We start from the raw sequence: 57671 nt of genomic DNA on the forward strand, positions 1-57671 counted from the left end.
TGCCCTATGCGGCGATAGATCACCATATTGTGCTAAATAATTCCATAGACATGCCTTCTGTCCCATTAGACAGAGACGTTCAGCCTGTGTAGATTGTCCACTTGTTCGAGCGTCCGAGGCCGCAAACAAGGCGTGGGGAACTACAGGCTCGAGTCGAGGTTGGAGACCGTTCCACCGCGTAGAGGAAGCAGGGTAGGTACACCGACATGGGCTAAAGGTGCCCGATATGGAGTGAGTGAAATACCGCTTATCCGCGCGCCCAGCCGAGCGATACAGGAAGGCACCTACCGCAGCGCCGCGCTGCAGGATGGACAACACGCCCGCAATGTGCACGTTCCAGTCTTTATGTGCACCGATCCACCACAACGGGAAAAGCGATCCAGGCGAACAGGGGCCAGCGTGGGGAACCACCAGCTCGGAGAAGGTCACCTGACATGACTGAAGAGCTCCTATGGGCTCCCACCGAAGCTCACGACATCAGCGCCAGAGCCCAAAAATGAGACGTCATCGAGACTGTTTTTGTCGCTTGCGTCGTCTAGATTACCATGCAGTCGGATTCGCGGCGTCGCGCACATCTGGCTGAAGACGAGTTCAACATTGGAGTCTGGTTTGCACGATTGGGATGGAGCCTGCCTGCGAAAGGCTGGCATCGTTGCCGAACTGTCCAATACCCACCGGCACGTCTACCACGCGGGTGAGGCCCTAAGCCCCGCATGTCAGACGACACCACGCCCAACAGGCCGCGGTTCCGCAAGAGTCGAAGCCGCTCCGACCGGATCTTCCGGTCCCAGTGCAGGGACCTCAGACGCGGGGAGTGCGCGCCCTTGACGACACGACAGTCCTGGATCCCGGACGCGGGTCTCACGCAAGAAGTAAAAGATCAGTTCGACCGGGCCATAGCCTCCTACCGGGCAAACCCCCATCTCATCTCCGAGCACGCGAATCACGAGGAATCCATCCGCGTCGGAGGATATGCTAATCGCACGCTCCTTGAGCTCGTTCAAAACGCCGCCGACGCCATGTCTGGACTTAGCGATGGCCAAGGCGAGTTCGCCGGTAGGGTTGAAATCGTCCTCGATGTTGAAGGGCGAGCTCTTTACTGTGCCAATGCCGGTCGTCCGTTCTCGAAGAGCGGTATTACGGCGATCACGCACGCACACCTCAGCGGCAAGCGGGGGGACGAGATCGGGCGATTCGGACTCGGGTTCAAATCAGTCCTTGCAGTTTCGGATAGTCCGCAAGTCTTCAGCCGGTCGGTCTCGTTCGAGTTCAACTCACGGGCCGCTCAGACCGAGATCGCCCAGCTCGGTTCTTCAGCAAGACGTTTTCCGACCCTTCGCACCGCAACCCCAGTCGACCCGGTCGCCGAATTCACAGAAGATCCCATTCTTGCGGAACTCGCCAAATGGGCGACTACCATCGTCAAGCTTCCGCATGCGTCGAATCTCGACCGGCTCCGCCGAGAGATCGAGGGATTTTCTTCTGAGTTCCTCCTCTTCGTTGGCGCCGTGCGAGAGATCAAGCTCCGGGTGCTCGGCAACGACCCATTCGAAACCAGTCACGTATCTCGTGATTTCGGTAATGGAGTGCTCAAAATTGAGCGTCCCGACGGCGGTGGGGACGAATGGATCGTTGAGGAACGGATGCATGCGCCCTCCCTCGAAGCGCGTAAGCAGGTGGGCGAGGCCGTATCGCGTACGGAAGTGAAGGTATCTATCGCTATTCCGAAACGACACGCGAGACAGCGAACCGGGCAACTCTGGTCCTACTTCCCCCTCCGTGATCAGACCTCCGCATCGGCGCTCTTCAACGCTCCATGGAGCGTGAACGACGACAGGACCACGCTGCTCAGAAACGACTACAACCGAGAGATACTCGGGACGCTCTCGGAAATGTTCGTCGGCATGCTGCCACGGGTGAGCACACTCGATGATCCGGCTGCCCACCTCGACTATATGCCTGCGCGCGGTAGGGAGGCCCTGTCATTCGGTGACGAGTTGCTCTGCGCGCATGTGCCTCAGATCTCAGCAAGCCTCGAACTCGTGCCAGATGCCAACGGAGTCCTGACACGCGCAGCGGAACTGCGTCCTCTGGATTTCACCATCGGGATCGATCCGAGCATCCATCAGGCATGGACTATGTCGCCGAATACAGGCGACGACGTTCCACATTGGCGATGTTACACGTCGTTGCAGCGAGTCACGCGCCTACGGCAGATGTTCGCAGTAGCAGCATCCCACGGCCTCATCGACGCCGACGACAGGGACATGAAGCGTGCCCTGGAGGCCTTGCCGAAGCGCGGGCTTCTCTCCTGGTTGCGGGAGTGGGCCGAAGGGTCCGACGTCGTGTCTGCCTCGCATGCCTTCAAGTTCGTATGCGGCAACAGAAACTTGACCGACATAGATCAGGCCAAGGTAATCCCGACCACTCAAGGCATGCGTACCCTGAGAGATAAAGATGTCATCTTCCTCCGTCAGGAGGAGGGCATCGAGATCGAGGGAGCAATCTTCGTCTCCCCTGATTTCCTGGCGCAGCCCGGCGTGGACGCTACCCTCAGGGGAGTCGGATTTCGGGATCTGGATCCGCTGGCGATCCTCAACGCGCGCCTTGCAAGCCTCTCAGGCACGTCAAGCGATCAGGTGCTCTCAAAACTTTGGGACGCTGTACTCGGAGTGCCCGTCTCTATTGCGGTGAAGGCACTGGCTAGTCATTCGACCACCGTCAAGGTCCCGACGCGGGACGGTGGATGGGCATGGCCGCGCCAGGTCTTTGATCTCAACGAACCCTTAGGTGACGAGCACGCGGCAAGAACACTGGACCGCAGGCGTTGCCTGCCCGAGGTGGCATATCAACTGGGGGTCGTGCGCGGCCCTGTGAGGACCTACTCTGCAGAGGACGAGCCATCCTTCGGGCAGTACCGAGAGTGGACCGCGGCGACGCTCAATGCGAAGCAGGGCCCTGGCGAACGGCCAATCGACAACATCGAATTCTATCCCGGAGAAGGGCCGGGCCCGTTCTCCATGTTGTTCATCCTGCGTGACGCAGGAGCCTCATCGCAGTTGCGGGAGAGCTGGACCGTCGGGTTGCTTGAAGCAGGCGACCCCCCTTGGACCTGTGAGGACCTCGACACGGGTACGGCCCATCCCGTGCGGTCGCCGGTTCGCTGGGCAGTGGACCGTGCCGGCCTGCTGCGGTCGAACCGAGGGTTCCGCCCGCCGGCAGACGTCGTCGCACCGTCCCTCATCAGGTACGAGAAACTCCTTCCACTATTCCGTGGAACGCGACAAGTCTCCGATGCGTTAGGACTTCCGGACCAGCTAGATGCGGTGCCCGCTTCTGTACTGAAAGAAGCGCTTGAGGCGGAGCTGTTTGCGCCGAGCATCGAGGATTCCGTCCTGATCGAATTCATCCTGACGGCGTGCCGCATCGCCTATCCGGGTACTCACCCGCCGAGCATCCCCGCCAGAGTAAGGCGTGCGACCGAACCGCGTCCGCCGGCGTCGGTGTACCTCGCCACGACGGACGAGCAGGAGGAATTCCTGTCGTCGCGCCAGCGCCCCTATCTGAGAGTTACGGACGATCAGGCTGTAGAAATCGTGGAAACGGTGGGTTGCCGCCGGTTCGAAGACAGCTTCGCATTCTCCATGCTGATCGAGGGAGAACAGGAGAGCGAGCGGGTCGTCGACGTCTTCACCGGGCTTCGTAGTACGCAGGTCGCCGACAGAGTGTTCAATGCGACGGTCACACGGGCGATCCAAGTGGTCAAGCGGGTGACCACCGAGGAGGGCGTCGAGGACCAATCACGCGAATGGCACCTCGACGGATTGAATTTGGTGGTGCGCAGCGATGCCGACGAGCGTCGGCTTGTCGGCTTCGTTAATGACGCCTTCGACCTGCGCCTCACGAACGCCGAACTCGACCAAGTCCTCAAGACAGGCCTCGACCACCACCTCCAAGCACTTCGCGAGGAGGCAAAGGCGGCTCCGACTGACGCAGACCGCCTTGATGTCTACTTCGGTCCGGATGACCTGCGGGATGCGTTACCCAAGGGGCTCTGGCAGGCGCTCGAAGCACAGCGCCTGGTCACCGATCAGACCTCCGTCGCTGATCTATTCCTCACGGTGTACGGCTCGGACTCGATCAGGCAGCTCGTCCCCCTCTTCCGCCAAGAGGGCTTCCCCGACGTCCCGACAACATGGGCGGGTGGCGCGGCGACAATCTCTTGGCTGCGGAAGATGGGATTCGCGAGCGAATACGCTGGCCGTCGCAACGAGCGCCAAGACCATGAATTCATCGTCCCCGGTGCGGTAAAGCTCAGCCCCCTCCACACGTTTCAGGAGAAGATCAGTCGACAGCTCAGGGACGTGCTCACACTGCGTGAAGCGAACGGTCGCCATCTCAAAGCGATGGTGGAACTCCCGACCGGTGCGGGCAAGACACGCGTCGCGGCAGAGACCGTGCTCAGGCTCTTCATAAAGGGGGACGTTCGTGGCCCGGTCCTGTGGATCGCGCAGTCTCTGGAGCTCTGTGAACAGGCGGTGCAGACTTGGAGCACGGTCTGGCGAGGGCTCGGGGACGAGCGTCCGCTGACGGTCGGACGCCTGTGGGAGAGCAACACCGTGCACGAACCGGACACGGAGTTCAGCGTCATTGTGGCGACAGACGCCAAGCTCGATGTCATCCTCGACAGCCCAGAATACGATTGGCTGAGCAAGGCGTCAGCAGTCATCGTCGACGAGGGACATCGTGCAGGAGGCTCCGAGCGGTACACAAGAATCTTGAATTGGCTCGGCGTGGCTGGCAGAGGTTGGGAACGCCCATTGGTCGGACTCTCAGCAACTCCCTTCAAAGGCACATCCGAGACAGCGACTGCTGCGCTTGCGAGCCGATTCGGCAATCGAAAGCTTGATGCCTTTGAGGTAAATCCGTATAAGCAACTCGCGGAGCTTGGAGTGCTTGCGCGGGTGCAGCACGAAGTCTTGCCAGGCATTGAGGTCGTCCTTCGACCGGATGAGATCGCTGAAGTCACTCAACAGCGGAGGGTCAGTCAAACGGTTCTGGACCGCATCGGCCAGGATCAGGCTCGCATGTCGATCCTCGTCAACCACATCATGAGCCTAGATGAGAACTGGCCGGTGCTGGTGTTCACTCCGAGTGTCCTCTCAGCCCAGGTGCTCGCCGCTACACTTCGCTATCGCGGTCTCGAGGCGGAAGCTGTGAGTGGACAGACCGGTAGACAGCAGCGTCGGGACATCATCGAGAGATTCAAAAATGACGAGATCCGCGTCCTCTCAAATTGCGATCTACTGATTCAGGGTTTCGATGCCCCGGGCGTTCGCGCGCTATACATAGCTCGCCCCACCTTTAGCCCGAACGCATATATTCAGATGGCCGGCCGTGGGCTGCGTGGCCCCGCTAACGGCGGGAAAGACGAGTGCCTCATCGTGGACATGGCGGACAATTTCGGCTCCGTCAACCGGTTGCTCGGATACCGTGAATACGAAGACCTCTGGAAGGAGCAGCGCGCGTGATCCTCGTCCCCGACCTGACGGACATCGAAAGAAACTCCCGCAGCGACGCGGAACGCAGGATCGCTCGATTACTGCGAGAGATCGACGATGACACCGATGCAGTAGCCTTCCATTCGGTAAAATTGCGCTCCCATGCCTACAAACAACAGGCAGAGGCAGATTTCGTCATTTTATGGAAGAAAGTTGTTATCGTCGTCGAAGCCAAGGGGGGAGGTGTCCGGAAGTACGACGGCGCCTGGTACAGCGTCGACCGACGTAACGACTGGCACAAGCTGGCCAGCTCCCCGATGGAGCAATCACAGTCCGCCATGTATGCGCTGAGGAACATCCTCCGCAAAGAGGGCGTCGACTGGTTCGCGCAGGAGGCCATCGTCATCACTCCTGACATCGACACTCCTCCGCACTCGGTCGAATGGCAGCCGACTCACTGGCTGGCGAAGGACGACATGAGCGTTCAGGGAATGGCCCGCGCTCTCGATGTGGTAGCAGCGTCAGCACAAACGCCGCCCGCCGGCCGGAAACGCGCGAGAACCGAAGACCTACGGACGCGCCTGTTCGGAGAGTTCACCCGCATGCCCGTGATCGACGCACAGCGTGGAGCGGTCATCGAGGAACAGAACCGCGCCACAGCGAGTCAGGCCAGAGTCCTCGCCTCACTGGCGCGTAACCCGCGGGTCATGGTGTTCGGCGGCGCGGGCACCGGCAAGTCACTCGTCCTGGTCGAAGCGGCAAAGCAGGATGCTGATCAAGGACGTTCTGTATTGATCACCTTCCGTTCTCCAGAGCTGCGCGGCTTCTTCGCCGCACACGTGATCGGCCGCGGCATCGACCTCGTCCCGTTCGACCAACTTGAGCCGACCAAGGTCTATGACGCCGTATTCATCGACGAAGCCCAGGACCTGATGACCGCCGAAGCGATGGACACACTCGACGCGCTCGTCGTCGGTAGACGTGCCGCAGGCCGCTGGCGGATGTTCCTCGACATGAACAACCAAGCGCACGTCGACGGAGGCTTCGACGAAGACGTCTTCGAGATCATCACCGCTGAGGCACTCTCGGTCGACCTGGACCTCAACGTCCGAAACACACAGGCGATTGTGCACATGGTTCAGGAGTACCTCGGGGCGGACGTGGGAGACCCGGGCATCGTCCACGGAGACAGAGTGCAGTGGCACACACCCGACGGGGACCCCGACGTCGACGAGGCCGAGTCCATTGCGCAGCAGTTGGCGGCAGACGGAGTCCGTAAAGAAAGCATCTGGATCATCAGCACGACGTCGAGCGAGGCCCCCCGCCTGACACATCACGGCTTCATCGTCACGAGTCCGAAGTACGCGAAGGGTCTTGAAGCAGAGCACGTCATCGCCTGCGACCTACCTCCATGCTTCGACAAAGCCGGGACCGCGGCCTTCTATGTCGCCGTGACGCGCGCTCGTGTCTCACTGCATATCGTCGCGTCCAGGGACGACAGGCGGCACCTTCAGCAACTACTCCAAGAGCGGGTGGTGACCAAGTGACCCTCACAAGGGCCCAGGAGCTTGTGCTGAAGCACCTTCGAACGGCATACATCGGGCCAGACGGCGGCGACGACGAGGTCGTCGTCAACATGCCGGACCGTCAGTACGCCGTCGCGATGTTGTTCCCCTACGAATCGTCGGCCCCTACCCCCGAGGACTCCGACCAAGAGGCAGGGGTTGAAGCTGACGTCCCGTCAGGAGACGTGGAGGAAGAAAGCGCAAGCGTGCCCCTCGCCGAGGACTGGCGACCCTCGTCGGTCGCGATCTCCTTCGTCGCTGACCGGACCAGTGTCTCATGCGACTTCTCGGGAGGAACCTACCTACCGATCACAGGAGATGGCCCTCCGCGTTGGCAACGCCGCCCCTTCCGATTCGGAGGAGTCGAGCTTTCCCAGAAGCGGCCCCTGCACCAGGTCAAAATAGGCGATATACCGATCGAGATCGGATCGAGATGGCGCCCCTACGGCGACGCCCATCTCGTAACGGTACATGCACGCCTACTGTCGAAATCGACGGGTGACGATCGGCTCGACATCGGCCGAATGCTCTTCCAAATCGCGCTCAGCGTGACACCTGCCCCCGGCGGGCAGATCTATGAATACGACGCCTCGAGATCACTCGACCCGGACGTCGAGTCCGCAGAACTGCGACTCCGCTACCGAGACAGGAAGGTGTACGCGGTAGGCCACGGCATGGCAGCCGACTGGGATCTGACCGACGGTGAGTGCACACGCGTCTTCCTCGATCCCGTGCCGGCCTTCGTCGTCGCCGCGATCGAGACCACGGGATTCGATCCCGAATCCGACGCAGCCAAGGCCCTTCGCCTCGACAACCTGTCACGGATCGATAGACAGCCAGACGAGATCGTCTCGATGCTCGACGTGTTCGTCAAGGCCTTCTCCGACTGGGTCTCCGAGCAGGAGGACGGCGTCAGCGCCTTCGGGGCCGACGCACCGGTCGCGCAAACGATCACTGACCGTGCACGCACCGGGGTCCGCCGTATGGAAGCCGGTGTCAAGCTGCTGCGTGATAAGGATCAGCAGCCGCTGAGAACTGCGTTCGCGCTCGGTATGGCCGCGATGCGACTGCAGATGCGCCAGACAGCGATCAAACATGGCGAGGAGCCAGACAGGGTGCAGGAGCCCCGATGGCGCCCCTTCCAACTCGGCTTCCTTCTGGTGGCGCTGGCGTCGACGGTCGACGAGACGCACGACGACCGGGAACTCGTCGATCTGATCTGGTTTCCCACAGGCGGTGGAAAGACAGAGGCATACCTGGGACTGGCAGCGATCGAGATCTTCCGCCGCCGGATCGCTCATGGCATCGAAGGTGCCGGAACGGCGGTGATCACTCGATACACGCTTCGCCTTCTGACGTCACAGCAGTTCCAGCGGGCGGCCTCGCTCGTCTGCGCCATGGAGATTCTCCGACGCGACGACCCGCGGGCGAAGGGCATGGCCCGGTTCTCCATCGGTCTCTGGGTCGGCAACGAGGTCACTCCCGGCACACGGAGCGAGGCGAAATCCGCCCTAGAGCGCCTCCACAAGGCTGCCAAACCCAAAGAAGCGAACCAGTTCCAGGTCGAAAGCTGTCCGTGGTGCGATGCGGCGCTCCTGCCCGAGACCAGGGTCCATGACTCATCGCGTTACGGTTTCCGGATCGTCGGTCGCGATGTCGTCATCCACTGCACCCGCGGGAACTGCCGGTTCAATGACGAACTCCCCGTGGCCGTTGTCGACGACGTCCTCTATGAAGAGCCGCCGACGATCCTGCTTGCGACTGTGGACAAGTTCGCCCGTCTCCAGTTCAGACCTGAGGCAGGCAGTCTTCTCGGCCTCGACACGACGTTCCGACAACCGTCGTTGATCATCCAGGACGAACTGCACCTGCTGTCGGGACCGCTCGGCACGACAGTCGCTGTCTTCGACGCAGTAATCCAGATGCTTTTGAGCCGAGATGGCGCAACTCCCAAGATCGTTGCATCTACGGCCACGATCCGGGCATCGGAAGAACAGGTCCAAGGACTGTACGGCCGAAGCGTTGCCCTGTACCCGCCAGCGGGGCTCAACGGCGATCGGACCTTCTTCTCCCGCCCCGTCGAGAGCGGCGAGGGTCGCCTATACGTCGGCCTGATGCCGCAGTCTCTCTCCCAGGTCTCAGCGGTCATCGCCGCGACCGCACCCCTGATCGAGATTCCGGAGGTACTAGCCAGAAAGCTCGATGCAGGGGCGACACGAGATTCCTATTGGACTGCTGTGATGTACCACAACAGCCTACGCGAGCTCGGCCGCTCGGGAACGTTGGTAGTCGACGACGTGAACGGGCGCTTGGAACCGCGTTCAGATCGGCTGGGCCTGCAACTGCGTCGTGTCCGCGCCGACCGAGTTCTGGAACTCACCAGCAGGCGAGGGCCGGAAGAACTTCCCAACGACCTGCGTGAGCTCGGACGGAGCGCTGATCACACCGAGCAGGCGATCGACGTCGTCCTGTCCTCGAACATGCTGTCAGTCGGCATCGACATCCCTCGTTTGGCCTTGATGCTGATGGTCGGTCAGCCGAAGACGACCGCTGAGTACATCCAGGCCACCAGCCGGGTCGGTCGTGGTCGGAACAACGGCATCGTCACAACGTTGTTCAGGTCGAATAGAGCGCGCGACCGGTCGCACTTCGAGACCTTCCGGAGTTACCACGAGGCGCTCTATCGCAGCGTCGAACCAACGAGTGTCACTCCGTGGTCGTTGGCGTCCCGAGCGAGATCGCTCGCCGGCGCCCTCGTGGCGTTGCTGAGGCAATCGTTCTCGACTCTCGCTGAGAACGACTCCGCATCACGTCTAGATCTTGATGACGATCGGATGCACAACGCCATCGAGCAACTCGTCGCGACGTTCGTCGATCTAGTGAGCCGCTCGGAGCTCATCGAGGCCGAGGAAACCGAAGAAGAGGTGTGGCAGCTCCTACGCGACTGGGATCGCCGCGCGAAACTCGCACGCGAGGCCGGAGCCACGTTGGTGTACGACCGTCGGAAAGCAGACGACGAAGCACTTCTGAAGCGGTTCGGTCAGCGCGGAGAGGGATGGCTTGTAGCCGACTCGATGCGGTCCGTCGAGCCGAACGTCGCCGTCCATGTACGTGAGCCGCTGGAAGGAGGCACCCGTGGAACGAATCCTGCATGACCTGCGCCTATCGGAAACGATCACACCGTTCGGTGTGGGGGCCATCGTTGACGTGCTCGGGGAGTCCCTGATCGCGCCCGACACCTCCTGGTGGGACCGCAAGTCCGCTCCCGAGATCAGTTGTGAAAGGCTTCGCGCGCGGCTGCGCGGCGGCGTCGGCATCCTTCGACAAGCGCCCGCTCACTCGGGTCGCGCGGCCAAGGAAACAGCCCATCTGCTCTACTGGCGTTTTCCGGCCTGGCGGTTCTGCGAGCGATGCACGAAGCTCTCGCAACTCACCGGCAGGAACAAGGGCCGCTGGATCAACAAATGCGAATGCGGCGGAACACTTGTACCGATGCGATATGTCGCCGTCTGCGAGAAAGGCAGCCACATCCAGGACATTCCCTGGTTCAAGTGGGCGCACCGCGGCACCGACGCAGGAGTCACCGAAACTGTACGCTTCTGTCGTGCTTATAAAGAACTGAGATTTGTACGCTCGTCACAACGCGGGGAGGGCTTGGGGTCACTCCGTATTCACTGCAACGGGTGCAAGCGGTCTCGCCCGCTCTCCGACCTGACTGGCGGAGAGTCACTACACCGTGACGGCATCCGGTGCGAAGGTGCTCAGCCGTGGGAGGAGCCGAAACCCGGCAATGTGTGCGAGCACCGTCTCAGCGCCGTCCAACGAGGCGCCACCGGCAACTACATCGCCGAACAGCTCTCAGCGCTCGACATCCCCGAAGAGCGCCCGGAGTCCGCAGAGAAGGCAGATCAGATTCGCAACCACTTCAACTTCCAAAGGGTGGTCTCCGACAACGGCGGTCCCCAGGCAGAACTGGTAGCCGGGTGGATCGCTGAGGAACTCGGAGTGTCGGCGGAGGATGTCCTCAGCCTCGCAGCCAGCGGCGACGACTCCACAGAGGCGCCTCTCCTCGGCCTGAAGGACGGCGAGTGGGCGGCGTTCCTGAAGAAGCTCGAAGGCGGCAGGGACCACAGCGTCGACGACTTCGTCGTCGACGGATGGAAGGTGCCCGCCGACTCGACGTGGCCCCAGGCTCTGACAAGTCGACTCGTCAGCGTGGGCCAAGTGCGCCGCGTCCGCGAGGTTCGAGCACTTTGCGGCTTTCGTCGTCACAGCGCCGACGCCGATTTCATACCATCGGATCTTGGTCCCGATCGGAAGCGAAAGCCGGTGTATCCGGCCATCGAGATGTTCGGCGAAGGCATCTTTCTCCGGTTCGACGAAGACCAAGTGTCCGAGTGGGAGAGCTTGCCCGAAGTCCGCACACGGGCTGGCATCTTGCTAAATCGGCGGAACTCCAGTCAGTGGGCTCACCGTTTGGATGTGCCGGAGCCGCGCTTCATTGCATTGCACACGATCGCTCATCTACTCATCCGCAGGCTCGCGTTCGCGAGCGGCTATTCCTCAGCGTCTCTTCAGGAGCGTATCTACGCCAACTCTGATCGCCCCGACCGCACAGCGGGCATCTTGATTTACACGGCTGCGGGTGATGCGCAGGGGACGCTGGGCGGACTCGTCCGGCTGGGCGAGCCCGACAAGATCCTCTCACTACTGTTGGCAGCCTTGAGTGACGCTGATGTCTGCTCGAATGATCCGGTATGCATCGAGAGTGACTCCCAAGGCTCCTCGCAGCTCAACCTGTCGGCGTGCCACGGATGTGCGCTCGTCAGCGAGACCTCGTGCGAGACGGCTAACCGTCTGCTGGACCGTCAGCTCGTACTCGGCGGAGGCAATGTACCGGGCCTCCTCGACAATGTGCTCGATCAGGTTCGGCGGAGGACGGGCGTGTAGTCGATGAGCACACACGTACGAATCGCCGCATGCACAAATTACCCCTAGTACTCCAGTGACACATTGAGATCATGGGTGGGATCTGCGCCGGTAGTGGCATCGGCGGGCGGTGACTTGGTGGCGGCGCCGCCAGTGTGACCAGTGCAGGATGTCCTTGGTGCGGCGGTGTCGGGTGAGGGTGAGGGCGGCCAGTAGGCGGCGGATCTCGGGCATGGTCAAGGGCAGGTGCTTTTTGTCGCCGCCGGGCTGGGATGCGGCCAGGGCCGCGAGGAAGGCCAGGGCGAGCATCGCCAGAGTGATGTGGCGGTGCCAGCCGTGCCAGGTGCGGACCTGGTAGTGGTCCAGCCCGACCTGGCCCTTGGCGGCCTGGAAGGACTCCTCGACCGTCCAGCGGATGCCGGCGATGCGCACCAGGGCGGCCAGTGGCGTGGGCCAGGGTGAGTAGCAGCGGTAGAAGGCCAGTTCCCCGGTGACCGGATTGCGGCGGATCAGCAGCCATCGGTGACCGGGCCGGTGGGTGTCGATGCGGGTCCAGGCCCAGGCGTACCAGCGGTGCCCCTTGGCGCCGTGCCCGGCGCTGTAGAGGTGCCAGTGCGCGTCGGGGACGTGCGCGGCGATCTGGGCGGCCTGCCAGTCGACGCCCTCGCACCGCACCCGGGCCGTGCCTGCGATCACCAGCACATACCCCACCTGCCGCTTCTCCAGCAGCGCGCGCAGGCGCGGCTCTTGGCCGTAGACCTCATCGCCGGTCACCCAGGGCGCGTCGATCCCGGCGTCCAACGCGGCGGCGATCATCTGCGCGGCCAGGGCGGGTTTGGTGGCGAAGGCGGTCTCGTCCGGGATGCCGGCGGAACGGCAGCGGCCCTGGTCGGCTAGCCAGGATTGCTCGGGCAGGTACAGGCGGCGATCGATTATGGCCGTGGGGTGGCGTAGGCCAGGAACACGCCGACCTGGCTGTTTTCGATACGGCCGGCGGTACTGGCGTACTGGCGTTGCACCCCGGCCGATCGAAGGCCCTTTTGAGGAAGCCGGTCTCGTCGACGATCAGCACGCCGCCCGCGCCGAGGTGTTCGCTCAGGCAGCCGCGGACGTCGTCGCGTACGGCCTCGGCGTCCCAGCGCGCGCTGCGCAGCAGGCGCTGCATGGTCTGCGGGCCGCTCGGCCCGGCGTGCTCGGCCAGGTTCCAGCAGTTCTTCCGCTCGACGTCCGACAGCAGGCCGCGAACGTAGGCGTTCGCCGCGCGACGCGGCTTGATGCGGCCGAACCGATGCGCGATCCGCCTCATCAGGTCGTTGAGGGTGACGATCCAGCGGTCAGGGTCTACGCTGTCGGCCACGGCCATCACGCGATCTTCAGATGTCTTCACAGACTCCGAATGATCACGTGGTGGCCGTTCTCGTGCCACCCCAAGCGCGAAGATCGCGAAGTGTCACTGGAGTATTAATTGGCTTCTTAAGGAAGTACCCTCACCTGTCGCCGCGTAGCCGAAGTCGCGGTGCCTCGTCTTCTCGCCCCTTGTTTTCGATCAAGCTCTCAAGCCGGCTTGAGCGATCGCTTAAGTCGGCCTACTCTCGGTTTTGAGCGATCGCTTAAGACGTGGGAGGGCGCGTGGGTTGGTTCGTGTACGTCGAGTGCTTGGTCCGGGCCGATATGGAGGAGTTGTGGGAGCGGACGCAACGGCCTGAGCTGCATCAACGGTGGGATCTGCGGTTCACGGAGATCGACTACCTGCCGCGTGTCGACGACGGGCCGCAGTGGTTCCGGTACGCCTTCAAGCTCCTGCCCGGGCTTGTCATCAACGGCATCGGCATCACGACGGGGGACCGGCACGACACCGGCGGCACGACGTCGGCGCTGCGGTTCGCCTCGGACCATCTGCTCTCGCTGATCCGCTCCGGCTCCGGCTACTGGCGGTACGTCCCCACCGACGACGGCGTCCGCTTCATCACCCGGTACGGCTATCGCCCCGGCTGGGGCAGGGCCGTCGACCTCGTGTTCCGGCCGCTCATCGGCTGGGCGACGGCCTGGTCCTTCGACCGGCTCCGCCTCTGGCTGGAGACCGGCCAACCGCCGGAGCGTTCCCTGTGGCAGGCCCTCGCCGAACTCTGCCTGCGCACCCTCGCGACCGCCATCGCCGTCACAACCACTCCTGCCGCCGTCGCCTGCCTGATAGGAGCGGCGGCCGTCCTCCTGCCGCCGCTCCCGTCGACCCCGGCGGCGCGCCGCTGCCTGCGCCGTCCGCCCGACCGGCAGACGGCACAACCTCCGCACACCCTGATGGAGACCCGATGACCTCGATCTTCCAACGTGCCCTCGGCGCGGACTTCGCCCGCCTGCACCCGCAACTCCAAAGACGCTTCGGCGTGAGCGTCACCGGCGGGCAGGCCTGCGTCGGCACGGGGGTGATGGAGCACGTCTGGCACGCGGGGTATACCCGGCCGTTCCTCGCCCTCGGCGGAACCCGCAACATCCTGGTCCCAGCGCAGGGCCGGCAGGTGCCGTTCACCATCGAGAACTACCCGTACGTCGACACGTACGGCCGGGAGACGGTCAGCTTCGTCCGCACCTTCGACCTGCCCGGCCGCCCCCGGCGGTTCGACGCACAGATGGTGCACGACCCTGCCAAAGGCATCGTCGACTACCTGGGCTCGCACCAGCACCTGGCCGTTGACCTGGATTTCCAGGTGGACGAGTGTGGGGGCTTGGTCATCCGGTCCGGGGGGTTCCGCCTGCACGAGGGTCGGCTGTCCTGCCGTCTCCCCGCACTCATGACCGGCACCGCCGTGGTCCGGGAGTCGTACGACGACGAGGTGGGGGAGTTCCGCATCGGGGTGACGGTCTCCCACCCCAGGCTGGGCCCCATGTTCGGCTACTGGGGCGCCTTCCAGGTCCACTACGTCGACGTCACCGAGCACGGCGTGCCCGCTACGGTGATGCCGCGGCGCGAAGAGGCACGCCTGTGAGCTCAACGCAGCGGGGGCACGGCGTTGCGAGCGCGTTCGAGGGCGAGGGCGGGCCACCAGGTGCCGCCAACGGGGTCCACCTGGTGATGCACCGGATCCTCCGGCCCGGAGCCGCCGCGGAGGCACCGGCCGTTGGACTGGCCGGGATCGCGGATCCACAGGAAGGCGTCGGCCAGCTCGCTGTCGGTGTCGGTGGTCGGGCGGGAGCCGACGCCCCGTCCTGGAGGGTTGCACCACAACTGGGGGTCGGAGTACTTGCCCTCGGGAGCCTTCCATACCCCCCTGCCATTGCGGCTGGTGTCGATGACGAAGTGCGTCAGCGGTGCGTCGGCCGACACGGCGTCGATGTCGCCACCCGCACACGCGCTTCCGCCCTTGGCGGCGACGAGGTAGACGCAGCGGGAGAGCCTTTCCCCATATCGGAGGAGGCTGTCGGTGTCCTGGAAGTCCGAGCTGTTCAGATAGAAGCCATCAGCCCGCCCTATCGCGGCCTTGACCAGCCGATCGGCGATATCGGCGACGGACTGGGGCCAACCCTGGATGCCGCCGTCGAGGTAGACGGCCGTGTGCGGCAGCGCCCCCAGGCGGTCGACGGCGTAGCCGAGCTCGCGGTAGCGCTCGGCGGTCCCCGCGGTGCCGCCTGTCGGGCAGTTGTCGGTGCCAGGCACTTTGGTCAGGCTGTTCGGTTCGAGCACGACCACCGCCCGGCCCGCGCCGATGCCGGCCACGACCTGGTCGATCCAGTCGCGGTACTCCCGCTCGTTCGGCGCCCCGCGATCGGAGCAGTCCGTCAAGGGGATGTAATCCGTGAGGAACACCGGCACGGCGTCGTGGGCCGCGGCGAGCCGCATCGTGGACCTGACGGTGTCCTCGGCCTCGGTAGCCGGTCCGTTCAGGTTCACCGAGTGTGGCACCGCGGCGAGGGCGCGCATCAGCGCGGCGTCGGCCTTCCTGCCCTGCGCCTCCCAGGCGTCCGCCTGGCGCTGCGGGTCGGGCTCCTGCTTGTACGCGAACCCTACGCCGGGCTCCCGCAGCGGATTGCCGCCGGTGCCGGCGGCGGAAGCGGACGGGAGCGCGGCGGCCACGGTGGCAGCCGACGTGGCAGCCGAGGTGGCGGACGAGCCGGATGCGGCGGGGCCCGACGAGGTGCCGAGCCAGGTGGCGGTCACCGCCGCGACCAGGGCAATCGCGCCCACCCCGGTCCCGATCACCAGGCTGCGGCGGCGTCTCCCGCCATCCCCGGGAAGAGTGGCGACCGAAGGTGCCGAAGAACCGGTGAGCGTGTCGAGGATGTCCTGAACGGCCGGTCGTTGTGCCGGGTTTTTGGCCAGGGCGCGTGCCACCAGTGTGCCCAGCGGTCCGTCGAGGCCGGTCAGGTCGGGTTCCCCGTTGACGACTCGGTTGAGCACGACGGGGAGCGGTCCGTTGCCGAAGGGGGCGTGGCCCGTGCCGGCGTACGCGATCGTGCTCGCCCAGGCGAAGATGTCGGAGGCGGGTGTGAGGGGGCCGCCGTCGAACTGTTCTGGGGACATGAACGAGGGTGTCCCGACGACCGCGCTGCTCATGTGTCCGGCCATGTCGGTCAGGTGGGCGACACCGAAGTCGATGACCTTGGGGCCGATGGGGGAGAGCAGGACGTTGCCGGGTTTGAGGTCGCGGTGGATGATGCCGGCGGCGTGGATGGCGCGTAGGGCGGTCGCGATGCTGACGGCGAGCCCGTCCAGGCTTGAGCCGCGTAGCGGTCCGTCCCGTTCGACGGCCTCCCGCAGGGTCGGCCCTGGCACGTACTCGGTGACCAGATAGACGGTTTCTCCGTCCACCTCGGCATCGAGGACGGCGGCGGTGCAGAAGCGGGCGACTCGCTTGGCCGCTTCCACCTCGCGGCGGAACCGGCGGCGGAAGTCGGGGTCGGCGGCGATCGTGTGGTGGAGCAGCTTGACCGCCACGCGTGTGCCGTCCGGTGCCTCGCCCAGGTAGACGGTGCCCATCCCGCCCTCGCCCAGCCTGCGCACCAGCCGGTAAGGCCCCACCTGGGCCGGGTCACCCGCGCGCAGGCCGGACTCATGCTGCCCAGGTAAGTCCCCCGCCTCGCTGCCGCCGTTCACATCGCCCCCGCTGGGATGTCCGGAAGGTCAGGTCACTACGGATCCTATTGACCGCCGCCGGGCGCGGCCATGGCCGAACACGTGCCGCTACGGTGAAGCCGCGAAGAGGAACGAAGGGGGAGACGATGGGCGACACCCGGACGCGGCTGCTCGAAGGGGCTCTGGAGACGTTGCGGACCCAGGGCATCGCGGGGGCCTCGGCGCGGGCGATCGCCACCGCCGCCGGGGTGAACCAGGCGCTCGTCTTCTACCACTTCGGCACGGTCGACGACCTCCTCGCCGCGGCCCTGCGGCACGGGTCGGAGCAGCGGGTCGCCGTCTACCGGGCCCGATTCGCGGCCGTGAACACCCTGAAGGAACTGCTCGACCTCGGCCGTTCCCTGCACGCCGACGAGCGCGCCGCGGGAAACCTGACCGTGCTCGCCCAGATGCTCGCGGGCAGCCAGATGGACGACAAACTCGCCCCCGCCACCGCTGCCGGTCTCGGCATGTGGGTGACCGAGATCGAGGAGGTCCTCGGCCGCGTGCTGGCCGGCAGCCCGCTCGCGGAGTTCGTGGACGTCGCCGGGCTCGCCCGCGCCACCGCCGCCGCCTTCGTCGGCCTCGAACTGTACGAGGGCGTCGACAAGGACGGCGCGGAGCAGGCGTTCGACAGCCTGGAGCAGCTCGCCGGCCTGGTCGCCGTCCTGGAGGACATGGGCCCGATCGTCCGGCGCACCGTACGCTCCCGGCTCCGCAAGGCCGGCTCCGCCGACAAGTGAGCCGAGAAGTGAGCTGAGAAGTGAGTCGGCGCAGCGCCACCCCCTCGGCCGGACCGCACTCAGTCGACCCTGACCACGTACTTGCCCCGCACCCCGCCCGCCTCCAGCGCCCGGTGCGCCGCCGCTGTCTCCTCCAGCGGGAAGCACGTGTCCACCGCAGGGCGCAGTCTCCCCTCCGCCACCTCGCGGGCCAGGTCGTCGAAGAGTGCCCGTTTGGGGTTGCCGCTGAAGAAGCGCACCCGGCCGCGGCCGTGTACGGCGCTGGCGGCGAGGTAGCCGAGTGAGGCGGCGAGCCTGGTCTGGTCGAAGGCGATGGTGACCATGCGGCCGCCGGGCGACAGCAGGCGCCGGAAGGCCCGCAAGTCGGTGCCTGCGGTGTCGAGGACCACGTCGAACGGGCCCAGTTCTGCCGGCGAGACGCTCCGGTGGTCGATGGCGTGGTGGGCGCCGAGCGTACGGACGAAGTCGAGGTTGGCGGCGCGGGCCAGGGCCGTGACCTCGGCCCCGTAGGCCTTTCCGAGTTGGACGGCGGCGTTGCCGACGCCGCCCGCGGCGCCGCGTACGAGCAGTCGCTCGCCGGGGCGCAGTCCGGCCTTGTCACGCAGCGCCGTGATGGCCGTGGTCGCCACCGGCAGTGCGGCGGCCTCCACGAGATCAAGCCCGTCAGGGACCCGGCCGAGCCGCTCGGCCCGGACGGTCACATAGTCGGCGGCGCTGCCGAATCCGGTGCGGCCGACGACGCCCCACACCCGATCGCCGACCGCGACACCCGTCGCGCCGGCGCCGACCGCGGCGACCTCGCCGGTGAAGTCCAACCCGACGCGTTGCGGGAACTTCCGTCCGGTGAGGAGGCGGAGATCGCCGGCACGGGCCGCCAGTTCGCCGCCGTTGACGCTGAACGCGCGCACCCGCACGAGCACCTCGCCGGGCGCCGGTTCGGGGCGTGGCACCCGGCCCACGTACAGCACCTCGGGGCCGCCGTAGCGGTCGAAAAGCACTGCTCTCATCGTGCGGTCGTCCATCGTTCTCACCTTCGCCATCAGTGGCCGTATGGGGAATCCGGCCCCGAGCGTAGGCTCCTAACTGGACGCGATCGTCCGTTTAGGTAGGAAGTGAGAGACAGTGGTGCAGGAATCCTCTCGGAACGCGGGCCCGGGGCTGCGGGCCGACGCCCGGCGCAACCTGGACCGCATCCTCGTCGCCGCCCGTGCGGTCTTCGCCGAGCACGGGATCGACGCGCCCATGGCGACCGTGGCCCGCCGGGCGGGGGTCGGTGTGGCGACGCTGTATCGGCGTTTCCCGACCCGGGACGCCCTGGTGCGGGCCGCGTTCGCGCAGCAGATGGAGACCTGCGCTCGGGCGCTTACCGAGGCGCTGGCCGACCCGGACCCCTGGCAGGGCTTCCAGCGGCTGGTCGAGACGGTCTGCGAGCTTCAGCGGGAGGAGCAGGGTTTCCCCGCCGCGTTCGTCGCGGCCTTCCCGCACAGCATGATGGAACACGCGCAGGCCCGAGGACGGGTCGAGCGGGACCTCATGGTCCTGGTCCGCAGAGCCCAGGCAGCGGGCGCGCTGCGGTCCGATTTCCACCCTTCCGACCTCGCCGTGGCCCTGTTGGCCCACTGTGGCCTGGTCACCGCGCTGCCGCATGACAGTGCCGCGTCCCGGCGCCTGGTGGCGTATCTGCTCCAGTCGTTCCGCGCCGAGGCGGCTCACGGGGCCCTGCCTCCGCCGAGTGCTCTGTCGTTGCGCAGTTTCCCGATCGCGGCCGACGGCTCCCGGAGACAGCGCCCCTCCAGGGCCTGATCCGGGAGTGGGCGACTCCCGGCAGCCGGGTCCTACTGATCCGGGTCCCAGGCCTGGAGCAGGTCGAACAGACGCGGGTCGCCGTCGACCTTCAGGGAGTCCACCGCCGATGGTCGATGAGCTTCGATCTGGGCGGTCAGGTCATCCGGCGTCAGGTCATCGGCGGTCAGGTCATCGGCTGGTCAGGCCGTCGAGCTCGGTCCACGGAAGACGTTTCTCGGCACGCCCCCCACTGATGCGTGGCGCGCCTGGTCGGCGATGTCGTTCAGTTCGCAGGCGACCCGTTCGCGTTCGGCCTCGCCGAGACTCTCCAGCAGCATCTCGAATCGGGCCGTCCAGGACGCCTCCTGCCGGGCCCGTATCAGTGCCGCCTCCCCCGGGGCGAGCGAGGCGAGATCTGTCGCGGTCAGATCCAGCCGCATCAATTCCGTCCGCTCATGTCCGGGATCGTCGTGGCCGAGCACATGCGCCACCCGCTGCCGCACGCTTACCCACATGTCCGTGTCCGCGGCCTGCACCACCGCGGTTCCGCCGGCCGCGGCCACCGCTGACAGCCATTCGACCAGCATTTTCGGCCTCCTTACGCGTTTTCATCACACTTTATATCTGGCTGTGGTGGGGTCGCCGGATGTTTCGAAAGGGAAATCGGCCCGGGAAACGAGGCAGCCTGAAGGGATTTTCTCCCCATAATGCCGCGGATCGCCGGCAGCGGGGGCTCGGCTCTTCCCGCACGCGGAGACACGCAGAGACACGCAGAGAATGACGCAGCGAGCGGACACGATGCGGAGACGGTGTGGAGACGGTGCGGAAACGGTCACGTCGTAGATGGACCAGCCGCGAAATCAGGCGTAGAAGGGTCGGACGCCGCGCAGGTCAGTTCGTCAGCGTGGCCGCCAGCAGCTCGCGCAACGTGGTCGGCTGACGACCGAGCAGCTCCCCGAGTGCGGGGCCGACCTCGGCGAACTCCCCCTTACGGCTCGCCTCGAACATGCCCAGCAAGAACCGGGCCTGCTGCTCGGGCGTGCCGTGCGACACCATGCCGGCGACCCACTCCTCGTCCGGGACGGTGACGCGGGTGATCTCGCGTCCCGTCAGGTCGGCGGCGATCGCGGCGGCGTCCGCGAGGTCGAGCGACTCGGGACCGGTCAGCGGCGGGGTGATCCCGTCGAGCCGGCCCTCCTCCGTCAGCGCGACGGCGGCCACCTCGGCGAGGTCGGCGTGGGCCGTCCAGGAGACCGGGCCGTCCTCGGGCGCGACGAGCGTGCCGCTCTGCAGCGCCTGACGCACGAAATGGACCGCGGTGGTCGCGTAGAAGCCGTTGCGCAGCGCGGTGAACGCGACCCCGGATGCGGCCAGGTCCTGCTCCGTCTCGGCATGGGACGGCATCGGGACGAAGGGGGATGCCGGGTTCGCCCCCATGTGGCTGGTGTAGAGGACCCGCTTGGCCCCCGCGGCGGTGGCGGCCTCGATCGCCGTACGGTGCGGGCGGGCGTCCGCCGGGCCCGAGACGATCAACACCTGCGACGCGCCCTCGAACGCGTGCGCCAGGCTCGCGGGATCGTCGAACTCGCCCTGACGGACCCGTACGCCGAGGTCCACGAGGTCCTGGGCCTTGAGAGGGTCGCGGACGCTGACGCCGATCCGGTCGGCGGGCAGACGGGTGAGCAGGCGCTCGACGACGCCTCGGCCGAGCTGACCGGTCGCTCCGGTGATGATGATCACGATTCACTCCTTGCTATCGCTGATATCGACTGAACGCTAACACTGGAAAATCGGCGATAGCAACACGCTGATATCGTTGGAAGCATGAGCGATCCGGAAAACGAGGCGGCGAGCGGCCGGGACAGGACGCGGGCGCACATCGTGTCGGTCGCGGCCGGGCTGCTCGCGAGCGGCGGGCGCGACGCCCTCTCGACCAGAGCGGTGGCCGCCGCGGCGGGAACACAGGCGCCGACGATCTACCGGTTGTTCGGCGACAAGGAGGGCCTGCTCGACGCGGTCGCCGAGTATGGCTTCAGCTCATATCTGCAGGACAAGAAGGCGAGCCCGCCGGCCGACGAGCCGGTCGAGGCGCTGCGGGCCGGATGGGAGCTGCACGTCGGCTTCGGGCTGGCGAACCCCGCCCTGTTCTCGCTCATGTACGGCGCTCCCACGCCGGGACGGCAGTCGCCCGCCGCCGTCGCCGCTTTCCGCATGCTGGGGGAGCGCATCCGCGCCATCGCCGCCGCGGGCCGGTTGAAGGTGGGCGAGCGCCTGGCGGCGGACCTCGTGCACGCCGCGGGCTGCGGCACGGTCTTCACGCTGCTCGCCCTGCCCGAGGAACGGCGTGACCCGCGCCTTTCCGAGGTGGCCCGCGACGCGGCGATAGCCGCCATCACCACCGACGCTCCTGTGGTCGAAACCCCCGGACCCGCCGCGGCGGCGATGGCGCTGCGCGCCGCGCTCCCAGACGCCACCGCTCTCACCGATGGAGAACGGCACGTGCTCGGCGAATGGCTCGACCGCCTCGCCGCGGACGGATCCGGCTGAGGTCCCGGCACCCCGCTGAGAAGAACGGGCTGAGAAGAACAGGCTGAGAAGAAGGCCGAAATGAGCGGCCCGGGACCAGCGGGCCGATATGAAGCGGGCCGGGATCAGCGCGCCACGCGGGCCTCGGCGTGTTCGAGCAGGAGTTCCCGGCGCAGCCGGGCCAGGTGCGTCCCGCTGTCGGTGGCCGACGAGCTGTAGCGGTCGATATCGTGGATGGCGCGCCAGCCCGCAAGCCGATCCCTGACGACTCGCAGGACTCCGATGACCGGCGCCGAGCCCCCACCACCCGAGCCCGCGCCACCCGAGCCCGCGCCACCCGAGCCTGCGCCACCCGAGGCGGGCCGCAGGATGGCCGGCCCGGACGTGAGGATGGCGTCCACCTGGGCGTAGCCGTCCTCGACCTGGCGGGTCACCTCGTCGATCGCCTCCTGCCTGGTGCAGCCTGTCTCGTGGCGGAGCACCCTGACGAGGTTGTAGGGACTGCCGGTGGCTTCGTCCTGGTCCACGGTCCGCAGGTCGTTCTCCGCGAGCACGGTGGCCGAGCCGAGGTCCAGCAACCGCCGCAGAAGCGGATGGTCGCGTACGGACGGCTCGAACTCCCGGCCACAGGTGATCTCGAAGGCGTCCAGGAAGACGGGCACCCCTGCGCTCCCCAGGCGCAGCGGGAACTGGTCGCGCAGGCTGGGGACGTAGCCGCTGAGCCGGTGGCATGCCTCGCGCTCGGCCGCGTCCAGCCAGTCGAGCAGATGGCCGACGGCCCGCGTCCGCCATGACGGCGGCTGGATCAGGCGGATCCGCTCCCACGCCTGGGCCAGGGCCGTGGCGACCGCGCCACCGGTCGGCGGGGTGTCGTCCAGCCCGCCGATGAGGAGGGCGAGCCGGTGACGCAGCCGGGCGGCCTCCGCGTGGTCGGCGAGACCCGGCTCGTCGAAGAGGTCGTCGAGCACGACGCACACCAGCATCCACCGGGCCAGGGTTTCGAGCTGCTCGGCGTCGGCGCCCGGCCACATCAGCGCGGTGGCCGCGGCCATGCCGCTCCAGCGCGGGTGACGGCTCTCCTCCCGCGTGGCGGCCAGCCCGGAGTCCAGCAACCAGGCGTCCAACCGCTCCTGCACCACCCGGACCAGGACGTCGCCCTGAACGGAAGCGGGGGAAGGGGCCGAAGCGGGGGCGGGAGAGGGCACGGGCACGGTGACGGCAGCCGGGCCGGCCTGTCTCACGGAGCCCATGACCGACCGCACGTAGTCGGCCAGCGCCTCTCGCGACTCCGGATCGCCGACGTCCCCGAGGCGCCGAAGGGCCGCCTCCGCCTGCTCGACAGCGACCTTCCGGGCGTCCTCCACGGCTCCGCAGGACAGGACCAGTTGCCGTGCGCGCTCGGCCTCGGCCGTCGGCAGGCCGCGACGCAGCAGCCGGGCGAGCGCGGGGTCGCGGGCCAGGGCCTTGATCACCGGGAGTGTGTAGACGCCGTCGACGAGGTCGGAGTTGGTGGGTTTCCCCAGCTCTCCGGGAGTGGCGGTCAGGTCCAAGATGTCGTCGCGCACCTGGTAAGCCACGCCGAGATGCCAGCCGAACCGCGCCATGGCCTCCTCCGCCTCCGGGTCCCGCCCGGCCTGCATGGCGCCCAGCCGGCAGGCGAGGGACAGCAACTCGGCCGTTTTGGCGCCGGTCACCTCCAGATAGGCCTCCTCGGTGCGGGAGAGCAGGAAGCGGTCGGCGGTCTCGGCGATCATCCCCGAACAGATGCGTTGGACGGCCTCGGCGGACACCAGCGCCTCGCGCTCGCCCAGCTCGGCGACGATCCGGCTGCCGCTGATGAACAGGAGGTCACCGGCCAGGACCGCCAGGCGTGCGCCCCACACGCTGTTGACGCTCGGCCTGCCCCTGCGCTGCCGCGCGTCGTCGATGACGTCGTCGTGCTGCAGCGACGCCATGTGCAGCAGCTCGACGGCCGCCGCGGCCTTGACGGCGCGGACGCCGGCGGCCCGCTCCGGGCCGGCGAGCACGTAGTACGACAGCAGTGCCAGGGTGGGCCGGATCAGGTGGCGGTGACCGGCCGGCTGCCTGGTCAGCGCCGTCAGATCGGCGCGGCTCGGCACGTCCGCCAGGCCGACGATCTCGCGCACCCGTTCCAGGTCGGACTCCAGGGCGGGAAAGACACGGGAAACGATCTCAGTTGTCATGGATGCTCCTGACGGGGGATTCAGGCGGAAAGCGTGGCCGGCCCGCCCACCGGCCGGTGTACGCGCGTGCGGCCGGCGAAAGCGGAGACACCGAAGAGCGCCGTGCCCACGGCCCAGCACACGGCGGGGGCGACGGCGCTCCAGGGCACCGTGTCCAGGGCCACCGCCGCGACCGCCCCCTGCATCGGCCCGTAATCGGGCAGGTAACGCACCAGAGCGCCGGCAGCGGCCGGAGTGGCGAGGGGGCTCTGCAGGGCCAGATCGACCGAGCAGATCACGGTGACGAGGACCAGACCGGCCAGGTCGCTGGTCAGCACGGCGGCCAGCACGATGCCGATCCCGCCGTAGATCAGCGCCCCGCCGAAGAGGGCGGCGGCGAGCAGCAGGGGCTGCGCCGGCCGATGGGTCAGGCAGATCAGACCGGTCGCGTACGCCGCGACGCAGAGCGCGACCACCACCAGGGCAGTGAGCTTCGCCGCGATCAGGCACAGCCGGGGAAAGCCCGACCGCACCAGCCGGCGATCGAAGGACGCCGAGTTCAACGTGGTCACGAACATCATGAACCCGGTGATCAACGCGAGGATCTGCAGCGCCCCGGCGAGCTGGTTGAGCACGTTGGCCGGCAGGGCGACGACCCGCGCCGCGGCGCGTACGTGGAACGGGAGCGCGACCTCCAGGGACAGGGCGTAGATGAGGATCGCCCACACCGGGATGAAGACCACAATGATCACGAGAGCCAGCCGGTTGCGCAGATGCTCCACGAACGTCATGCGCACGGCGGTGGCGTAGCAGGCCCAGTGACCTCTCACGCGGCACCGGTCCTGTCCGCGACCCGCAGCACGCCGCCCTCCAGCCGATGGAGCGTGTCGAGGCGCGCGGCGTCGTACGCGAGGTGGGAGACGACCAGCACCGAGCGGCCACGCGCGCGCAGTTCCTCGGCCAGGTCCCAGAACCGGACGTACGTCTCCCAGTCGAAGCCCTGGTAGGGCTCGTCGAGCAGGAGCACGTCCGGATCGTGCATCAGGGCCAGGACGAGGTTGAGCTTCTGCCGCGTGCCGCCGCTCAGCGTGGCGGGGCGGGCCCGGCGGGAGCCGGAGAACCGCAGCGCGTCGAGCAGTTCCTCGGCCCGGCGCAGACTCTCCAGGCCGTAGGCGACCTGGAAGAACCGCAGGTGCTGCTCGACCGTGAACGCCTCGTGCAGCACCGTCTCCTGCGGGCAGTGACCCATGTGCCCGCGGTGGCGCACCGACCCGCCGTCCGGCCGCAGGTCGCCCGCGAGGACGCGCAGCAGCGTGGTCTTGCCCGCGCCGTTCTCCCCGACGATCCCCACCACCTGGCCGGGCGGCAGATCGAGATTCACCGCACGCAGGACCGGGCCACCCCGGTAGCCCTTCCGTACGTCCCGCACCCGCAGCACGGGCTCATCCGACGGCATGCGCCACCTCCTCCGACCCGGTCCCGCCTGACTGCGCTACCTGTGTGCTACCTGTGTGCTACTTGGGTGCGTCGACGGCGATGAACGCGACGGTGCCGCTGCCCTGGACGCTGCTCACGCCCTTGGTGGAGCACTGGCCGATGTCCGAGGTGGGAGCGGCCTTCCCGGCGATCCGCTTGCCCTTCAGCTTCCCTTGGGTGACCTCGCCGACCAGCATCATGTCGCCCGGGTTGTACGAGGCGATCCCGTCCATGTTGGGCCGGATCGTGGAGGTGCCCAGTTTCTGGCCCTGGGCGTCCTTCCAGGTGACGGTGCCCGTGCCGGTGACGTTCTGGAGGCCGGTGCAGGACGCCTGCGCGCTGCCCTGGAGGGTGACCGTCCCCGAGCGGAGGTTGGGGAAGCTCTTGTCGGGAGAGACGCAGCCGGTGAGCGTCAGGACGCCCTTGGCGGTCACCGCGCGGGCCTCCTTGCCCACCGCGGGGTCGGCGGTGATCGGCTGGGCGCCGCTCGTGCTCATCGCGCACGTCAGCACGGTGTGGCCGCCCTGCTGCTTCGGCGAGGGGTCGGCGACCGGCCTGGTGCGCGCGCCGGCGCTGCCCGACGCGCCCTCGGCGACCGACGGGACGACCGTCAGGGCCAGGGCCACCACACCCGCCGCGGCGGCGGTGAGACCGCTGGCCAGGTACGCGCGAGATCGAGATACGTTCATGGACTTCCCCCCGAATGATTGCTGTCGGCAATCTACTTATCACAATCGGTAACGAGAGGGCCGGTGAGTCGAGACGGATCACCCGCCGTACCCCTGGTCGATCCGGTACGTGTGTTAGCGTTGGTACATGTCTATGAAGAGGACGAACGTCTACGCCGATCCTGAGGACCTTGCCCTCATCAAGGAGGCGGCGAAGCGCAGGGGCATTCCGGAGGCGGAGATCATCCGTGAGGGAATCCACTTGGCTGCAATGGCGAACCGTGTGTGGGACGAGCCGTTGGACTGGCCGACCTTCGGAGGCGGCGGCGAGCCGGTCACCAACGAAGAGATCACGTCGGTGGTGGCCAAGGGAGCTGCCAACAGGTGATCGTCATCGCGGACACCTCCGGCATCATCGCCGCCTCTGACAGGAATGCGGCCGAGAGTACCGAGTGTCAGAGCATTCTCCGTGAGGCCGGGACCGTAGTCATCTCTCCGTTGGTTTTGGCGGAAGTCGATCACCTGGCCAAGGTCCGTTTCGGCTCTGCCGCTCGGGTGCAGATCATCGCCTTCATCCTCTCCAATGCGCGGCGTCTGCGCTTTCAGGTCCCGGAAGTCTCGACCGAAGTCCTGGAGGCGGCATGTGCGGTGCGGCACCGCTACGCATCAATGGACCTGGACCTCGCCGACGCGGTCAATGTCGTGCTGGCCGCGGAGTTCCGGACGGACGCCATGCTCACGCTGGACCGGCGTGATTTCCGGGCGGTGCGCCCTCTGACACCGCACAAGGCATTCCGGCTGTTGCCGGACGACATGTAGCCGAGCCTCGGACTTCCCGCGAAGGGGCCCGTGGGTCGTCGGTTACATTTCCTGGGGCTCCCGATCAGGGCGCCGTCTGGGAGGCGGAAGCCGAAGCCGGCCTCCGCGTTCGCGGTCACGGCGATGAAAGTGTGGCGACCCGGCGGTTCGGCCGTCAGATCATGACCGTCATCGCGCTGTCGACGACGTGGAAACCGAGCCTCTCGTACACGTGGCGGGCGGGGTTGCCTTCGGTGACCACCAGGCCCATGCCGTCCAGCCCGGCCGCGCCGGCCCGGGCCAGGGTGACCGACAGCATGAGCGCGCCGAGACCTCGCGGCGACCGGTCCGGATGCCGGAACACGTCCGCGATCCACGGTCCCCGGTTCGAGCCGGTGACGAGAACTCCCCCCACGATCTCGCCCGTCCCAGGAGAGCCGTCCCGCACGGCGAGGACGCTGCAGGAAAGCAGGGAGCCGATCTCCTCGCCGCCGAGGAGCGGAACGAGCTCCTCCTGCAACGCCTGCTCAGGGTCGCGGGGGCGGTGGTCGGGATGGCCGGGCGGGTAGGCCGCGAACCACGCGGGGAAGATCTCGGCGGGCGGCCGATCACAGGGGACTATCAGAAAGCCGTCCGGAGCGGTGTCGGTGACCGGCCGGGCGAGCGGCAGATCGCACCGCATCACGTGCATGTGCCGCAGCAGCCGCGCGCCTCGGTCGAGCAGGGCCCGACCGAGATCGACCGGCGCGGAGACCGCCCAGCCGGGCATGCGCGACGTGATCGCGTCGGCGGCTCCCCGGCCGACGTCCTCGATCGCGTACGCCCAGGGGTGGCCGTCGCGGACGCCTTCCAGATAACTGAACACCGGGACGCCGCCGGCGCCGGGCATTCTCCGCCGCTCCTCGGTCATATCGCGAGGTTCGCGCACCACGGCCCGATCGGCAACCGGTCGAGGTCACGCGTCCCCGTCGTCCCCGTCCTCGTCGTCCCCGTCCTCCCAGCGCAGCAGGTCTCCCGGCTGGCACTCCAGCGCCTCGCAGAGCGCGGCGAGTGTCGAGAAGCGCACCGCCTTGGCGCGGCCGTTCTTGAGCACCGCCAGATTGGCGGGTGTGATCCCGACGCGGTCCGCGAGCTCGCCCACGGACATCTTCCGCTTGGCCAGCAGCACGTCGATCTCGACGACGATCGGCATCAGATCACCTCGTCCAGCTCGGCCTGCATCCGCGCCGCCTCGATGTCGCGCCTGACGGCCTGGGCGAGCAGCATCCGCAGCACGAGCACGATGAGCGCGACCCCCAGCACCGCCACGCCGGCCCCGCCCACCAGGAGGACCACGCCCGGGGGGACGGCTTCGCCCGGAGCCAGGACGACCCCGAGCGCGAAGATCAGGAGAGCGGCCGCCACGAAAGCGCCGATCACGACGTTCACCCATCGGAAGGCGTCGTGGGAGAAGACCGTTCCTCGCCGCACCATCGTCACCAGACGCCACACGCTGACCAGGACGACCTCGACCGTCACGACGCCCAGGAACGTGATCGCCAGAAAGGGCGAGCGCAGGTAGGCGTAGTCCGGGTCGAGTCTTTCCAGGTCGGAGGCGAGGAGCGGCACCATCACGGCCTGCACGAACACCGAGCCGGCGAGCAGTGCCACGAGCACGGCACGCAGCGCGAGCACTGTCAGCTGTCTCATCGTCTCTCCTTCAATCGAAGCACGATAGAAATCTATCGATAATCGATAGGAAGAAGCAAGGCGTGCTCCCGGGTCGATGCTCGGGACCGCTCCCTAGACACCCTGGGGCAGGCGGAACAGGCGGCCGGGGTCGTACGCCGCCTTGACCCGGGCCAGCCGGGCGGCGTTGGCGCCGTAGTACTGCTGCCGCCAGTTCTTGAGCTCCGGATCGATGTAGTTCACGTACGCGTGGTCGCCGAAATACGGCCGCATGGCGGCGTGGGCGGCCCGGGCCCAGGCGGCCGCGCCGGAGAAGTGGGAGTAGTACTGCACGCTGAACAACGCCTTGCGGTGGGGGAAGGCGGTGGCGTCGGGCCGGACCCGGGCGACGGCGCCGCCGAGCGCGTCGAGCATCACCGTGTGCCGGCCCGGCGCGGCGACCCGGGCCAGCAGCGCCTTGATCCCGGCCGACGACAGCGGCGTGTACGCGAAGTGCGACTTGGCCGAGAACGAGTCGCGGACCAGCTTGCCCCTCGCGTTCTGCCCGGGAAGCGTGCCCGGACGGTGGCACTGGGCCACCGACATCGACGCGCAGCCCGCCTCCACCATCATCGCGTGGTCGTAGGCGGACGTCGCGACGTAGCGGGTCGACGGGCCCGATCCGACGCGGTCGACGAGCTTCTGCAGCAGGTTCTCGCACGCCGTCCTGCCACCGAGGTAGAGGCCGCCGACCATCACGTCGAGCGACGGGTCGTGGTCGAGATGGCAGTTGGACCACATCGCGTCGGGCGCGGCGGGCGCCCAGGCCTGCCACGCCTTCAGCACGGCCGCGGCCTTCGACCAAGGCCAGTGCAGGAAGAACAGGGTCACGGAACGCGTCGGATGGGTCCGGAACGTGAATGACGTCGCCACGCCGAAGTTGCCGCCGCCGCCTCCCCGGGAGGCCCAGTAGAGGTCCGGGTGCGAGCTCGGCGAGCAGGTCACCACCTTCCCGTCCGCGGTGACGACCTTCAAAGACTCCAGCGCGTCGCAGGTCAGGCCGTACTGCCGCGACACCACGCCGATGCCGCCGCCCAGCGTGAGCCCGGCCACCCCGACCGTCGGGCAGGACCCCGCCGGGATGCTGACGCCGTGCGCGGCCAGCTTGGCGTACACGTCGACCAGCCGCGCCCCGGCGCCGACCGTGGCGTGGCCGCCCGAGGAGGACACGCCGCTCATCGGCGACACGTCGACGACGAGCCCGCTGCCCGTGGACCAGCCCGCGTAGCTGTGGCCGCCCGACCGGGAGGTCACCGGCACGCCGTACCGCCGGGCGAACGCCAGGCACTCCGACACGTCCGCCGCCGTCGTGCAGTAGGCCACCCCGACCGGCCGTGCGGAGTCGAAGGCCGAGTTGAACACGCGGCGCGCGTTGTCGTACGACGAGTCGCCAGGGCGGATCAGCTTGCCGTCCAGCCCCCGCCCGAGCGCGGACCAGTCGGCGGGACGGGGACCCGCGGCGGCGAAGGCCGTGCCGGAAAGGGCGGTGGCCCCGGCAAGGGCCGAGACGCGAAGGAAACTCCGTCTGTCGATCATGGTCGTACTCCCGAGGTGGTGATCTACCTCGTTGAGACGCTCATGGAATCGATCCGGTTGGTTACAAGGTCGTCACGTCGCCCCGGTGCGGAAGGGCCGCGCCGGAGACCCGGTGCCGCCCGGCGTGCCCGACGTCGTCACGGACGGCTCCGTCTCCTCCTCGGAGCGTTTCCATCCGTGACCGCCCGGCGCCGGCGGCCCGCGGACGATCTCGAAGCCGGCGGTCTCGGGGCGGACGGTCTCGGGGTGGGCGGCCCCGCCAGGGTGAACGTGCCCTCCCTGCGGACCGTGTGCCAGCGCAGCCGGGCCCCCAGAACCGCGGTGGCCACCGACTGGATGACGACCAGGTACATCAGCTGCCGGTAGGCGAACTGCTGCAACGGCAGCACCCACAGCACCGAGGCCCGTTCGCCGTCCAGGCGCAGCGCGTACCAGCCGGTGAGCGCCTGCACCGCGACGAAGCCGGCCCACACCGCGACCACAGGCAGCGGGTCGCCGACGAACAGCCCGTAGAGGGCCATGACGTCGACGACGGGGGCCAGCAACGGCAGGATCACCTGGAACAGGGTGAGATATCCGAGGCATCGCCGGCCGAATGGACGGCGCTCCGCGACCGCCCCGCGATGCTTCCAGATCGCCTGCAGCGTGCCGTAGCACCACCGGTACCGCTGCCGCCACAGCTGGCCGAGCGAGGCGGGCGCCTCGGTCCACGCGCGCGCCCGCTCCTCGTAGACCACCCGCCAGCCCCCGCGGCTGATCGCCATGGTCAGGTCGGTGTCCTCGGCGAGCGTGTCCGCGCTGACCCCGCCGGCCGACGCGATCGCCTCGCGGCGGAACGCGCCGATCGCCCCCGGCACCGTCGCCATGCAACCGAGCAGGTCGAACGCGCGGCGGTCCAGGTTGAACCCGACGACGTACTCGATGTGCTGCCAGCGGCCGATCATGCCGCGCCGGTTGCCGACCTTGGTGTTGCCGCTGACCGCGCCGACGGTTCCGTCCGCGAGCGGCCGTACGAGGTGTCCGATGGTCGGGGGCTCGAAGACGGTGTCGCCGTCGACCATGACCAGGATGCCGTGGGCGGAGTGGGCGATGCCGGTGGTGAGCGCGACGGGCTTCCCGGCGTTCGGCTGCCGGATCACCCGGACCCCGGGCAGGCCGAGCGAGGCGGCGATCGCTCCCGTCTGGTCGGCCGAGCCGTCGTCCACGACGACGACCTCGACCGGGCCGGGGTAGTCGGTCGCGACGAGCGACCGGACCGTCGCCTCGATCCCCGCCGCCTCGTTGTACGCGGGCACGATCACCGAGACCGGCGGCGCGGCCGTCCCGTGGGGGACGACGGCGTTCGCGGATCTCCCGCGCGTCCTGCGGGCGTGCGCCCACGCCAGCGCGACGAAGAGCGCCAGCCGGAGCAGGGTGAGCACGCCGGCCGCGGCGAGGAACCAGCCGAGCGCCTCGACGAAGGCGAAGGAGGCGCGCTGGGCGAACCCCAGGATCGCGCCGAGGACGCGCTCGTCGGCGGAGGCGGCGGTGTGCGCCGTGGGGAGCCCGACGGCGTCCGTGAGGGTGGTGGCGGCGTATCCCTTCTTCTCCAGCCGGGTGAGCAGCCGGTCGACGGCGGCCAGCGTCCGGGCGCGGTCGCCGCCCGAGTCGTGGAACATGATCACTGCGCCCTCGCCCTCGACCGTGCGCGCGAGGGACGCGAGGACCATCTCGTTCACGGGCGGGCGGCTCCAGTCCTGGGTGTCCACGTCGGTGAACGTCACGAGGTATCCCTCGTCGCCGAGCAGCCGCATGGTGGTGAGCTGCCGGTATCCGGCCGCTCCGGGGCCCGAGGAGTACGGAATGCGGGCGAGGCGGGTGTGGATCCCCGCCGCCGCGGCCAGCGCCTTCTGCGTCAGGGACATCTCCACGCGGGCCCGCCAGGCCGGCACCGCGCCCAGGTCGGCGTGGGTGTAGGTGTGGTTGCCGATCTCGTGCCCCTCGGCGACCATGCGGCGGGTGAGCTCGGGGTGCTCGGCGACGTGGGCTCCCAGGACGAAGAAGGTCGCCTTCGCGCGGTGCTCGCGGAGCAGGTCGAGCAGCCGGGGGGTCCACCTCGGATCGGGTCCGTCGTCGAAGGTGAGCGCCACCCGGCGGGGCCTGGGCCGTGCGCTGAGCGGCCGGGACCCCGAGACGTTGACCAGAGGGCCGCCGGAGCGGATCTGTTCCAGCTCGGCGGAGTCGCCGTAGTCGGCCGGGGCCGGCTGGGTCTCGCCGACGACGTTGTGCGCGTACGCGTCGAGCAGCAGCGCCCCGGCCATGAGCAGCGCCGCGATCGCGACGAGGAACCAGTGGCCGCGCGGCTCTGCCGGTCTGCGCTCGGCCGGTCTGCGCTCGGCCGGTCTGCGCTCCGCCGTTCTGCGCTCTGCCGATCTGCGCTGTCGTCTCATCGACGCGTCACTGGGCGGTCCCGGGCTGCTGCGGAGGCGTCTGGACGGTGCCGGGCTCCGACGCCGGGGGCCGCGTCGCCTCCTCGGCGGGCGCCGTGGACTGCACGACCTCGGAAACCTGCGGCGCGGGCGTCGGCTCGCCGGGCGCGGAGATCTCCACATCCGGCTCCGGGATCGCGGAAGGCGTCCTGCTCGGCCTCGGGCTCTTCCGGGCGGAGGGGGAGGGCGCCCTGCTCGGCAGCCTGCGCGCGGAGGGAGTCCGCCGCGCCGGGGGCGCCGTCGCGCGCGGCGTGCCGTTCGCCGCCGCCTCGTCCCGGGGGGCACGCCTGCGCTCGGACCCGCGGGACGGAGTGGTGGAGCCCGCGGGGGAGCGTTCCACGACCGGCTGCACCTGCGTGCCGGGCCATCTCATCGGGGGCAGCTCCGGGCCCGCCAGCGCTCCGCTCACCAGCGTGAGGGTCAGCGCGAGGACGACGATCGCCCCGCCGACCGCGGCGGCTGTCAAGATCTTTGCCCGGCGCCCGCTCTGGTCCACGAAGACGGCCGCGCGCTCCGGACGTCGATCTTCCACGACGCATGATCGTACGTGAATCGAAAGCAGCTTCGAGAAGTCCGGGTCATTTTGTGATCAGGCATTCGCGATTTCCCGATGTCCGGTGCGAGGGCCTCCCGGCGGCGGGTGGTCGTCCTGGTGGCTGATGCGCATGAGACCCCTCGGAGGAGGCCTGGCTGGTTAAATGTGACAAGGTCAACCCCCTGATCGCGAGCGCGCGACGAAGTTGACGTTTGTGCCGTTATGGGGTGGTATCGGGGGCGGTGGTGCCGGGCTTTCGGTCAATGGGGACCGGGAGGGCCGCGCCCATCGTGGAGGAGTGGCGCATGCCTGCGACGCCGTACGGCCGAGCCGGGTCCGGGGACAGGCTGCCCCCCTCGCGCAGCTTCGGCGAGGAGGGCGGGCGTCTGTCCTACGGCGGCTACCTTCGCCTGCCCGAGCTGCTCGCCCAGCAGGAGCGGCGGTCCGGGGCCGGCGACGAGTTGCTGTTCATCACCGTTCACCAGGTCTACGAGCTGTGGTTCAAGCTGCTCCTGCACGAGCTGGAGCGGATCAGGGACGCGATGATCGAGGGCGCGCTGTGGCGCGCCAGGCAACTGTTCCGCCGGGTGCACGCCGCGGAGAAGGTCCTGGTCGACCAGGTCCAGGTGCTGGAGACCATGACGCCGCAGGACTTCCTGGAGTTCCGGTCGGTCCTCGCCCCCGCGAGCGGTTTCCAGTCGGTGCAGTTCCGCGAGCTCGAGTTCCTCTCGGGCGCCAAGGACCCGGCGTACCTCGGCCGGCTGAGGGACGCGAGCGAGGCGGAACTCGCCAGGCTGCGGCGGCGGCTCGCCGAGCCGACGCTGTGGGACGCCTACCTGACCGCCCTGTCCGGGCGCGGTCTGCCGGTCTCCGACGAGGAGATCATGGAGTCCCTGCTGGCCGTGGCCCGCCAACGCGGATCGTACGACGATCTGTGGGACCTGGCCGAGGATCTCCTCACTCATGACGAGACGACCGCGCTCTGGCGGATGCGGCACGTGCAAATGGTGGAGCGCCAGATCGGGACGAAATCCGGTACGGGAGGCTCGTCCGGGGCACCGTACTTGAGGGGAAGGACGCGTTTGCACTTCTTTCCCCTGCTTTGGGAACTCCGGGCCTGGCTTTGAATTCTCACAAGGGAGTGAGTAGCGACATGCCGCTCGAAATGGCGCTGAATCGGCAGGAGTCGGAAGAAGTGCTGGACGAACTTCTCCGCACCGCCGCCGAGAGGTGCGCGCACGCGCCGGGAGCGCTGCAGGTGGAGGGTGAAGACCCCCTGACCTTTCTGCGGCAGTACTACCGCAGCGTCCCGGTCGAGGACCTGGCCGACCGCGACCCGGTCAACGTGTACGGCCCCGCGATGGCCCACCGCCACCTGGCCCAGCACCGGCCACAGGGGCGCGCGCTGGTCCGCGTCTACACCCCCACGCTTGAGGAGCACGGCTGGGACCCGGGCCGCTCGGTGGTCCAGATCGTCACCGACGACATGCCGTTCCTCGTCGACTCGGTGACGACCGAGCTGGACCGGCACGAGATCGGCACCCACCTGATCGTCCACCCTCAGATCCGGGTGCGCAGGGACATGACCGGTGAGCTGCTCGGCCCCGACAGGGAGAACGTGACCGGGCAGGTCATCCGCGAGTCGTGGATGCACATCGAGATCGACCGGCAGGCCGATCACACCGTGCTCAAGGAGCTGGAGAGCGACCTGCAGCGGGTGCTGCTCGACGTGCGCTGCGCGGTCGAGGACTTCGCGAAGATGCGGGCGCTGGCCGTGCAGACCGCCGAGGACCTCGCGGCCAACCCGCCGCCGCTCGACCCCGCGCAGGCCGAGGACGGCATGGAGCTGCTGCGCTGGCTGGCCGACGGCCATTTCACGTTCCTCGGCTACCGGGAATACCGGCTTGAGGACACCGACGGCGGCGTCGCGCTGCGCGGCCTGCCCGGCACCGGGCTCGGCATCCTGCGGGCCGACAAGGCCGGATCGGCCAGCTTCGCGGCCCTGCCGCCGAAGGTGCGCGCGAAGGCGCGGGAGAAACAGCTGCTGATCGTCACCAAGGCCAACAGCCGGGCCACCGTCTACAAGCCCCACTACCTCGACTACGTCGGGGTCAAGGTCTTCTCGCCCGAGGGCGAGGTGATCGGCGAGCGGCGGTTCCTCGGACTGTTCACCCACGTGGCGTACAACGAGTCGATCTCGCGGATCCCGGTCCTGCGGCGCAAGCTCGCCGAGGTGCTGGAGCGTGCCGGGCTGTCGCCCGACAGCCACGACGGCAAGGATCTGATGGAGATCCTGGAGACCTACCCGCGCACCGAGCTCTTCCAGATGTCCGTGGACGAGCTGCTGCCCATCGCGCTCGGCGTGCTGCGGCTGCGCGAGCGCAAGCAGGTCAAGCTGTTCCTGCGCCGCGACGACTACGGCCGCTACATCTCCTGCCTCATCTTCCTGCCCCGCGACCGCTACACCACCAAGGTCCGCCTGCACATGCAGCGGATCCTGATGAAGGCGCTCGGCGGCACCTCGCTCGACTACAGCACGATGATCGGCGAGTCGGCGCTGGCCCGGCTGTACATCGTGATCCGCGGCGAGCGCGGCACGCCGCTCGGCGAGACGCCGGTCGACGTCGACGAGCTGGAGGCGCGGCTGGCCGCCACCACCCGCACCTGGGAGGACGACCTCGGGGCCGCGATCGGTGAGCTGTGCCCGGAGGAGGACGCGCCCCGGCTGCTGCGCCGCTACGGCAGCGCCTTCCCCGAGGGCTACAAGGCCGACTTCCCCGCGCGTACGGCGGTCGCCGACCTCAAGCGGCTGGAGACGCTCGGCGAGGACCCGAACGCCATCGGCATGAACCTCTACGAGCCGTACGGCGCGGCGGAGGGGGAGCGGCGCTTCAAGCTCTACCGGCTGGGCGCGCCGATCTCGCTGTCGCGGGTGCTCCCGCTGCTGCAGCGGATGGGCGTCGAGGTGGTGGACGAGCGGCCGTACGAGATCGACCGCGACCACGACCCCGACACCCGGGACGCCTGGATCTACGACTTCGGCCTGCGGTACACGCCCTCGGAGGAGGTCCACCGCGACGAGTTCAAGCGGCTCTTCCAGGACGCGTTCGCCGTGCTGTGGCGCGGCGAGGTGGAAAACGACGGCTTCAACGCGCTCGTGCTGGCCGGCGGGCTCACCTGGGAGCAGGCCGAGATCCTCCGGGCGTACGCCAAGTATCTGCGGCAGGCCGGGACCACGTTCAGCCAGTCGTACATCGAGAGGGTGCTGCGCGGCAACGTGCGGCTGGCCCGGCTCCTGGTGCGGCTGTTCGAGGCCAGGCTCGACCCGCGGCGGCCGGACGACGGCAGGCCGGAGGTCTGCGACGCGCTGACCGAGGAGATCCTCGCCTCGCTGGACGAGGTCGCCTCGCTCGACGAGGACCGCATCCTGCGGGCCTACCTGGAGATGATCCAGGCGACGCTGCGCACCAACGTCTTCCAGGCCGCGCCCTCCGGAAAGGACGCGGACGGGCGCGACGCCGGGGACGCGGGCAGCCAGTTCGTCACCGGCAGGCGCAAGCCGTACATCTCCCTGAAGGTCGACTCGCAGTCGATCAGCGTGCTGCCGCTGCCCCGGCCGAAGTACGAGATCTTCGTGTACTCGCCGCGGGTCGAGGGCGTGCACCTGCGCTTCGGCAAGGTCGCCCGCGGCGGCTTGCGCTGGTCGGACCGCATGGAGGACTTCCGCACGGAGATCCTCGGCCTGGTCAAGGCACAGATGGTCAAGAACACCGTCATCGTGCCGACCGGCTCCAAAGGCGGCTTCGTCGTCAAGCGGCCCCCCGCGCTCAAGAACGGCGGGGCAGGGCGCGACGAGCTCCTGGCCGAGGGCGTGGCCTGCTACCGCCAGTTCATCTCCGGCCTGCTCGACCTGACCGACAACCTGGTCGCGGGGGAGGTCGTGCCGCCGCCCGACGTGGTGCGGCACGACGGCGACGACACCTACCTCGTGGTGGCCGCCGACAAGGGCACGGCGACGTTCTCCGACATCGCCAACGAGGTGGCCAAGCAGTACGGCTACTGGCTCGGCGACGCCTTCGCCTCCGGCGGGTCCGTGGGCTACGACCACAAGGCGATGGGCATCACCGCCAGGGGCGCCTGGGAGTCGGTCAAGTACCACTTCCGCACGCTCGGCGTGGACGTGCAGAGCACCGACTTCACCGTGGTCGGCGTCGGCGACATGTCGGGGGACGTGTTCGGCAACGGCATGCTCCTGTCGGAGCACATCCGGCTCGTGGCGGCCTTCGACCACCGGCACGTGTTCGTCGACCCCGACCCGGACGCCGCGCGGAGCTTCGCCGAGCGGCGGCGGCTGTTCGAGCTGCCCAGAAGCTCCTGGGACGACTACGACAGGTCGCTCATCTCGGCGGGCGGCGGCGTGTGGCCGCGCACCGCGAAGTCGATCCCGGTCTCGCCGCAGACGCGCGCCGCGCTCGGCCTGCCGCGGGGCGTCACCGCGCTCGCGCCGAACGACCTGATCAGCGCGATCCTGCGGGCCCCCGTCGACCTGCTGTGGAACGGCGGCATCGGCACGTACGTCAAGGCGTCGTCGGAGACCCACGCCGACGCGGGGGACAAGGCCAACGACGCGCTGCGGATCAACGCCGCCGACCTGCGCTGCAGGGTGGTGGGCGAGGGCGGCAACCTCGGCTTCACCCAACGCGCCCGGATCGAGTTCGCGCTGAACGGCGGGCTGATCAACACCGACTTCATCGACAACTCGGCCGGTGTGGACACCTCCGACCACGAGGTGAACATCAAGATCCTGCTCGACCAGGTCGTCCGTGACGGCGACATGACCGACAAGCAGCGCAACCAGCTCTTCCTCGACATGACCGACGAGGTGGGCAGTCTGGTGCTGGAGGACAACTACGCCCAGAACGTCGTGCTCGCGGCGGCCCGGGCGCAGGCGCCGGAGATGCTGCACATCCACGCCCGCTACCTGCGGAGACTGGAGCGCGAGGGGCTGGTCAACCGGGAGCTGGAGTTCCTGCCGTCGGACAAGGTGCTCGCCGAGCGGCGCCAGGCCGGGCTCGGGCTCACCAACCCCGAGTTCGCCGTGCTGCTCGCCTACACCAAGCTCGTGGTGGACGCGGAGCTGCTGCAGTCGGACATCCCCGACGACCCGTCGCTGGCGTCGTGGCTGGTGTCGTACTTCCCCTCGGCCCTGCGCGACCGCTTCCGGCCGTACATGGACTCCCACCCGCTGCGCCGGGAGATCATCACCACCCGGATCGTCAACGACGTGGTGAACTTCGGCGGGACGAGCTTCGCCTACCGGTTCGGTGAGGAGACCGGCGCCTCGACGGCCGACATCGTGCGGGCCTACCTCGTGACGCGTGAGGTCTTCGACCTGCCGTCGTTCATGCGCCAGGTCGAGGAGCTGGACAACGAGGTGGACACCTCGACCCAGCTCGCCATGCTCATGGAGGGCCGCAAGCTGTCCGAGCGCGGCACCCGCTGGCTGCTCGGCAACCGCCGCCCACCGCTCGACCTCGCCTCGACGGCCCGCTACTTCATCGAGGGCGCCGGGGGAGTGCTGCCCCACCTGCCCAAGCTGCTGACCGGCCCCGACCTGGTGGCGTACGAGGAGCGCAGGGACTCCTTCGTGGCCAGGGGCGTGCCCGGCGAGCTGGCCGAGCGGGTCGCCGCGATGGTGCCGGCCTACTCCACCTTCGACCTCGTGGAGATCGCGGCCTACACCGGCCGGCCGGTGACCGAGGTGGCCGAGGTCTACTTCGACCTGGCCGACCGGCTCCAGCTCGCCCGGCTGCGCGAGCGGGTGATCGCGCTGCCGCGCGACAGCCGGTGGAACTCGATGGCCAGGTCGGCGCTGCGCGACGATCTGTACGCGGCCCACGCGACGCTCACCAGGGACGTGCTGATCCACAGCCGGCCGGGCCTGTCGCCGGAGGAGCGCCTCGCGAGCTGGACGGAGGCCAACCAGGCCGCGGTGACGCGGTCGCGGCAGACGCTGTCGGAGATTTGGGAGAGCGACACCTTCGACCTGGCGACGCTGTCGGTCGCGCTGCGCGCGGTGCGGACGCTGGTCTCCACCAGCAACCTCCCGCACGCGCAGGCGTGATGACGCTCGGCGATCAGCGGTTGGAGCCGCCGGTGACGACGCCCTCGTAGCCGACGACGTGCGCGGGCGCGGTGGACGCCTTGGGCGGCACCGCGCTCACATACTGCTGGGTCTCGATGATCTGGCGCTTCTGCCGGATGAACAGGTCCTTGGTGGGGCTCAGCAGCCAGCGGGCCGCCGCGGGGAGCGTCACCGGGCGCCCCTCGCCGCACTTGAGCCCCTGCGGGCTGGGGGTCCACGAGGACGTGCGGATCAGCGTGTACAGCATCATCGCGCCGCCGTCACGCGCGCGCAGCGCGAAGATCGGATAGTTGGGGGCCGAGGCGAAGATCGACTCGTAGTTCATGCAGTCGTCGGCCTTCGCCGTCTCCTTGGTCTCGCTGATCTCGTCGTAGAAGCCCGTCGTCTGCGGGCCGGGGGCGATCAGCCCCGAGGCGTACCCCTTGGGGCCCTCCTCGGCGACCGTGGCGTGCAGCGGGCCCATCAGGTTGGGGCTGATGGCCACCGAGGCGTCGCGCGACTCCAGCGCCGTGGCGTACCCGTCCGCGTCGAGGGCGACCGCGGGAGGTTGCTCGCCGGAGTAGAGCAGGGACGCGAAGCTGTTGAGCCACCGCCCGTCCCGGCCCTGCCGTACGAACGTGAACACGCCCGTGCGGATCTCGCCGGACGAGTCGCGCCGCCGGGCGGTGGCCGCGAACCAGACGGTCGAGCGGCCGCTCTGCCGGGGCACGAGCACCGTACGGCGATCCCAGGTGTAGCGGGCGGGCTTGCTCCCCTGGGAGTGGATGCCGGCAATCGTGATGGGCCGCTGGCCGTCCTGGGTGAGCAGGAGCTCCCACCGGTCGGCCCCGGCCAGCCGCAGCACGTCGTCGGTGTCGAGGAACGCGTCGAGCGCCTGGGAGGCCTCCTCAAGCGTCACAGCCGGGGGGCTGGGCGACGGCGACGGGCTGTCGCCGGGACTCGGCAGGGCCGAGGTGGCCGCCGCCGGGCTGGCCGTCGGCCGGGCCGGCTCCCCGCCGGAGCAGGCGGCGGCACAGGTGACGAGGGCAAGGGTCAGCGCACTCCGAACGACCCCGTTCACGCCAGCCTCCCCATGCAATCGATTCACATGCTACCGACGCGTGCTGCCTGACCGGGTCTCCGATTCGCGTACCCTTTACAGACGTGGCAGTCATCGATCCAGCCGAAGAGATCAACGAGCTTAGCGGCACGCTGCAGGGCATTCAGGACGTGCTCGACCTCGACGCCCTGCGCAAGCAGATCGCCGAGTTGGAGGACCAGGCTGCCGCTCCCGACCTGTGGAACGACACCGAGCAGGCGCAGCGTGTCACCAGCCGGCTCTCCCACCTGCAGGCCGAGGTCAACCGGGTGGACGGCCTGGGCCGCCGCCTGGAGGACCTGCCGATCCTGTTCGAGCTGGCGGCCGAGGAGGGCGACGAGGACGCGCTGGCCGAGGCCGAAAGGGAGCTCGCCGCGCTCAGGTCCGAGGTCGGCGCGCTCGAGGTCCGCACGCTGCTGTCGGGCGAGTACGACGCCCGCGAGGCCCTGGTGACCATCAACGCGCAGGCGGGCGGCGTCGACGCGGCCGACTGGGCCCAGATGCTGCTGCGCATGTTCCTGCGGTGGGCCGAGCGCAAGGGCTACCCGGCGGAGGTCTACGAGACCTCCTACGCCGAGGAGGCCGGCATCAAGTCCGCCACCTTCGCGGTCAAGGCCCCCTACGCGTACGGCACGCTCCGGGGCGAGCACGGCACCCACCGGCTGGTGCGGATCAGCCCGTTCGACAACCAGGGCCGCCGGCAGACCTCGTTCGCGGGCGTGGACGTGGTGCCCGTGGTCGAGCAGACCGACCACATCGACATCAACGAGGACGACCTGCGCATCGACGTCTACCGGTCGTCCGGGCCGGGCGGCCAGGGCGTGAACACCACCGACTCGGCCGTGCGGATCACCCACCTGCCGACCGGGATCGTGGTCTCCTGCCAGAACGAGCGATCGCAGCTGCAGAACCGGGCGACGGCGATGGCCGTCCTGTCCGCCAAGCTGCTGGAGCGCAAGCGTCAGGAGGAGGCCGCGGCGATGAACGAGCTGCGCGGCGAGACCACGACGTCGTGGGGCACGCAGATCCGCAACTACGTGCTGCACCCCTACCAGATCGTCAAGGACCTGCGCACGGGTGTGGAGGCGGGCAACCCCACCGCCGTGCTGGACGGCGACCTCGACGAGTTCATCGAAGGTGAGATCCGCTGGTCGCGCCGCCAGGAGTCGGGTGACAACAATCAGTAACCGCTGACGTGCGTGAGCGCGACCAGCGCCACGACCAGTAGCACGACAAGCGCGATGGTCAGGGGCGACAGCCCCATGAACCCGTGGTGGTGAACCTTGGCGCGGCCCTCACGGCAGACGGGGCAGCGCCCTTCCACCACGGGGCCCGCGCACGCGGCGCAGATCAGATGTTCGCAGCTCATAGCAGCTTTACCGCCCCATCGCCCAAGGGCTAATCGTTTTGTTTCCGTTATGGACGTTCCATGCCAGTGTTACCCCTAGACTGGCCTCTGGCCAAACGGAACGTCGATCCAGAGCAAAGTGACCGGCGACCCCCGGACCGGCCGTCCCACCCCCTAGACTGGCTAGCCGTGATGCGCCCGTGATCCATTTCGATAATGTCACCAAGGTCTACGCGAACCAAAACCGGCCCGCCCTCGACCACGTGAGCGTGGATGTCGACAAGGGCGAATTCGTCTTCCTGGTCGGTCCGTCAGGGTCGGGGAAGTCCACCTTCCTCCGGCTGGTCCTGAAGGAGGAGCGACCCAACAACGGCTCCATCCACGTGGCCGGCAAGGACCTGTCGAAGCTGTCCAACTTCAAGGTGCCGCACCTGCGCCGCCGCATCGGCTGCGTGTTCCAGGACTTCCGGCTGCTGCCGAACAAGAACGTCTACGAGAACGTGGCGTTCGCCCTGGAGGTCATCGGCAAGCCGCGCCGCTTCATCCGCAAGGTCGTGCCCGAGGTCATCGAGCTCGTCGGCCTGGAGGGCAAGGCGCACCGCATGCCGGAGGAGCTGTCCGGTGGCGAGCAGCAGCGGGTCGCCATGGCCCGCGCGTTCGTCAACCGGCCGATGATCCTGCTCGCCGACGAGCCCACAGGAAACATCGACCCCGCCACGAGCATCGGCATCATGAAGGTGCTCGACCGAATCAACAGGACCGGCACGACCGTCCTCATGGCGACACACGACGCCGCGATCGTCGACTCCATGCGCAAGCGCGTGGTCGAGCTCGAGGACGGCAAGATCGTCCGTGACCAGTCGCGCGGCGTGTACGGCCAGGCGTATTAGGAGTAACTGGGACCATGCGGGCCAACTTCATCTTCTCCGAGGTCTGGATCGGCCTTCGGCGCAACCTCACGATGACCATCGCGGTGATCGTGACAGTGGCGGTCGGCATGGCGCTGCTCGGCGTCGGACTGATGATCAATTCCCAGGTCTCGAAGCTGACCGGCTTCTGGAGCGACAAGGTCGAGCTGTCGGTCTACCTGTGCACCAAGGGCTCGCCCTTCGAGCCCTGTAAGAACAGAGGCGCGGTCACCCAGGAGGAGAAGGGCACCCTGGAACAGACGATCAAGGCGCTCCCGGACGTCGAGCAGGTGAATTTCGAGAACCAGGCCCAGGCGTTCAAGAACTTCCAGAGCACCGAGAGCAACACGCTGCTGCTGTCGGTGACCAAGCCCGAGGACATGCCGGAGTCGTTCCGGGTCAAGCTGAAGGACCCGGAGAAGGCGACGGCCGTCGCGAGCAGCCTCAAGGGGCAGCCCGGCGTCTCCAACGTCGTCAATGAGCGCGACCTGCTCCAGTCGGTCTTCGGCTTCATGGACACGCTGCGCAACGTGGCGCTCGGCATCGCGATCCTCATGGTGATCGCGGCCACACTGCTGATCGGCAACACGGTCCGGCTGTCGGCGTACAACCGCCGAAGAGAGACCGGCATCATGCGGCTGGTCGGTGCCTCCAACATCTACATCCAGCTGCCGTTCGTGCTGGAGGGCCTGATCGCCGGCCTCATCGGCGGCGTCCTGTCCGGTGTGATCCTGATCGTCGTCAAGGTCTTCATCTTCGAGTCGATCCAGACCTACATGGCCGCGCCCCTCGGTTGGGACACGGTCGCCGGCGTGATCACCGGCACCATGGCCGTCGGCGTGCTCATCTGTGTGCTCGCCTCATTCGTCACCCTGCGCCGCTACCTGCGGGTGTGATCCCGCACCGCCGCGCAGCTCGTTTCCGCCCTTCGCGGCGACGGTAGGCTCCCCTTATGCCACGTGAGACCGGGCGCAAGCTGATCGCCCAGAACAAGCGTGCCAGGCACGACTTCTTCATCGAGGACACCTACGAGGCCGGGCTCGTCCTGACCGGCACCGAGGTCAAGTCCCTGCGGGCGGGAAAGGCCAACCTGACCGACGGCTACGCCTCGGTCGAGGGCGGCGAGGTCTGGCTGATCAACGTGTACATCCCTGAGTACAGCCAGGGCACCTGGACCAACCACGCCGCCCGGCGCACCCGCAAGCTGCTGCTGAACCGCAAGGAGATCGGCAAGCTCGACGCGACGCTGAAGGAGAAGGGCCTCACGCTGATCCCGCTGTCGATGTACTTCAAGGACGGCCGGGCGAAGATCGAAATCGGCATCGCCCGAGGAAAGAAGGACTACGACAAGCGGCAGACGCTCATGGAGAAGCAGGCCGGCCGGGAGATGGCGCGGGCCATGTCGAACGCGGTCCGCCGCCGGGGGGGCCGTTAGGCCGTGGCGGTGTCCTTCCGATCATTCGGGGTCGTCCGGGCGAGAGCCGTACGGGCCGCGCTCGCGCTGGGGCTGACCGCGCCCCTGCTGACCGGCTGCTTCGAGGAGCCGTCGCCGCACGAGGCGGTGCGCGACTTCCTCGTCGGCTGGCAGACGGGGGACTACGCGGCCGCCGCGCGGCGGGCCGACGGCGACCAGGCGGCGGTGCGCAAGGCGCTCGAGGGCGCCCGGCTGCAACTGGACGCCGCCTCGATCCGCTTCTCGCTGCGCGGCATCAGGCAGGACGGCGACGCCGCGCAGGCCGGCTACCACGCCGAGGTGGACCTCGGCGAGAACAACCCCCTCTGGCAGTACGACGGGAACCTGCCCCTGCACCTGGTCGGCGGCCAGTGGAAGGTGCGGTGGTCGCCGAGCGTCATCCACCCCGACCTGCACCCCGGGCAGCGGCTCGCGGTCGCCACCGTCCCCAAGGGCCGCAGGCCGGTCCTCGACCGGAACGGCAACCCCTTGCAGGACGAGACCGTCCTGCACGTGGCCGGGGTCTACCCCGCCAAGGTCAAGGACCCCGGCCGGCTCTGCGACCAGCTGTCGAAGGTCACCGGTTTCGCCCAGGACCGTCTGCTGAGCCGCATCCTGTCGTCGCCCCCGCAGGACTTCGTCCCCCTCGCGACGTTCGGGCGGACGAAGTTCGCCCAGATCAGGTCCAAGCTGGAGGCCATCCAAGGTCTGGAGTTCCAGGTCGACAACCCGCCGGTCGCCCCCAAGTCGCCCACCCAGATCGTCGGGGTGGTCACGGCCATCACCCCGGAGGCGGAGCAGAAGCTCGGCGGGCCGCAGCGGGCCGGCGACACGCTCGGCCGGGACGGCCTGCAGAAGGCCTACCAGGACCAGCTCACCGGCTCGACCGAGACCCGGGTCGTCATCCTCGACAACGCCACCGGGCGACAGGTCAAGGAGCTCAAGGCGTGGCCGGGGCGGGAGAACTCGTCGGTCCAGACCACGATTGACAGCCGCCTGCAGAGCGTGGGGGACGCCGCGGTGGCGGGGCCCCGCCCGGCCGCGCTCGTCGCGGTGCAGGCGTCCACCGGCCAGTTGCTCGCCGTCTCCACCAACCAGCTGCATCAGGAGAACGACGCGCTGGCCGGTAAGTTCGCGGCCGGCACCGCCTTCTCGGTCGTCGCGGCCGAAGGGCTGCTCCAGTCGGGCCTCGACCCGAAGCAGAAGGTGCCGTGCAGCGCCGACCGCACCGTGGGCGGAGCCCGATTCCAGCAGCCCGGCGTCAACGGCGTGACGACGCCCACGTTCCAGACCGACTTCGCGCAGGGCTGCGTGACCGCCCTGGCGTCGCTGGCGCGGCGGATCAGCGGGCAGCGGCTGTCGGCCAGCGCGACCCAGTTCGGCATCGGCGGCGACTGGAAGCTGCCGCTGAGGACGTTCAGCGGGTCGATGGACGCGCCTGACGGCGACGCCGCCATCGCGAAGATCATGGCTGGGCAGGGCGCCCGAGTGAGCCCGCTGACGATGGCCCTCGTCGCCGCGGCCGTCAAGTCCGGCACGTGGCGGCCGCCGGTGCTGGTGACCTCGCCCGTCGCTCCCGACCCGGCGGCCGGGGACGCCGTCACGCGGGCCCCCACGCAGCCCGTGACGCTCGATCCCGCGATCATCGCGAAGCTGCGCACGCTCATGCGGGCCGGTGTCACGTCCGGCGCGGCCTCCGCCGCCTCCGCCCCCGGCGACCCCGTGTACGGCGTGGCCGCCGAGGTCACGCAGACGGAGAAGAAGGAGCGCACCAGGCTCTCGTGGTTCGTGGGCTGGCAGGGGGACATCGCGGTCGCGGTGCTGGCGGAGAGCGGCGACACGGCGGCCGCCTCCGTGATCGCCGGCAGCTTCTTCCGCGACGCCCAGCCCCAGACCTGAAAAATGCTCGGAGCCGAGCAACCATCAGGGCGGCGGCCGGCGTCTTTCTAGGTGACTGGGACCCGCTCGGGGGGTTGCGGGCCCAGTCACCGTGATGAGGACAGGGCTCCATCTCGGGGGGAGCCCTGCCCGTCCGGACCGGCTCGACCCTGCCGGTCGGCCCCCGGGGGCGCGCGCCAGAGGCCGCGTTCCCCGGGGGCTTCGGCGTCTCACCGGCCCCCGCGTACCTGCCGAGGGAATTCGAGTCGCGTCGCCGGTGCTGTCACGGGTAAGCTGGATGTACCAGGCCCTCGGGTCTGGGTTGAAAACTCCACAGGGGGTGACCGGTTTCGACTTCGGCATTGCAAGTCAGGGGAAGCGGGTCGGGGACTGCGGACATAACCCCGTCAACACTGTGACCGCAAACAACAAGTGCCAATAAGAAGAGCACTGAGGTGAGCCAGGGTTCCCTGGCTCTCGCCGCCTAAGCAGCGAAAAACCTCTGTCAGCCCGGGAGTGCCTTCGGCCCGGAACTGACATCGCTAGAAGGCTCAACCGTCCGGCCCGGTCACGGGACCGTACGGGAAACCAAACAGTGACTGGGCCCGTCGGCGACTCGCCTGTGAGATTGCCGGGGCCGAGAAAAACGTAACAGGCTGCACCCGGAGAAGTCCTGTCTTGGTGTTGAAGGACGCGGGTTCGATTCCCGCCACCTCCACATCTCCACGGAAGGGCGGGGAGGAAGCGTTCGCTTCCTCCCCGCCCTTCCGTCGTTTTCCGAAGGCGGTACGTGGGAGGGGGTCTGCCGTGGGGCAGCCGAGGACAGTGGTGCGGCGGTCGTTGCCGTCGGAGCCGGCCGTACGGGGTTCGGCCTCGTTGTTCCTGACCGAGGCGGAGCGGCAGGGGGTGCGAGCCGGGCGCAGGATGCTGTACGTCGGCCCGGAGCCCGCGTCCGACCACGTGGCCGCCGGGCTGCGGGTCGAGCCCGGCACGCCGGTGCTGGCCCGGCGCAAGCTGCTGCTCGCCGGTGACGTACCGGTGCGGGTCGCCACGAGCTTCCTGCGGCTCGACCTCTTCGCGGACACGCCGCTGTGCGAGCCGGGCTTCCTCGCGCCGAGCCTGCAGGCGCGCATCGAGGAGCTGGGCCACCGGTTCGGGCGGGCGGAGGAGCACCTGGTGGCCCGGCCGCCCCGGGGCGATGAGGCGGCCACGCTGGAACTGGACGCTCATCCCGGCGGCGAAGCGGGCGAGTGGGTGGTCCAGATCGTGCGGGCCGCATACTCGGCCGACGACCTGCCGATCCACGTGCTGGAGACGGTCTGCGCCGCCTCCCGGCACGTCTTCGACATCGTTCAGGTGAGCGGCGCCGACGAGTTCTGAGCGGCGTAGGCGTCGATCCGCGCGAGCAGGGCCGGCGCTCCTGGCCCCCTGGGGACGCCCTTTCCTCGCCGGCCACGATGCTGTGGTACGGCGTAGTACGGATGGCTAGGATGGAACGATGAGCGCCAGACCTAGACCTGTCGATGTCAGCGTGCGGCAGTTCGTCAGCGACTCCGGCAGCATCACCCGGGGGCTGCGGCAGGGACAGCAGTATGTGTTGACGATCAACGGCGAGCCGCTCGCCGAGGTCATCCCGATCAAGCGCCGCCGGGCCGTTCCAACCGCAGAGGTGCTGGCCGTTTTCGCCACCGCGCCTGTTCTCGATCCCGACGAACTCCGCGCCGACCTGGACGCCGTGATCGACCAGGAGTTGCCCACCGATCCGCTGGAGGGGATCGGCCTGTGAGACATGCGGAAGGTGTGCTCGACACCAACATCGTGGCCGTCCTGCCCCTGTTCGACGCCGCCGAACTCCCGGAAGCGTCCCTGATCACCGCTGTGACGCTCGGCGAGTTGTCGGACGCGCCGCATGCCACCACCGACCCGATCAAGCGGGCCCGGAGGATAGCCGTCCTGCAGCATGTCGAGGCCACTTTTGACGCGCTGCCCTACGACGCCGAGGCCGCCCGGATGTATGGCCAGATATGCGCTGCCGTTCGTCTCTCCGGCCGGCAGCCACGCGGCCGGGTGGCCGACTTGATGATCGCCGCCATCGCCGCCGGTAACAAGCTTCCTCTCTACACCGCCAATCCAAAGGACTTCGCCGGCCTCGAGGGCATCGTGGACGTCGTGGCTGTCTCGCGGCCGGCGGGAGCGACGGCCTGACTCAACCACGAGGGGCGCCGGAGCCGGCCGATGACCTGCCGATCCACGTGCTGGAGACGGTCTGCGCCGCCTCCCGGCACGTCTTCGACATCGTTCAGGTGAGCGGCGCCGACGAGTTCTGAGCGGCGTAGGCGTCGATCGCTGCGAGCAGGGCCGACTTGCCCTCGGCGCCGAGGAAGGACGCCTTCACCGCGGCACGGGCCAGGTCGGCGACGCCCTGCTCGTCGAGGGAGAGCAGTTCGGCCGCCACGGCGTACTCCCGGTTCAGGTCGGTGCCGAACATCGGCGGGTCGTCGGTGTTCACCGTGATTGGCACCCCGGCCGCGACCAGCGCGGGCAGCGGGTGCTCGGCCAGGCCGGGCACGGCCCTGGTGCGGACGTTGGAGGTGGGGCAGACCTCCAGCGTGATCTCGTGCTCGGCCAGGTGCTCCAGCAGCGCCGGGTCCTCCACGCTGTGAATGCCGTGCGCGATCCGCTCCGCGCCGAGCTCGCGTACGGCGTCCCAGACGCACTGCGCGCCGGTCACCTCGCCGGCGTGCGGCACCGAGTGGAGCCCGGCGGCGCGGGCCGCGGCGAAGTGCGGGGCGAACAGCGAGCGGGGCACCCCGTGCTCCCCGCCGCCGAGCCCGAGGCTGACCAGGCCGTCCGGCCGCTCGTCGAGCGCGAGGGAGAGCGTCTGGTCGGCGGCCGGGACTCCGAAGTCGCCGGGGATGTCGAAGCACCAGCGCAGGACCGTGCCGTAGTCCGCCTCGACCCTGTGGCGGGCGTCCTCGATCACCTCGCAGAACTCCTGCGGGGCGAAGCCGCGCACCAGGTGGAGGTGCGGTGTGATGGTGAGCTCGGCGTACCGCACCTGCTGGGCGGCCATGTCGCCGCCCACGCCGTGGATCAGCGTCCACAGGTCGTCGGGCGTCCTCACCAGGTCCACGACCTGCAGGTAGACCTGCAGGAAGTGCGGGAAGTCGCGGAAGTCGTAGAACTCCTCGACCAGCGCGGCATCGGCGGGCACGGGGGTGAGTCCTTCGTGCCGCGCGGCGAGCTCGGCGACGATGCGCGGCGACGCCGCGCCCACGTGGTGCACGTGCAGTTCGGCCTTGGGCAACCCGGCGATGAACCGGCTGAGTTCCAGGGAGGTCACCGACAGAACGTAACAATCGAGTGGGAGCCGCCACCAAACGATTCGGCGGTATCTCACACCACTTTGTCAGGATCGGGCGCTATCCACCGGCCGGCAGCTCGCTGAGCACGACGGTGACCGTGCTCCTGGTTCCGTCCGGTTGCGTCAGCTCGACCCGGGCCTTGTCGCCCGGTTTGAGCGTCGCCAGGATCTGCGACAGGGCGCCGGCGGTGGGAGTGGACGTGCCGTTGACCTTCACGATCACGTCGCCGGGGCGGATGCCCGCCTTGGCCGCGCCGCCGCCGGGGGACACCGAGCCGACGGCCACGCCGACCGGGTTGCCGGCCGCGTCGACCGCCGTGCCGACCCGTACGCCGAGGGCCGCCCGATGGCTGTTGACGACCCGGCCGTAATGGATGATCTGGCGGGCGATGTCGGTCGCGGTGTCGCTCGGGATCGCGAAGCCGAGGCCGGGCGCGGTTCCCTGGTTGGGATCGACGGCGGCCAGCGTCGGGATGCCGATGACCTGGCCGGACAGGTCCACCAGCGCGCCGCCGCTGTTGCCGGGGTTGATGGGCGCGGAGGTCTGGATGGCGCTGGCGATGGTCGCGGCCCCGCCGCCGGCGTGCCTTTCGCCCGTCACGGTGCGGCCCAGGGCCGAGACGATGCCCTGGGTCACGCTGCCGGAGAAGCCGAGCGGGTTGCCCATCGCGAGCACGATCTGCCCGACCTTGAGGTTCGCGGAGCGGCCGAAGGTCGCGGGTGTCAGCCCGTTCTTGTTCTCGACCTGGATGATCGCCAGGTCGCCGGGGGGATAGGAGCTCACCAGCCTGGCCTTCCTCGGCTTGCCGCCGGTGGCCAGCGTGACCTGGAAGTCCGTGGCGGCGCCCACGACGTGGGCGTTGGTCAGGATGTGGCCGTCGGTGTCGTAGACGATGCCCGAGCCCAGCGCCTCTCCTGTGGTGATCTGCACGATCGACGGAAGGACCCTCTTGATGACCTGCTCATAGGCCGTCTCGAGTTCGAGCGGACTGGTCGGCAGGGGCGCGGCCGTCCCCGTCTTCGGCGGCGTCGCCGTAGGGGAGGTCTCGCCCGGGGTGGTTCCGGGCGCGCATCCCCCCGCGACCAGCACGGCCACGGCCGGGGCGGCGACCGTGCGGAGGACCTTCCGTGAGAGCTGCATATTCCCCTGTCTACCTGCGGGGACGGCCGCCGCAAGGCGGCACGCCGCGCCAGGCGCAGGTCATGACGGGGGCCCGGGACGCGTCATACCGGCTCAAGGGGAGCACCGAACGGGGGCCGGCCGGCGGATCGCCGCCCGGGTCTTCACCGGCCGGAGCCGTACCGAGTCCACCGGTGCGCCTAGCCAGCGAATATTCCTCTAGAATATGGTTCTACATGAACCTGGGGAGCGTCAGCGGATGCCGCCCGTCGCGAGGCGCCGCCCGGGCCACGCGCAGCAGGGCTTGATGTGCGGAAACGACCGAGTGCTGGAGGATCTTATGGCGATCGGGCTGAGCGAGGAGCACGAGGCGCTTCGCGAGTCGGTGACCGGATGGGCCGAGCGGGCCGTGCCCGCTGACCTGGTGCGAAGCGCGGTGGGTGTCCTCGCCGAACCGGGTACGGAGGAGCGCCCGGCCTTCTGGCCCGCTCTCGCCGGACAGGGGCTGCTCGGACTGCACGTCCCGGAGGAGTTCGGCGGGTCCGGCTACGGCCTTCTGGAGGCGGCCGTGGCGATCGAGGCGCTGTCGGAGCGGGTGGCGCCCGGTCCGATGGTGCCGACCGTTCTCGCCAGCGCCGTGATCCTCGCCTCCGAGGGCAAGGCGCAGGCCGACCTGCTGCCCGGGCTCGCGGACGGATCACTGACCGGCGCGGTGGCGCTCGACGGCGAGATCACCGGTGTCCGAGACGGCGACGTCCTGACGATCAGCGGCACGGCCGGGTACGTCCTCGGCGCGGCGGTCGCCGACGTGCTCGTCCTGCCGGTGGCCACGGACGCCGGCGAGGAGTGGGTGGCCGTCGACGCCGCCCAGGTAACGGTCACCGCGGTCAAGTCGCTCGACCTCACCCGCGGCGTGGCCAAGGTCGAGCTGGACGGTGCGGGGGTGCCCGCCGAGCGGGTGCTGACCGGTCTGACCGGCGCCGAGGTGCGTAACGTGGCCGCGATCGTCCTCGGCGCGGACGCGGCCGGGGTGGCGGCCTGGTGCGTGTCCGCCGCCGCCGACTACGCGAAGGTCCGGGTGCAGTTCGGCCGCCCGATCGGCCAGTTCCAGGGCATCAAGCACAAGCTCTCGCGAATGCTGGTGGCGCTGGAGCAGGCTCGGGCCACGGTCTGGGACGCCACCCGGGCGGAGGGCGCCGAGCGCGACTACGCCGCCGCGATCGCGGCCGTGATGGCGCCCGACGCGGCCGTGCAGTGCGCCCGGGACGCGATCCAGACGTTCGGCGGCATCGGCTACACCTTCGAGCACGACGCCCATCTCTACTACCGCCGGGCGCTGACCGTCCGCGCGCTGCTCGGCTCCTCCTCCGAGTGGTCCGACCGGGTGGCCGCGCTCGCGCTCCGGGGCGTCGCCCGGGAGATGGAGATCGACCTGCCGGAGGAGTCGGAGCCGCTGCGCGCGTCCATCCGGGCGGAGCTCGCCGAGATCGCCGCCCTGGAGGGCGTCGAGCAGAAGCGGGCCCTGGCCACGGCGGGCTTCGTCATGCCGCATCTGCCCAGGCCCTGGGGCCGGGGGGCCTCCCCGCTGGAGCAGGTGCTCATCCACCAGGAGGTCAGGGCGGCCAAGATCAAGCCGCCGCAGATGATCATCGGTGCCTGGGTGGTGCCGTCGCTGGTCGCGTACGGCACGCCGGAGCAGCAGGAGCGGTTCCTGCCGCCGACGCTGAGCGGCGAGCTGATCTGGTGCCAGCTCTTCTCCGAGCCGGAGGCGGGCTCCGACCTCGCGTCGCTGCAGATGAAGGCGGAGAAGGTCGAGGGCGGCTGGAAGCTCAACGGACAGAAGATCTGGACGTCGGTGGCGCACGTCGCCGAGTGGGCCATCTGCATCGCCCGCTCCGACACCTCCAAGCCGAAGCACGACGGCATCACCTACTTCCTGGTGGACATGAAGGGGCCCGGCGTCACCGTGCGCCCGCTGACCGAGATGACCGGGGAGAACCTGTTCAACGAGGTGTTCCTCGACGACGTCTTCGTGCCGGACGAGCTGGTCGTCGGCGAGGTCGACGAGGGCTGGCGGGTCGCCAGGAACACGCTGTCGAACGAGCGGGTCTCGCTGTCGTCCGGCTCGGGCGGCACCGGCGCTTCGGTCCCCGACCTGCTCGGCCTGGCCGGCCGGCTGGGCCGCGAGCTGACCGCCGCCGAGCGGCAGGACCTGGCCCGCGTGGCCTGCGAGGCGCACTCGATCAACGCGCTGTCGCTGCGGGTGACCCTCAAGCAGCTCGCCGGCGGCGAGCCGGGCGCCGACGCGTCGGTGCGCAAGCTGCTGTCCACCGCGCACGCGCAGCACGTCTCCGAGGTGGCGGTCTCGCTGCTCGGCCCGGCCGCCGTCACCGCGGCCGACTGGAAGCTCGGCGACGCGGGTTACTGGAACCGCGCCGTGCTCGCCACCCGCGCGATGACGATCTACGGCGGCACCACGGAGGTGCAGCTCAACATCATCGCCGAGCGCATGCTCGGCCTGCCCCGCGATCCCGAGCCGGGCAAGTAGCCCCTGCCGCGGCCCACCGTGATCTTGTAGTTTGTCGCACACAAGTCACCGACCTGCGGCGCTCCCTCTCGTGATTTTGCAGTCGAGCCGCGGTTGCGTGCTCCACCTGCGAAAACGCCCTCCGTGATCTGGCAATTGCATGATCACGGAGGGCGTTTTCGCCACGAGGGGGTGGGGTTAGCCGGTGACGAGGGTGAGGCCGTACGCGGAGAGAGCCTCGTTGACGGGCTGGAAGTAGGTGGTGCCGCCGGAGGAGCAGTTGCCCGAGCCGCCGGAGGTCATACCCTGCGCCTGGCTGCCCGAGATGAACGAGCCGCCGGAGTCGCCGGGCTCGGCGCAGACGTTGGTCCGCGTCAGCCCGCTGACCGTGCCCTGTGAGTAGCGGACGCTGGCGTTGAGCTGCTGGACGCTGCCGCAGTGCCAGCCGGTGGTCGAACCGGCCCGGCAGATCGAGGAGCCCACGGCGGCGACACTGGAGCCGCTCACCCTCGCGTTGCCGTACGACACGATGTTCGTGGGCGTCCAGTTGCTGTTGACCGAGACCCAGGAGTAGTCGTTGCCGGGGAACGAGGAGCCCTGGAAGGTGCCCTGCGCGACACGGTTGTAGCCGGTCGTGGTGTTGCCGGCACGGCCGCAGTGGCCGGCGCTGACGAAGCCGGGCGTGCTGCCCCTGCGCACCGGGAAACCGATGGAGCAGCGGGCGGAGCTGTTGATGTAGTACGCGTCGCCGCCCTGCAGGTTGTAGAAGGTCTGCGGCTGCTCGTTCGACTGCTCGACGCGTACGGCCGAGGTGTCGGCGCCGCTCGCGGCCACGAACGCCGCGGCCTCGGCGGTGTCGGAGGACAGCACGACGACACTGTTGCTGCGCACGTCGACGTACCAGACGGACGTGGAGGCGGGCGCGCCGGCGGCGGCCCGGTCCAGCGCGGCCTCGGCGGCGTCGAGAGCGGCGAGGTTGCGGCTGACGATCTTCGGCTGCGCGCCGGCGGCCAGCACCGCGCCCGCCTTGGAGGCGTCGGAGGTGGCGACGATGAAGCTCTCGGAGGTGGTGCCGGAGACCCAGGATCCGGCGTAGGCGTCGCCGATCGCGACACGGACCTTGGCGTCGGTGGACATGGCCTTCGCCTCGTTGGCCAGACGGGCGTCGACCTGGGCGGAGGTGAGCCCGAGGTCGCGCTGCATGGCGTCCATCATCGCGGGCGGAGGCTTGACTGCGGAGGAGGCGGGAGAGTCGTTCGGCTCGGCCATGGCAGGGGTGGCGACCATGGCGAGGGCCGTGACGGCCAGAGCGCATCCGGCGAGTACGGTGCGTCTGTGGAGCATGTGGGGCTCTCCTTGTCGTTGGGGGGTGCCGTCAACGTAACCGACCTCCGCTGATACGTGGATCTATCAGTTCGCCCCTATCACCGAGTTATGGAACCGCCCTCGTCTGAAGATTCGCTGGCCCGAAATTGGCCGCCCGCGCACAGCTCACGGCTGGGGAACCGCTCCGTATTCGGGGTTGGTGACGAGCCAGTCGGCGTAGCGGGCGCTGCGCCGCACCGCGTCGGCGTACGCGGCCCGCGCGTGGGCGGCGACGACGGGGGCGGCGGCCCGCGCGCCGATCGAGTCGGCATGCCAGCCGAGCAGGTGCCGCCAGCGCAGCGGTGCACCGGCCAGCGGCATCATGACCAGCCCGGAGGTGAGCCGGAAGGTGGCCTGGCACAGGGCGACCGCCTTGCCCACTCCGACCAGGTGCAGGCAGGTCGCCACATCCGTCTCGTAGATGGATTCGGGGACGAACCCGGCCCGGGCGCAGGCGGCGGCGAAGCAGTCGGCGAAGCAGCCGTCGCCGGGGGCGACCGTCCAGCGTTCGTCGGCGAGCCTGGACAGCTCCAGCTCCTTCTCCTCCGCGAGGGGGTGGTCCTCGGACAGGAGCACGAAGACCGGGTCGGTGCCGACCGTGGTCCAGATCATCGCCTCGGCCGGGGGAGGCGGGCTGTCGCCGCACGTCCCGAGCAGCACGAAGTCGAGCCGGCCGGCCACCGATAGCGCGGTCAGCTCACCTGCCGACCACGAGGTGCGGGTGGTGACCGGGACGCCCCGCTGGTCGGCGGTCAGACGCTCGACGAGCCCGCCGAGTATCGGCCCGTTCGTCGCGCCGAGGCGGTAGCCGGGCAGCTTGACGGAGGTGTTGGCGAACCGGACCGCGTCCTCCTGGAGGTCCCGCACGGCGGGCAGCAGCACCCGGGCGCGGGCGAGCACCATCTCGCCGAGAGGAGTGGGGCGGGCGCCGTTGCGGTCGCGTTCGAACAGCGGGCCCCCGAGTGAGCGCTCGATGCGCTTGAGTTGCGCAGTGAGCGACGGTTGGGCGAGGCCGAGCCGGGTGGCCGCTTTCGTGACGCTCCCGGCTTCGGCGACCGCGTGCACGATTCTCAGGTGGCGGATCTCCAGATCCATAGAGGGACGGTACGACCCTGGTGATATGGCCGCAATCCCGCATTGTCATGAAATCTGACTTTAACCCGTGAGCTCTCGTCACCGCTGTGACGCCTGGTGCCGATGGGCCGCGTCCAGGAGGCGGCCATTGTGCAGAACGTGTTCTCGTTCGGCGGTCGGCCGCTTGTTTGCGGGTGATCACTGGCTGGCGGCGACCTGTCCGGCGGAGCTCGATAGAACGTGTTTCCGTTCGATGAGGGTGTCGTACGGTCGAGGCGTGCGGACACGTGTCACCGACTTGTTGGGTATCGGGTCCCCTGTCTTCGCCTTCAGCCACTGCCGGGACCGGCAGGCCCGCCCGCCGCCCCGCCTCCCTCGGTCACTCGGCCGCTGCGATTTACTGGCGGTGTCGTTCCGCGAGCCGAGGGAGGATGCCGGGGATGAGTGGTGCCCGCGACGAGACCGTGGCGGACGCCCCGCCGATCATGGGGAACGTCCCCGGCTCGTACGCCCTGAGCGTCTTCAGGGAGCGGCATCCGGTGCTCGTCCGCCAGGTCGCGCGGGCGCTGCCGTACCCGCCTGACCGTCGGCGCGCGCTCGACCGGCTGCTCGACGAGGTCGTGGACGACGTCATGGAGCCGCTGGAGCCGTCGGCGTACGACGGCGCCGCCTGGGCCGAGTGGGGACGCGGCAAGATCGGAGGCCGCTACGTCGACGTGCCGTTCCTGTGGGGGGAGAGCTACTTCTACCGCAAGCTGCTTGAGGCCACCGGATACTTCGGCGACGGCCCGTGGCGCGGGGTCGATCCGTTCGGCCCAATGAAGCAGGCCGAACTCGACGGCCCGGTCGTGGACGGGGAGCTGGCGGCGCTCGACGAGACGCAGACGCTTTCCGCGGCCGAGCGGGCCGAGGCGCTGCTGCTCGGCTCGCTGTGGGGCAACCGCGCCGACCTGTCCTTCGGCGTCACCCTCAAGGGCGACCAGGAGAAGGTGGCGGACCTGGTGGTGGACGACCGGCCGCTGCTGTGGTCGCTCATCGAGGCCGCCGCACCGGGAAGGATCTGCCTGGTCGCCGACAACGCCGGGCGCGAACTGCTGCCGGACCTCGTGCTGGCCGACCACCTCCTCGACCGCGGGCTCGCCGCCGAGGTCGTCCTCCACGTCAAGCCCTTCCCGTATTTCGTGTCCGACGCCACCCCCGCCGACGTGCTCGCGTGCCTGCGGCGGCTCGCCGCGGCGCCCGGCACGGCCGGACAGGCGGGCACCCGCCTCTGGGGCGCGATGGAGGAGGGACGCCTCTCGCTGCGGGCGCATCCCTTCGCCTGCGCTCCGCTGCCCTACTCCGAGATGCCCGACGACCTGCGGGAGGAGTTCGCGTCGGCCTCGCTGACCGTCATGAAGGGCGACCTGAACTACCGGCGGCTCGTCGGCGACCGGATGTGGCCGGCGAGCACACCGTTCGCGGCGGTCACCGGTTACTTCCCCGGGCCGGTCGTCGCGCTGCGCACGCTGAAGTCGGACGCGCTCGTCGGCGTGCCCGAGCGGACGCTGGCCGAGCTGGACGCGGCCGGCCGCCCCCGGAGCGCGAGCTCCTGGCGTACCGGCGGCACTCACGCCATGGTCCAGGCCCGGCCCTGAGACGGCCGCCGGGCTGGGTCTACCAGGTTGGGTCAGCCGTGGCCGGGTCAGCTGTGGGGAGGGTCAGCTGTGGGGAGGGTCAGCCGGAGTAGGCGGCGGCGAGGGCGTGGAAGACCTCCTTCGGCTCCCACCCGCCGTCCTTCAGCAGCCGGACCACGCCGTAGGAGGACATGTCGAGGTCGCGGCGCGGGTCCGGGTCGTACGTCGTGTTGTAGCCGGCGAAGGTGAACCAGAAGGCGGTGTCCAC

Annotated in this window: 44 protein-coding genes, 1 other RNA gene and 1 pseudogene (1 of these 46 cut by a window edge); 24 read left to right on the forward strand and 22 right to left on the reverse strand. The window is 68.8% G+C overall.

The window, feature by feature from the left end:
* Nucleotides 1-824: 824 nt before the first annotated feature.
* Genes ACGFIB_RS16650 through drmB form a run of 4 tightly spaced genes read left to right on the forward strand, consistent with a single transcriptional unit; the run spans nucleotide 825 to nucleotide 12016 of the window.
* Nucleotides 825-5531: a DEAD/DEAH box helicase gene (locus tag ACGFIB_RS16650; RefSeq protein ID WP_393372492.1), complete on the forward strand. Its 4707-nt coding sequence runs from the start codon at nucleotides 825-827 to the stop codon at nucleotides 5529-5531.
* Complete coding sequence (locus ACGFIB_RS16655; protein WP_393372495.1) at nucleotides 5528-7048, forward strand: nuclease-related domain-containing DEAD/DEAH box helicase; 1521 nt, start codon at nucleotides 5528-5530, stop codon at nucleotides 7046-7048. The genes ACGFIB_RS16650 and ACGFIB_RS16655 overlap by 4 nt, the downstream gene beginning before the upstream one ends.
* Nucleotides 7045-10221, forward strand: coding sequence for a helicase-related protein (locus ACGFIB_RS16660; RefSeq protein ID WP_393372498.1), 3177 nt, complete (start codon nucleotides 7045-7047; stop codon nucleotides 10219-10221). The genes ACGFIB_RS16655 and ACGFIB_RS16660 overlap by 4 nt, the downstream gene beginning before the upstream one ends.
* The gene (gene drmB, locus ACGFIB_RS16665; RefSeq protein WP_393372501.1) at nucleotides 10202-12016 is read left to right on the forward strand and encodes a DrmB family protein; all 1815 of its coding nucleotides are present in this window, start codon (nucleotides 10202-10204) and stop codon (nucleotides 12014-12016) included. The genes ACGFIB_RS16660 and drmB overlap by 20 nt, the downstream gene beginning before the upstream one ends.
* 69 nt (nucleotides 12017-12085) lie before the next feature.
* Here the strand turns inward: drmB and ACGFIB_RS16670 are convergent.
* Nucleotides 12086-13358: pseudogene (locus ACGFIB_RS16670) on the reverse strand (IS701 family transposase).
* 266 nt (nucleotides 13359-13624) lie between these two features.
* Here ACGFIB_RS16670 and ACGFIB_RS16680 point away from each other — a divergent pair.
* Together ACGFIB_RS16680 and ACGFIB_RS16685 are read left to right on the forward strand one after the other, a co-directional pair.
* Nucleotides 13625-14308 (forward strand): hypothetical protein, encoded by a 684-nt coding sequence (locus tag ACGFIB_RS16680; protein WP_393372504.1) that lies wholly within the window; start codon nucleotides 13625-13627, stop codon nucleotides 14306-14308.
* Nucleotides 14305-14979, forward strand: a complete 675-nt coding sequence (locus ACGFIB_RS16685; RefSeq protein WP_393372507.1) for a DUF4166 domain-containing protein — start codon at nucleotides 14305-14307, stop codon at nucleotides 14977-14979. Before ACGFIB_RS16680 ends, ACGFIB_RS16685 begins: the two co-directional genes overlap by 4 nt.
* Before the next feature lie 2 nt (nucleotides 14980-14981).
* Here the strand turns inward: ACGFIB_RS16685 and ACGFIB_RS16690 are convergent, their stop codons facing one another.
* Nucleotides 14982-17084 (reverse strand): glycoside hydrolase family 6 protein, encoded by a 2103-nt coding sequence (locus ACGFIB_RS16690; RefSeq protein WP_393372510.1) that lies wholly within the window; start codon nucleotides 17082-17084, stop codon nucleotides 14982-14984.
* 125 nt (nucleotides 17085-17209) lie between these two features.
* On the opposite strand from ACGFIB_RS16690, the gene ACGFIB_RS16695 reads away from it, so the two are divergent.
* Nucleotides 17210-17845 carry a TetR family transcriptional regulator gene (locus ACGFIB_RS16695; protein ID WP_393372513.1) on the forward strand — a complete coding sequence of 212 codons (636 nt, stop codon included), beginning with the start codon at nucleotides 17210-17212 and terminating at the stop codon, nucleotides 17843-17845.
* A gap of 59 nt (nucleotides 17846-17904) precedes the next feature.
* Here the strand turns inward: ACGFIB_RS16695 and ACGFIB_RS16700 are convergent, their stop codons facing one another.
* The gene (locus tag ACGFIB_RS16700; protein WP_393372516.1) at nucleotides 17905-18867 is read right to left on the reverse strand and encodes an NAD(P)-dependent alcohol dehydrogenase; all 963 of its coding nucleotides are present in this window, start codon (nucleotides 18865-18867) and stop codon (nucleotides 17905-17907) included.
* A gap of 100 nt (nucleotides 18868-18967) precedes the next feature.
* On the opposite strand from ACGFIB_RS16700, the gene ACGFIB_RS16705 reads away from it, so the two are divergent.
* Nucleotides 18968-19648: a TetR/AcrR family transcriptional regulator gene (locus ACGFIB_RS16705; protein WP_393372519.1), complete on the forward strand. Its 681-nt coding sequence runs from the start codon at nucleotides 18968-18970 to the stop codon at nucleotides 19646-19648.
* Nucleotides 19649-19830: 182 nt separating this feature from the next.
* Here ACGFIB_RS16705 and ACGFIB_RS16710 read toward each other — a convergent pair whose 3' ends face one another.
* Both ACGFIB_RS16710 and ACGFIB_RS16715 read right to left on the reverse strand, forming a co-directional pair.
* Complete coding sequence (locus tag ACGFIB_RS16710) at nucleotides 19831-20217, reverse strand: hypothetical protein (RefSeq protein WP_393372522.1); 387 nt, start codon at nucleotides 20215-20217, stop codon at nucleotides 19831-19833.
* 304 nt (nucleotides 20218-20521) lie between these two features.
* A complete protein-coding gene (locus ACGFIB_RS16715) occupies nucleotides 20522-21370 on the reverse strand; it encodes an NAD(P)H-binding protein (protein WP_393372525.1) in 849 nt (282 codons plus the stop codon).
* Nucleotides 21371-21454: 84 nt separating this feature from the next.
* On the opposite strand from ACGFIB_RS16715, the gene ACGFIB_RS16720 reads away from it, so the two are divergent.
* Nucleotides 21455-22177, forward strand: a complete 723-nt coding sequence (locus ACGFIB_RS16720; RefSeq protein ID WP_393372528.1) for a TetR/AcrR family transcriptional regulator — start codon at nucleotides 21455-21457, stop codon at nucleotides 22175-22177.
* 104 nt (nucleotides 22178-22281) lie between these two features.
* Here the strand turns inward: ACGFIB_RS16720 and ACGFIB_RS16725 are convergent, their stop codons facing one another.
* Genes ACGFIB_RS16725 through ACGFIB_RS16740 form a run of 4 tightly spaced genes read right to left on the reverse strand, consistent with a single transcriptional unit; the run spans nucleotide 22282 to nucleotide 26504 of the window.
* Nucleotides 22282-24360 (reverse strand): polyprenyl synthetase family protein, encoded by a 2079-nt coding sequence (locus ACGFIB_RS16725; protein ID WP_393372531.1) that lies wholly within the window; start codon nucleotides 24358-24360, stop codon nucleotides 22282-22284.
* Between the two features lie 20 nt (nucleotides 24361-24380).
* The gene (locus ACGFIB_RS16730) at nucleotides 24381-25169 is read right to left on the reverse strand and encodes an ABC transporter permease (protein WP_393372534.1); all 789 of its coding nucleotides are present in this window, start codon (nucleotides 25167-25169) and stop codon (nucleotides 24381-24383) included.
* Nucleotides 25166-25795, reverse strand: coding sequence for an ABC transporter ATP-binding protein (locus tag ACGFIB_RS16735; RefSeq protein WP_393372537.1), 630 nt, complete (start codon nucleotides 25793-25795; stop codon nucleotides 25166-25168). Before ACGFIB_RS16735 ends, ACGFIB_RS16730 begins: the two co-directional genes overlap by 4 nt.
* Before the next feature lie 58 nt (nucleotides 25796-25853).
* Nucleotides 25854-26504: a hypothetical protein gene (locus ACGFIB_RS16740; protein WP_393372540.1), complete on the reverse strand. Its 651-nt coding sequence runs from the start codon at nucleotides 26502-26504 to the stop codon at nucleotides 25854-25856.
* Between the two features lie 127 nt (nucleotides 26505-26631).
* Between ACGFIB_RS16740 and ACGFIB_RS16745 the strand changes: the two genes are divergently transcribed.
* Entirely contained in the window at nucleotides 26632-26871 is a 240-nt protein-coding gene (locus ACGFIB_RS16745) for a ribbon-helix-helix domain-containing protein (RefSeq protein WP_191054720.1), read from the forward strand.
* Entirely contained in the window at nucleotides 26868-27302 is a 435-nt protein-coding gene (locus ACGFIB_RS16750) for a PIN domain-containing protein (protein ID WP_142569657.1), read from the forward strand. The genes ACGFIB_RS16745 and ACGFIB_RS16750 overlap by 4 nt, the downstream gene beginning before the upstream one ends.
* A gap of 154 nt (nucleotides 27303-27456) precedes the next feature.
* Here ACGFIB_RS16750 and ACGFIB_RS16755 read toward each other — a convergent pair whose 3' ends face one another.
* From ACGFIB_RS16755 to ACGFIB_RS16780, 6 genes are all read right to left on the reverse strand, one after another.
* Nucleotides 27457-28191, reverse strand: a complete 735-nt coding sequence (locus ACGFIB_RS16755; protein WP_393372542.1) for a GNAT family N-acetyltransferase — start codon at nucleotides 28189-28191, stop codon at nucleotides 27457-27459.
* Between the two features lie 45 nt (nucleotides 28192-28236).
* Complete coding sequence (locus ACGFIB_RS16760) at nucleotides 28237-28473, reverse strand: helix-turn-helix domain-containing protein (RefSeq protein WP_393372544.1); 237 nt, start codon at nucleotides 28471-28473, stop codon at nucleotides 28237-28239.
* Nucleotides 28473-28970, reverse strand: a complete 498-nt coding sequence (locus ACGFIB_RS16765) for a DUF2975 domain-containing protein (protein WP_142569663.1) — start codon at nucleotides 28968-28970, stop codon at nucleotides 28473-28475. Before ACGFIB_RS16765 ends, ACGFIB_RS16760 begins: the two co-directional genes overlap by 1 nt.
* A 93-nt stretch (nucleotides 28971-29063) precedes the next feature.
* Complete coding sequence (locus tag ACGFIB_RS16770) at nucleotides 29064-30524, reverse strand: FAD-binding oxidoreductase (RefSeq protein ID WP_393372547.1); 1461 nt, start codon at nucleotides 30522-30524, stop codon at nucleotides 29064-29066.
* A 137-nt stretch (nucleotides 30525-30661) separates the two neighbouring features.
* Entirely contained in the window at nucleotides 30662-32953 is a 2292-nt protein-coding gene (locus tag ACGFIB_RS16775) for a bifunctional polysaccharide deacetylase/glycosyltransferase family 2 protein (protein ID WP_393372550.1), read from the reverse strand.
* A 7-nt stretch (nucleotides 32954-32960) separates the two neighbouring features.
* Nucleotides 32961-33524: a hypothetical protein gene (locus tag ACGFIB_RS16780; protein WP_393372552.1), complete on the reverse strand. Its 564-nt coding sequence runs from the start codon at nucleotides 33522-33524 to the stop codon at nucleotides 32961-32963.
* Nucleotides 33525-33832: 308 nt separating this feature from the next.
* On the opposite strand from ACGFIB_RS16780, the gene ACGFIB_RS16785 reads away from it, so the two are divergent.
* On the forward strand, nucleotides 33833-34654 hold the full coding sequence (locus ACGFIB_RS16785; protein WP_142569671.1) for a tryptophan 2,3-dioxygenase: 822 nt from the start codon (nucleotides 33833-33835) through the stop codon (nucleotides 34652-34654).
* Nucleotides 34655-34680: 26 nt separating this feature from the next.
* Complete coding sequence (locus tag ACGFIB_RS16790; protein WP_142569673.1) at nucleotides 34681-39651, forward strand: NAD-glutamate dehydrogenase; 4971 nt, start codon at nucleotides 34681-34683, stop codon at nucleotides 39649-39651.
* A gap of 13 nt (nucleotides 39652-39664) precedes the next feature.
* On the opposite strand, the gene ACGFIB_RS16795 is transcribed toward ACGFIB_RS16790, so the two are convergent.
* Entirely contained in the window at nucleotides 39665-40732 is a 1068-nt protein-coding gene (locus ACGFIB_RS16795; protein ID WP_393372556.1) for a hypothetical protein, read from the reverse strand.
* A gap of 83 nt (nucleotides 40733-40815) precedes the next feature.
* On the opposite strand from ACGFIB_RS16795, the gene prfB reads away from it, so the two are divergent.
* Nucleotides 40816-41937 carry a peptide chain release factor 2 gene (gene prfB / locus ACGFIB_RS16800; RefSeq protein WP_357259624.1) on the forward strand — a complete coding sequence of 374 codons (1122 nt, stop codon included), beginning with the start codon at nucleotides 40816-40818 and terminating at the stop codon, nucleotides 41935-41937.
* On the opposite strand, the gene ACGFIB_RS16805 is transcribed toward prfB, so the two are convergent.
* Nucleotides 41931-42119, reverse strand: coding sequence for a hypothetical protein (locus ACGFIB_RS16805; protein ID WP_142569678.1), 189 nt, complete (start codon nucleotides 42117-42119; stop codon nucleotides 41931-41933). The two genes, prfB and ACGFIB_RS16805, sit on opposite strands and share 7 nt — an antisense overlap.
* Before the next feature lie 179 nt (nucleotides 42120-42298).
* On the opposite strand from ACGFIB_RS16805, the gene ftsE reads away from it, so the two are divergent.
* The 8 genes from ftsE to ACGFIB_RS16845 all read left to right on the forward strand — a co-directional run bounded on the left by ftsE (nucleotide 42299) and on the right by ACGFIB_RS16845 (nucleotide 48542).
* On the forward strand, nucleotides 42299-42988 hold the full coding sequence (ftsE, locus tag ACGFIB_RS16810; protein WP_142569680.1) for a cell division ATP-binding protein FtsE: 690 nt from the start codon (nucleotides 42299-42301) through the stop codon (nucleotides 42986-42988).
* Nucleotides 42989-43002: 14 nt separating this feature from the next.
* A complete protein-coding gene (gene ftsX / locus ACGFIB_RS16815) occupies nucleotides 43003-43902 on the forward strand; it encodes a permease-like cell division protein FtsX (protein ID WP_191054708.1) in 900 nt (299 codons plus the stop codon).
* Between the two features lie 56 nt (nucleotides 43903-43958).
* A complete protein-coding gene (gene smpB / locus ACGFIB_RS16820; RefSeq protein ID WP_139573262.1) occupies nucleotides 43959-44441 on the forward strand; it encodes an SsrA-binding protein SmpB in 483 nt (160 codons plus the stop codon).
* A 9-nt stretch (nucleotides 44442-44450) separates the two neighbouring features.
* Nucleotides 44451-46358, forward strand: coding sequence for a penicillin-binding transpeptidase domain-containing protein (locus ACGFIB_RS16825; RefSeq protein WP_393372558.1), 1908 nt, complete (start codon nucleotides 44451-44453; stop codon nucleotides 46356-46358).
* Nucleotides 46359-46673: 315 nt separating this feature from the next.
* Nucleotides 46674-47058: a transfer-messenger RNA gene (ssrA, locus tag ACGFIB_RS16830) on the forward strand.
* An 86-nt stretch (nucleotides 47059-47144) separates the two neighbouring features.
* Nucleotides 47145-47717, forward strand: coding sequence for a UTRA domain-containing protein (locus ACGFIB_RS16835; protein WP_357239554.1), 573 nt, complete (start codon nucleotides 47145-47147; stop codon nucleotides 47715-47717).
* A gap of 118 nt (nucleotides 47718-47835) precedes the next feature.
* Nucleotides 47836-48123 carry a hypothetical protein gene (locus tag ACGFIB_RS16840; RefSeq protein WP_393372562.1) on the forward strand — a complete coding sequence of 96 codons (288 nt, stop codon included), beginning with the start codon at nucleotides 47836-47838 and terminating at the stop codon, nucleotides 48121-48123.
* A 14-nt stretch (nucleotides 48124-48137) separates the two neighbouring features.
* The gene (locus tag ACGFIB_RS16845; RefSeq protein WP_393372564.1) at nucleotides 48138-48542 is read left to right on the forward strand and encodes a type II toxin-antitoxin system VapC family toxin; all 405 of its coding nucleotides are present in this window, start codon (nucleotides 48138-48140) and stop codon (nucleotides 48540-48542) included.
* Between the two features lie 94 nt (nucleotides 48543-48636).
* On the opposite strand, the gene ACGFIB_RS16850 is transcribed toward ACGFIB_RS16845, so the two are convergent.
* Complete coding sequence (locus ACGFIB_RS16850) at nucleotides 48637-49680, reverse strand: adenosine deaminase (protein WP_393372567.1); 1044 nt, start codon at nucleotides 49678-49680, stop codon at nucleotides 48637-48639.
* Between the two features lie 79 nt (nucleotides 49681-49759).
* Entirely contained in the window at nucleotides 49760-50842 is a 1083-nt protein-coding gene (locus ACGFIB_RS16855; RefSeq protein ID WP_357239560.1) for a S1C family serine protease, read from the reverse strand.
* A 319-nt stretch (nucleotides 50843-51161) separates the two neighbouring features.
* Here ACGFIB_RS16855 and ACGFIB_RS16860 point away from each other — a divergent pair, with 319 nt between their 5' ends.
* Nucleotides 51162-53369 carry an acyl-CoA dehydrogenase gene (locus ACGFIB_RS16860; protein ID WP_357259630.1) on the forward strand — a complete coding sequence of 736 codons (2208 nt, stop codon included), beginning with the start codon at nucleotides 51162-51164 and terminating at the stop codon, nucleotides 53367-53369.
* Between the two features lie 177 nt (nucleotides 53370-53546).
* Here ACGFIB_RS16860 and ACGFIB_RS16865 read toward each other — a convergent pair whose 3' ends face one another.
* Nucleotides 53547-54692 carry a S1 family peptidase gene (locus ACGFIB_RS16865; protein WP_393372570.1) on the reverse strand — a complete coding sequence of 382 codons (1146 nt, stop codon included), beginning with the start codon at nucleotides 54690-54692 and terminating at the stop codon, nucleotides 53547-53549.
* A 147-nt stretch (nucleotides 54693-54839) separates the two neighbouring features.
* Nucleotides 54840-55808, reverse strand: a complete 969-nt coding sequence (locus ACGFIB_RS16870) for a LysR family transcriptional regulator (protein ID WP_142569693.1) — start codon at nucleotides 55806-55808, stop codon at nucleotides 54840-54842.
* Nucleotides 55809-56227: 419 nt separating this feature from the next.
* Between ACGFIB_RS16870 and ACGFIB_RS16875 the strand changes: the two genes are divergently transcribed.
* Nucleotides 56228-57424 (forward strand): damage-control phosphatase ARMT1 family protein, encoded by a 1197-nt coding sequence (locus ACGFIB_RS16875; RefSeq protein ID WP_393372573.1) that lies wholly within the window; start codon nucleotides 56228-56230, stop codon nucleotides 57422-57424.
* Nucleotides 57425-57503: 79 nt separating this feature from the next.
* On the opposite strand, the gene ACGFIB_RS16880 is transcribed toward ACGFIB_RS16875, so the two are convergent.
* On the reverse strand, nucleotides 57504-57671 hold the end of the coding sequence (locus tag ACGFIB_RS16880) for a hypothetical protein (protein ID WP_393372576.1). It continues 819 nt past the right edge of the window; the window shows 168 of its 987 coding nt (coding positions 820-987); its start codon lies beyond the right edge, outside the window; it ends in the stop codon at nucleotides 57504-57506.

It is taken from the genome of Microbispora bryophytorum, from assembly GCF_043197435.1.
Lineage (GTDB): Bacteria > Actinomycetota > Actinomycetes > Streptosporangiales > Streptosporangiaceae > Microbispora > Microbispora bryophytorum.

Excerpts from the sequence above, each read along its gene's own strand:
- ACGFIB_RS16720 (WP_393372528.1), top strand. The coding sequence starts at position 21,455 with ATGAGCGATCCGGAAAACGAGGCGGCGAGCGGCCGGGACAGGACGCGG.
- ACGFIB_RS16735 (WP_393372537.1), bottom strand. The coding sequence starts at position 25,795 with ATGCCGTCGGATGAGCCCGTGCTGCGGGTGCGGGACGTACGGAAGGGC.
- ACGFIB_RS16725 (WP_393372531.1), bottom strand. The coding sequence starts at position 24,360 with ATGACAACTGAGATCGTTTCCCGTGTCTTTCCCGCCCTGGAGTCCGAC.
- ACGFIB_RS16875 (WP_393372573.1), top strand. The coding sequence starts at position 56,228 with ATGAGTGGTGCCCGCGACGAGACCGTGGCGGACGCCCCGCCGATCATG.
- ACGFIB_RS16695 (WP_393372513.1), top strand. The coding sequence starts at position 17,210 with ATGGGCGACACCCGGACGCGGCTGCTCGAAGGGGCTCTGGAGACGTTG.
- ACGFIB_RS16805 (WP_142569678.1), bottom strand. The coding sequence starts at position 42,119 with ATGAGCTGCGAACATCTGATCTGCGCCGCGTGCGCGGGCCCCGTGGTG.
- ACGFIB_RS16745 (WP_191054720.1), top strand. The coding sequence starts at position 26,632 with ATGTCTATGAAGAGGACGAACGTCTACGCCGATCCTGAGGACCTTGCC.
- ftsX (WP_191054708.1), top strand. The coding sequence starts at position 43,003 with ATGCGGGCCAACTTCATCTTCTCCGAGGTCTGGATCGGCCTTCGGCGC.
- ACGFIB_RS16765 (WP_142569663.1), bottom strand. The coding sequence starts at position 28,970 with ATGAGACAGCTGACAGTGCTCGCGCTGCGTGCCGTGCTCGTGGCACTG.
- ACGFIB_RS16775 (WP_393372550.1), bottom strand. The coding sequence starts at position 32,953 with ATGAGACGACAGCGCAGATCGGCAGAGCGCAGAACGGCGGAGCGCAGA.
- ACGFIB_RS16840 (WP_393372562.1), top strand. The coding sequence starts at position 47,836 with ATGAGCGCCAGACCTAGACCTGTCGATGTCAGCGTGCGGCAGTTCGTC.
- ACGFIB_RS16770 (WP_393372547.1), bottom strand. The coding sequence starts at position 30,524 with ATGATCGACAGACGGAGTTTCCTTCGCGTCTCGGCCCTTGCCGGGGCC.
- ACGFIB_RS16710 (WP_393372522.1), bottom strand. The coding sequence starts at position 20,217 with ATGCTGGTCGAATGGCTGTCAGCGGTGGCCGCGGCCGGCGGAACCGCG.
- ACGFIB_RS16860 (WP_357259630.1), top strand. The coding sequence starts at position 51,162 with ATGGCGATCGGGCTGAGCGAGGAGCACGAGGCGCTTCGCGAGTCGGTG.
- ACGFIB_RS16870 (WP_142569693.1), bottom strand. The coding sequence starts at position 55,808 with ATGGATCTGGAGATCCGCCACCTGAGAATCGTGCACGCGGTCGCCGAA.
- ACGFIB_RS16865 (WP_393372570.1), bottom strand. The coding sequence starts at position 54,692 with ATGCTCCACAGACGCACCGTACTCGCCGGATGCGCTCTGGCCGTCACG.
- ACGFIB_RS16760 (WP_393372544.1), bottom strand. The coding sequence starts at position 28,473 with ATGCCGATCGTCGTCGAGATCGACGTGCTGCTGGCCAAGCGGAAGATG.
- ACGFIB_RS16740 (WP_393372540.1), bottom strand. The coding sequence starts at position 26,504 with ATGAACGTATCTCGATCTCGCGCGTACCTGGCCAGCGGTCTCACCGCC.
- ACGFIB_RS16755 (WP_393372542.1), bottom strand. The coding sequence starts at position 28,191 with ATGACCGAGGAGCGGCGGAGAATGCCCGGCGCCGGCGGCGTCCCGGTG.
- ACGFIB_RS16855 (WP_357239560.1), bottom strand. The coding sequence starts at position 50,842 with ATGCAGCTCTCACGGAAGGTCCTCCGCACGGTCGCCGCCCCGGCCGTG.
- ACGFIB_RS16685 (WP_393372507.1), top strand. The coding sequence starts at position 14,305 with ATGACCTCGATCTTCCAACGTGCCCTCGGCGCGGACTTCGCCCGCCTG.
- ACGFIB_RS16790 (WP_142569673.1), top strand. The coding sequence starts at position 34,681 with ATGCCGCTCGAAATGGCGCTGAATCGGCAGGAGTCGGAAGAAGTGCTG.
- smpB (WP_139573262.1), top strand. The coding sequence starts at position 43,959 with ATGCCACGTGAGACCGGGCGCAAGCTGATCGCCCAGAACAAGCGTGCC.
- ACGFIB_RS16700 (WP_393372516.1), bottom strand. The coding sequence starts at position 18,867 with ATGGACGACCGCACGATGAGAGCAGTGCTTTTCGACCGCTACGGCGGC.
- ACGFIB_RS16785 (WP_142569671.1), top strand. The coding sequence starts at position 33,833 with ATGCCTGCGACGCCGTACGGCCGAGCCGGGTCCGGGGACAGGCTGCCC.